Source organism: Streptomyces sp. A012304, from assembly GCF_026008495.1.
In the GTDB taxonomy this organism is placed as follows: domain Bacteria; phylum Actinomycetota; class Actinomycetes; order Streptomycetales; family Streptomycetaceae; genus Streptomyces.
Window position 1 is genome coordinate 1 of sequence record NZ_BQUN01000089.1, and the last position, 56,516, is coordinate 56,516.

A 56,516-nucleotide genomic window follows, 5' to 3' on the forward strand; every position below is an offset into this window, starting at 1 on the left:
GGCATTCGCGGTGAACCGGATCGACTGCCGGTGGTCCTTGCGGGACTTCAAGCGCGGTGCGCCCGGTTTCGGACCTTTGCGGGTGCCGGTGCGGGAGGCGAAGAAGTTGCGGTAGGCCCTCTCGGCGTCCCGCAGGGACTGCTGGAGGACCACCGCGGACACCTCGCCCAGCCAGGCACGCCCGGCTGTCTGCTTCGCCTCGGTGATCAGCTTCCGGGACAGCTGTCCGGCCGTCGGGAACGGCCGCCCGGCCGTCCGGGCGTCCTCGCGGGCGCGGACCGCGTCGTTGAACACGACGCGGGCGCACCCGAACGCCCTGGCCAGCGAGGCCTGCTGAGCGGCGTCCGGGTACAGGCGGAAGCCGTACCTGAGCTGCATGACCGTCACCCTACATACTTGGGTTATGGGTGAGATGCAGGAGATCAGAACTGGTCGTCACTGTGCTTTCGTGATGCACGTGCACTTGGTCTTCGTGACAAAGTTCCGGCACAAGGTGTTCATGGATGTCCACTTGAGGCGGATGGAGGACATCATGCGGTCGGTGTGTACCGACTTCGAGTGCGACCTGGTGGAGTTCAACGGCGAGGACAACCACGTCCACCTGCTGGTGAACTTCCCGCCCAAGGTCGCCGTGACCAAACTGGTCAACTCCCTCAAGGGTGTCTCCTCCCGCCGCCTCCGCCAGGAGTTCCCCGACCTGGTGCGCCGTTACTGGCGAACCAACAAGCTCTGGTCCGGGTCCTACTTCGCCGGAACCGTCGGCGGCGCCCCGTTCTCCGTGGTCAGCCAGTACATCGAACAGCAGAACCGGCCGGTGTGAGCAACACCCGGCTCCGCCGGGACCAGCCCTCGCAACGCCCCGCGCCGCAGACGACAAACCGCGGTGTCCGGCGCCGCCGGACCTGAGTCTGCGACGCTCCGCATCGCCACTGTCAGATTCGCCTCACCACCAGCCTGAAGGCCGATGCACTGCGAATGAATTCCGGTAGCGCGGGAGCGGGAAAGACTTGCCTGGTCGCCTCGTACGTCACAGCCGCCAGGGAGTCCCCATGCCGTTGCCCGCCCCGCTGACCGGTGTCGTCCCGCCGCTCTGCACGCCCCTGACACCGGAGCGGGAGGTGGACGTGCCCTCGCTGCTCAGGCTGGTCGACCACCTCGTGGCGGCCGGGGTGCGCGGCCTGTTCGTGCTCGGTACGACCTCGGAGGCGGCGTATCTGACGGACCGGCAGCGCCGGCTGGTGGTGGAGACGACCGTGACGCACGTCGGCGGTCAGCTGCCGGTGCTGGCCGGGGCGATCGACATGACGACGCCCCGGGTGCTGGACCAGGTCGCGTCCGTCACACGGGCGGGCGCGGACGCGGTCGTGGTGGTCTCCCCCTTCTACACCGCCACCCATCCGGCGGAGATCGCCCGCCACTACCGTCTGGTCGCCGCCGCGAGTCCGGTCCCCGTGCTGGCCTACGACCTGCCGTCCGCCGTCCGCGGCAAGCTCCCCGCCGATGTGGTCGTGGAGCTGGCGGCGGACGGGGTGCTGGCCGGGCTGAAGGACTCCAGCGGTGACCTGGCCGGCTTCCGCGAGGTCGTCGCCGGGACCAGGGCGCGCCCCGGCTTCAGCGTGCTGACCGGCTCCGAGCTGCTCGTCGACGCGGCGCTCGCGCTGGGCGCGCACGGGGCGGTGCCCGGCCTCGCCAATGTCGACCCGCACGGCTATGTCCGCCTGGACCGTCTGTGCCGTACGGGCGATCCGGCGGCGGCGCGGGCCGAACAGGAGCGGCTGTGCGCCCTGTACGGCATGGTGCGGGCCGGCGACCCGGCCCGGATGGGCGCGAGTTCGTCGGCGGTCGGCGCGTTCAAGGCGGCCCTGCACCTGCTGGGCGTGATCACCTGCCCGGCGACGGCGGAGCCCCAGGTGCCGCTGTCACCGCAGGAGGTGGAGGGGGTGGAGGGCCACCTGATCGAGGCCGGACTGCTGTGAGGCCGGGGGTCCTGATCCGGAATGGCATCCCCGGGGTGCCTTTCCGGATCAGGAGCCGGTCGCACGAGACACCTCTAGGGCACCGCCCCCGGGGTCACCAGCCTCGACTCGTACGCGACGATCACGAGCTGTGCCCGGTCGCGGGCGCCGAGTTTGCCCATGATGCGGCTGACGTGGGTCTTCGCGGTGAGCGGGCTGAGGCCGAGGGTCTCGGCGATCTCGGTGTTGGTCAGGCCGCGGGCGACGAGGGCGAGCACCTCGCGCTCCCGCTCGGACAGGCACTCCGGTCCGCCGGTCGGTGAGGGGGTCGCGGCCGGGCTGCGCAGGAAGCGGGCGATCAGCCGGGCGGTCGGCCCCGGCGACAGCAGCGCCTCCCCGGCGGCGACGGTGCGGATGGCGTCGAGCAGGTCGGCGGGCCGGGTGTCCTTCACCAGGAACCCGGAGGCGCCCGCGCGCAGCGCCTCGACGATGTGCTCGTCGGTGTCGTAGGTGGTGAGGACCAGCACCTTCACCCCGGCGAGGTCCTCGTCGGCGGCGATCAGCCGGGTGGCCTCGATGCCGTCGAGGTCCGGCATGCGGACGTCCATGACGACCAGGTCGGCACGGCGGGCGCGGGCCAGCTCCACCGCCTCCCGCCCGATGCCGGCCTCCCCGACGACCTCCATGTCCGGCGCGGACTCCACCAGCAGCGCGAACGCGGCGCGCACCAGTGTCTGGTCGTCGGCCAGCAGGACCCGGATCGCACTCATCGCCTCTCCCCCGTCGGCAGTACGGCACTCACCTGGAAACCGTTCCCCTCCCGCGGCCCCGCCTCCAGCGTGCCGCCCACGCTGCGGGCCCGCTCCCGCATCCCGACCAGCCCGAAGCCGGGCGGTCCGGTGCCGGCCCCGGCCCCGTCGTCGGTGACGGTCACCCGCAGGGCGCCGTCGTCGTCGTACACGCCCACCCGGACGCTCAGGTCGTCCCGGCCGCCGTGGCGGACGGCGTTGGTGAGGGCCTCCTGGACGATGCGGTAGGCGGCGGCGCCGACCGCGGGCGGGACCTCGGTGTGCCGCAGCGACAGTTCGACGCGCGCGCCCGCCGCGCGGGCGGTCTCGGCGAGGTCGGGCAGTCCGTGCAGCCCGGGCAGTGGGCCGCGGGCCTCGGGCGGACCGTGGTCGCGCAGCACCTCCAGCGTCGTACGGAGTTCGCCGCGGGCGGTGCGGCAGGTCTCCGCGATGTCGTCGAGGGCCTTGGCGACGGCCGCGCGGTCCAGGCGGTCGGGGTCGGCGTTCAGCACGTGCGCCGCGACGGAGGTCTGCACGCCGATCAGGGTGATGCTGTGGGCGAGCAGGTCGTGCAGGTCACGGGCGATGCGCAGCCGCTCCTCGGCGACCCGCCGGCGGGCCTCCTCCTCGCGGGTGCGTTCGGCGCGGTCGGCGCGTTCCAGGGCGGCGGTGACGTTCTCCCGGTGGACGCGCAGATAGCTGCCGAAGACGAGCACGGCGACGATCCACCCGGTGATGCGCAGGAACTCCACGATGCCGTCGAGGTTGGTGAGCGCGTTGAGGGTGAGCGTCGCACAGATCAGGACGAGGCCGGTGACCAGGGTGCGGCGGGCGGTGCCGGTCACGGCGACGGTGTACAGCACGAGCAGGGTCGGCGCGATGGGCGCGGTGTGGTTGTAGTCGAGGGCGTGGTAGGGCGAGAGCAGGGCGACCATCAGGCAGAGCGCGAGCATCGGACGCCGTCCGCGCCACACCAGCGGCACATGTCCGGCGAGCAGCAACGCCCAGCCGAGCGCGTCGGGTTCCCGCCCGTCGACGACGAGCAGGGCGATCGCCGAGTCCACGACGGCCAGTCCGGCCGCGAGCCAGGCGTCCGCCCGCGGGTGAGTGACCCAACGCCGCACCGTTCCCCCTCTCCCCCGTGACCATCCTGCACGAGCGGGCGCCCTTCCGGTGCGGAAGGGCGCCCTCCGGTCAGCTGCCGACCGGTTCACGTTCGCGCGCGCGGTCCTGCCCGGCCTCCGGCGCCCGCGACAGCCGCCCGGGCCACCACACCTTCCGGCCCAGCGCCACGCTCGCGCTGGTCACCAGGTAGGTGCGGACGAGGAAGGTGTCCAGGAGCACCCCGACGGCGATGACGAAGCCCAGCTCGACGAGTTGCACGAGCCCCATGTTCATCAGCACCGCGAAGGTCGCGGCGAGCACCAGCCCGGCGGAGGCGATGACCCCGCCGGTGGTGCGCAGCGCGGTGAGGGCGGCGGCGGCCGGTTCGGCACCGCGCAGCGACTCCTCGCGCATGCGGTGCATCAGGAAGATGCCGTAGTCCACGCCGAGCGCGACCAGGAACACGAAGGACAGCAGACCCAGCCCCGGATCGGTGCCCTCGAAGCCGAGGACCGGCCCGAACACCAGCCCGCCCAGGCCCAGCGCGGCGCCCCACACCGCGACCACGGCGGCCACCAGCAGCAGCGGCGCGACCAGCGACCGCAGCAGCAGGACGAGGATCAGCAGGACGGAGCCGAGCACGAGCGGGACGACGATCGCCCGGTCCCGGGCGTTGGTGTCCTCCAGGTCGATCTGCTGGGCGCTGGCCCCGCCGACGTAGGAGCCGTCGAGTGTCTCCCGCAGCCGCTCGATGGTCGCGGTCTCGGCCGCCGACTGCGGCGGCGCGGACGCGGTCACGCTGATCTCCGTCCACCCGTGGCCGGTACGGCCCTCGCGCGCGTCGGCGACGCCGTCGGTGTCCCGGATCGCCGCGAGGGTGGCGTCGGCGCGGCCGGCCGGGGTCAGCACGTCGATGGGCTGCGCGGAACCCTCCGGGTAGGCCTCGGCGAGGGTCTCCAGCGCCGCGACCGACTCGGGCCGGTCGACGAAGGAGTCCTGCTGCTTGACGGTGCCGGGCAGGTTCAGCGTGCCCAGCGCGAGCGCGCCGAGCAGTACCGCGCCGGCCGCGAGGACCGTCCTCGGGCGGCGGCCGGCGGAGGTGCCCATCGCGGCGAACAGCGACCGGCGCGTGACGGGTGTGCTGCCGTGGGCGGGCACCAGCGGCCAGAACACCCGGCGGCCCAGCAGCACCAGGAGCGCGGGCAGCAGGGTCAGCATCGCGACCAGCGCGCACAGCACACCGACGGTGCCGAGCGGTCCCATCCCCCGGTTGGAGTTGAGGTCGGCGGCGAGCAGGCACAGCAGTCCGGCGGCGACGGTCCCCGAGGAGGCGAGCACGGCGGGCCCGCAGCCGCGCAGCGCGGCCCGCATGGCGTCGTAGGGCCGCTCGATCCGCCGCAGTTCCTCGCGGTAGCGGGAGACGAGCAGCAGTGCGTAGTCGGTGCCCGCGCCGAAGACGAGGATCGTCATGATGCCCGAGCTCTGTCCGGACACGGTGGTGCCGAAGGCCTGGTTGAGGCCGTAGGCCACGCCCATGGACAGGTAGTCGGCGATGCCGGCGACGACGAGCGGCACCAGCCACAGCACGGGGCTGCGGTAGATGAGGATCAGCAGGACGGCGACCACGGCGACGGTGGTGTACAGCAGCGGCCCGCCGAGCGCGTCGTAGATCTTGCTGGCGTCGGTGGCGTACGCGCCCGTGCCGCCCACCTCGACGGTCAGCCCGCCCTCGCTGTGGGCGACGTCGCGCACGGCGTCGACGAACGCGTCGCGTTTCTTCTCGTCGGTGCCGGGCTCGTTGGTCGCGATCGGGTACATCAGGGTGGTGCCGTCCTCGGACGGGACGCCCTGCGGCGGTGCGGTCAGCGCGTGCTCCCCCGCGACTCGCGTGACCTGCTCCCGCGCGATCTCCCGGTCGGCGGCGGTCAGTCCGCCGTCGCGGTGGTAGACCAGCACCAGCTCGGTGCTCTCGCCGCCCGGCAGCTTCTCCTGGATCTTCGCCACCTGCGTGGAGTCGGCGTTCGCCGGCAGGTAGTCGGTGACCCGGTCACGCTGTACGTCGGCGAGCTTCGCGGCGAACGGCGAGGCCAGCGCCAGCACTCCCACCCACAGCGCGAGCACCACCCAGGGAACAGCGCGCTTGCCCTTCGTTTTCCCGGCCCCCATGGAACGGGCCTCCCTTCGGCACGGTCGTCCGGTTACGGGTTCCAGACTTCCGGCGCGGGACGGTCCGATCGTCGGACGTGCGGGCGAGTTCCGCGGTACTGCCCGGGGAGACGGGCCGGGCCCGTTACTCCCCGGGGAGTAACGGGCCGACGGTCATGGGTGGGGAAGGGCCCTTGTGGGTGGGCGTCCCGGACGTCCGTGCCGTCGGCCGGTGCGACCGGGAGGCCGGCGGCGCTACGACGGTGTCCGGGCCGCCGTCAGCAGGCGGTCGACCTCGTCCGCGGGGAGGGTGAGCGCCGCGCCCACGGTGGCGAGGACCTCCCGTTCGGCGGGTGTGTAGGGGCCGTCGGCCAGGGCGATGCGGGCGCCTTGGAGGAGGATCGACTCGCGGCCCACGGGGGCGAGGTGCGGGGCGAGCGGGTCGAGGGCCTCGTGCAGCTCTATGGCCAGGCCGGCGCCGCCGCAGGGTTCGCCGTAGACGCGGCCGGTGTCGGCGGCGAGGGCGTCGACGAGCACGGCGAGCTGCTCGCGGGTGCAGTCGGTGAGGCCGGCCGCGCGCACCGCCTCGGCGGCCGTGTCCAGGGACGCACGGGCGCAGCTGCCGCCCGCGGAGAGGACCGCGAGGGCGACGGTGTGGACGGCGTCGCGGAGCATCGCGGAGAAGCGGGTGGTGGTGGGGTGGTCCAGCACGTCGGTGCCGAAGTGGCGGCGGCAGGCCGCGCACTCGACGACCGGCGCGCCGGCGCCGCGCGGCAGCACGGGCAGGCCCAGCAGGCAGAAGCGGCGCCGGCCGGTCAGCCGCTGGTAGTTGCGGTCGCCGCCGCAGCCGGGGCAGAAGAACTCGCCGTCCCCGACGGGTGTCCACGCGGTACGGGTGCCCAGGATGCGGGCAAGCCCGTCGGCACGGCCGTCTCGTCCCCGTCCTGGCAGCACGTCGCACCTCCGTAACCCCGCGGCAGCATCGCCACGTCTGCGTGATGTTAGCCACACGGATGAGGCGGAGTCAGCACCCTGGACGAGACCTTTCCGTGACCTCCACGGTCGGATGGCCGATAACCGACGGGGCCCCGACCGCCGTATCCAGCGGTCGGGGCCCGAAACTCCCGGTCAGGATGGTCAGCGGGTCGCGCGGTTGACGGCGGAGACGACCGCCTTCAGCGACGCACGCGTCGTGTTCGCGTCGATGCCGATGCCCCACAGGACCTTGTCGCCGATCGCGCACTCGATGTAGGAGGCGGCCTGTGCGGAGGCGCCCTCGCTCATCGTGTGCTCCTGGTAGTCCAGGAGGCGTACGTCGATGCCGATGGACTCCAGGGCGTTGAAGAAGGCCGAGATCGGCCCGTTGCCGGAGCCGGACAGGACGGTGTCCTCGCCGTCGACGGTCGCCTCGACGGTGAGGGTGTCCACCCCGTCCGTGTCGGTCGTCGACTGGCCGGTGCGGACCTGGATGCGGCCCCAGGGGTTCTCCGGGTTGGGCAGGTACTCGTCCTGGAAGACGGCCCAGATGTCGGAGCCGGTGACCTCGCCGCCCTCGGCGTCCGTCTTCGCCTGGATGATCTTCGAGAACTCGATCTGCATCCGGCGCGGCAGGTCCAGCTTGTGGTCGTTCTTCAGGACGTACGCGATACCGCCCTTGCCGGACTGCGAGTTGACGCGGATGACGGCCTCGTAGGAGCGGCCGACGTCCTTCGGGTCGATCGGCAGGTACGGGACCGCCCACTCGATGTCGTCGACGGTGACGCCCTTCGCGGCCGCGTCGGCCTCCATGGCGTCGAAGCCCTTCTTGATGGCGTCCTGGTGGGAGCCGGAGAAGGACGTGTAGACCAGGTCGCCCACGTACGGGTGGCGGGGGTGGACCTCCATCTGGTTGCAGTACTCCCACGTCCGACGGATCTCGTCGATGTCGGAGAAGTCGATCTGCGGGTCGACGCCCTGGGAGAACAGGTTCATGCCGAGGGTGACCAGGTCGACGTTGCCGGTGCGCTCGCCCTGCCCGAACAGGCAGCCCTCGACGCGGTCGGCGCCGGCCATCAGCGCCAGCTCGGCGGCGGCGACGGCGGTGCCGCGGTCGTTGTGCGGGTGGACGGACAGGCAGACGTGCTCACGGCGGGAGAGGTTGCGGCCCATCCACTCGAAGCGGTCGGCGTGGGTGGAGGGGGTGGAGCGCTCGACGGTCGCCGGCAGGTTGAGGATGATCTCGCGGCCGGGGCCGGGCTGCCAGACGTCCATGACCGCCTCGCAGACCTCCAGCGCGAAGTCCAGCTCGGTGTCGGTGAAGATCTCGGGCGAGTACTGGTAGCCGAATTCCGTCTCCGGACCCAGCAGCTTCTCCGCGTACTCCATCACCAGCCGCGTACCGTCGACGGCGATCTGCTTGATGTCGTCCTTGGAGCCGCGGAACACCACCCGGCGGAAGACGGGGGCGGTGGCGTTGTACAGGTGGACCGTGGCGCGCTTGGCGCCTTTCAGGGACTCCACGGTCCGCTCGATCAGGTCCTCGCGGGCCTGGGTCAGGACGGAGATCGTCACGTCCTCGGGGATCGCGCCCTCTTCCTCGATGATCGAGCGCACGAAGTCGAAGTCGGTCTGACCGGAGGCGGGGAAGCCGACCTCGATCTCCTTGTAGCCCATCGTGACCAGCTGGTCGAACATCCGGCGCTTGCGCTCGGGCGACATCGGGTCGATCAGCGCCTGGTTGCCGTCGCGCAGGTCGGTGGAGAGCCAGCGGGGTGCGGCGGTGATGCGCTGGTTCGGCCAGGTGCGGTCGGGGAGGTCGACCTGCTCGTACCGGCCGTACTTGTGGATCGGCATGTGGCTGGGCGTCTGGCGGTTCGCCATGGTGCGGTGGCTCCTCAAGGTGTCCGGAAGGACGGCCGACAACGCAACGCCAAGCTCCGCGGGGAGGGGGTCGGCCTCGACTACAGGCCCTCGCCGCGGCAGCTAAGGAGAAGCAGCCCGAAACGCATAGTGCTCCGCACTCTAGCCGAGCCGTTTCGGGCGGGCGGGCCTGTCCCAGTATGCGGGACCCGAGGGACGAAACGGGCAAAACGTGTGGCATACCACTCGTGGGCGCAGCCCAGGGCCCTATGTCACCGTTTTTCACCAATCATGGTTGCCGCTGGTGACAAGGGGGTCACGCAGTGCGAGTGTTCCGTGCATGACGACTCACGGGGGCTTCGAGCCCGTCTTCTGCACCGTCGTACCGCCCCACGTCCTGGACCGTCTGGCGCGCCACGACGACCCGGCACTCTCCGGCCCCGCCCGCCGCACCCTGGTGCGCGACAGCGAGCTGCGCTCCCGGCGCCGGGTGACCACCGAGTTCCGCATGGCGGCCGCCCCGACGGCGAAGGCACCGTCGGACCGGCCGCTGCGCACGGTCTACGACGCCGAGCACGGCACCGAGCTGCCCGGCACCAAGGTCCGAGGCGAGGGCGAGGAACCCGGCCGGGACGCCACCGTCAACCGCGCCTACGCGGGCCTCGGCTCCACCTTCGAGCTCTTCCTCAAGGCCTACGGCCGCCACTCCATCGACGGCGACGGCCTGCCCCTGGACGCCACGGTCCACTACGACCGGGACTACAACAACGCCTTCTGGAACGGCGAGCAGATGGTGTTCGGCGACGGCGACGGCGAGATCTTCGTCGACTTCACCAACTCCGTCGACGTGATCGGCCACGAGCTGGCCCACGGCGTCACCCAGTACACGGCGAACCTCACCTACTACGGCCAGCCGGGCGCCCTCAACGAGTCGATGTCCGACGTCTTCGGCGCGCTCATCAAGCAGTACACGCTCGGCCAGACCGCCGCCGAGGCCGACTGGCTCATCGGCGCCGAGCTGCTCGCCCCGGGCGTCACCGGCCGGGCCCTGCGCTCCATGAAGGCCCCGGGCACCGCGTACGACGACGACGTCCTCGGCAAGGACCCGCAGCCCGCGACCATGGACGACTACGTCCGCACCGGCCGCGACAACGGCGGTGTCCACATCAACTCCGGCATCCCGAACCACGCCTTCTACCTGGCCGCCACCGCCATCGGCGGCTTCGCCTGGGAGAAGGCCGGCCAGATCTGGTACGACGTCCTGACCGGCGGCGAGCTGTCGGAGCGGGCCCTGTTCACCGACTTCGCGGGGCTGACGGTGAAGGCGGCACGCGAGCGCTTCGGTGACGGCGGCGAGGAGTTCCAGGCGGTGGAGAAGGCGTGGGAGCGGGTCGGGGTGCGGATCCTGTGACGGCGTACTAGACAGGGAGCATGCGGATTCAGGTGAGGCGTACGGGCGGTTTCGCGGGCATCGAGCGGCACGCCGAGGTGGACACGTCGGGACGGCCCGACGCACAGGAGTGGCACGACCTGGCCGAGCGCGCGCTCGCGTCCGGCCGGGGCGTGCCGCCCATCGGTGTCCCGGACGGCTTCAGCTACCAGATCACCGTGGACGGCAGGACCGTGTACGCGTCCGATCCCCGGCTCACGGACGACCAACGCAAGCTGATCTCCCGGGTGTTGAAGGAAGGCGCGTAACCAGCGGTTCCGGCCGGGACGTTGACTTCCTTTACCCGGGGTAAGCATGATCCCGCCCATGGCGACGAACCCGATACCCCCCTTCCCGGCCGGCTTCCTGTGGGGTGTCTCCACCTCCGCCCACCAGATCGAGGGGGCGGCCGACGAGCGGCTGCCGTCCGTGTGGGACACCTTCACGGCCGAGCCCGGGCGGGTGAAGGACGGTTCCACGGCGGCGGTGGCCTGCGACCACTACCACCGCTATCCCGAGGACGTGGCGCTGCTGTCCGGCCTCGGCGTGGACGCCTACCGGTTCTCCGTGTCCTGGCCGAGGACCCGCTTCGACGAGGGACGGGGCCTGGACTTCTACGACCGTCTGGTGGACGAGCTGTGCGCGGCCGGGGTACGGCCCGTGCCGACCCTCTTCCACTGGGACCTGCCCGACGGGCTGGACTGGCTGGAGCGGGACACCGCGCACCGCTTCGCCGAGTACGTTTCGGTGGTCGCGGAGCGGCTCGGCGACCGGGTGAAGAAGTGGATCACCATCAACGAGCCGGCGGAGCACACCCTGCTGGGCCATGCGCTCGGCACCCACGCCCCCGGCCGGCAGCTGCTGTTCGACGCGTTGCCGGCGGCCCACCACCAGCTCCTGGCGCACGGCCTGGCGGTACGGGCGCTACGGGCGGCCGGCGCGACGGACATCGGCGTCGCCAACTCGCACGGCCCGACCTGGCCCGCCTCGGAGGAACCGGCCGATGTGGAGGCGGCGGCCTTCTACGACCTGCTGCTGAACCGGCTGTTCGCCGACCCGCTGCTGCTGGGCGCGTACCCGGAGGGCCTGGGCGAGCTGATGCCCGGGGACGTGCGGTCCGACCTGAAGGTGATCGCGGAGCCGATCGACTTCTACGGCGTCAACTACTACGCCCCGACGAGGGTCGGCGCCCCGCAGGGCACCGAGATCGACTTCGGCGGGGTGCGGATGCCGGCCGAACTGCCTTTCTCCGTGCGGGAGATCGAGGGCGTCCCGGTGACGGACTTCGGCTGGCCGGTGGTCCCGGAGGCCCTGACCGAACTCCTCACCACCTTGAAGTCCCGCTACGCCGACCGTCTGCCGCCCGTCGTCATCACCGAGAACGGCTGCAGCTACCCCGGCGTCGACGACCAGGACCGCATCGCCTACCTCGACGGCCACATCCGGGCCCTGCACCGGGCCGTGGAGGCGGGCGTGGACGTACGCGGCTACTTCGTCTGGTCGCTCCTGGACAACTTCGAGTGGGCGGAGGGCTACGAGCGCCGCTTCGGCCTGGTCCACGTCGACTTCGAGACCCTGGAGCGCACGCCGAAAGCGTCGTACACCTGGCTGCGGGACGTCCTGAAGGCTCAGCGCTGACCGACGAGCGGGGACGGCGGCCTCAGAAGCCCAGCTTGCGGAGCTGCTTGGGGTCGCGCTGCCAGTCCTTGGCGACCTTGACGTGGAGGTCGAGGAAGACGGGCGTGCCGAGGAGGGCCTCGATCTGCTTGCGGGACTTGATGCCGACGTCCTTCAGCCGGCGGCCCTTCGGGCCGATGATGATGCCCTTCTGGCTGGGCCGCTCGATGTAGATGTTCGCGTGGATGTCGAGGAGCGGCTTGTCGGCGGGGCGGTCCTCGCGCGGCAGCATCTCCTCGACGACCACCGCGATGGAGTGCGGCAGCTCGTCCCGCACACCCTCCAGCGCCGCCTCACGGATCAGCTCGGCGACCATCACCTGCTCGGGCTCGTCCGTGAGGTCGCCCTCCGGGTACAGCGCGGGGCCCTCCGGCAGCAGCGGGATCAGCAGGTCGGCCAGCAGGTTCACCTGCCGGTCCCCGACCGCGGAGACCGGGATGATCTCCGCCCACTCGATCCCCAGCTCCTTGCCGAGCCGGTCGATCGCGATGAGCTGCTCGGCGAGCGCCTTGGAGTCGACCAGGTCGGTCTTGGTCACGACCGCGACCTTCGGCGTCCGCTTGATCCCGGCCAGCTCCTTGGCGATGAAGCGGTCACCGGGGCCGAGCTTCTCGTTCGCCGGCAGGCAGAAGCCGATGACGTCGACCTCCGCCCAGGTGGTGCGGACCACGTCGTTCAGCCGCTCGCCCAGCAGCGTGCGCGGCTTGTGCAGCCCCGGGGTGTCCACCAGGATCAGCTGCGCGTCCGGGCGGTGCACGATGCCCCGCACCGTGTGCCGGGTGGTCTGTGGACGATTGGAGGTGATCGCCACCTTCTTCCCGACCAGAGCGTTCGTAAGGGTGGACTTGCCCGCATTCGGGCGCCCCACGAAACAGGCGAAACCGGCCCGGTGCGCGGCCTCGGCCGACTGTTCGGATGACTGGGTGCGAACGCTCATGGCGCCCATTGTCCCTGATCCACGAGGCTGCGCCGTACAACCGGCCGGAGCCGCGCCACCCCGTGAGGTTCCGGAAACCCGCACGCAACGAAACGTCACGGAAACACACCCGTACGCGGCCGGTAACGCGGTGCGGTGACCCTCTGACGAGCCCCCGCACCGTTGGAGACGACCGTGATCCTTGCCGCTGCGCAGGTGGACACCGGCGACACCGCCTGGCTGCTCGCCGCCACCGCACTCGTCCTGCTGATGACCCCGGGCCTGGCCCTGTTCTACGGCGGCATGGTCCGCACGAAGAGCGTCCTCAACATGCTGATGATGAGCTTCGTGTCGATCGCGCTGGTCACGGTGGTGTGGCTGGCGGCCGGCTACTCCCTCGCCTTCGGCAAGGACGCCGGCGGCGGGCTGATCGGCGGCCTGGAGCACGTCGGGATGGCCGGTCTGGGCCCGGACAGCGTCCAGGGCACCGTCCCCACCCTGCTCTTCGCCACCTTCCAGCTCACCTTCGCGATCATCACGGCGGCCCTGGTCAGCGGCGCGATCGCGGACCGGGCGAAGTTCGCGGCGTGGCTGGTGTTCGTCCCCGTGTGGGCGCTCCTCGTATACGTTCCGGTCGCCCACTGGGTGTGGGGGCCGGGCGGCTGGATCCTGGAGCACCTCGGCGCCCTCGACTTCGCCGGCGGCCTGCCCGTGGAGATCACCTCCGGTGCCTCCGGACTGGCGCTGTGCCTGGTCCTGGGCCCGCGCCTGGGCTTCAAGAAGGACGCGATGCGTCCGCACAACCTCCCCATGGTGATGCTCGGCGCCGGTCTGCTCTGGTTCGGCTGGTTCGGTTTCAACGCGGGTTCGGCCCTCGGCGCGAACGGACTGGCGGCCGCCGCCTTCCTCAACACCCTCGCCGCCGGCTGCACCGGCCTGCTCGGCTGGCTCTTCGTGGAGCAGCGGCGCGACGGCCACCCCACGACCCTCGGCGCCGCCTCCGGCGCGGTCGCGGGCCTGGTCGCCATCACACCCTCCTGCGGCTCGGTCTCCCTGCTCGGCGCCCTGGTGGTCGGCCTCGCCGCCGGTGTCGTCTGCTCGTACGCCGTGGGCTGGAAGTTCAAGTGGAACTACGACGACTCCCTGGACGTCGTCGGCGTCCACCTCGTCGGCGGCGTCATCGGCACCCTGCTCATCGGCGTCTTCGCGGCCGAGTCGATGACCGGCTCCACCGAGGGCCTCCTCTACGGCGGCGGCCTCGCCCAGCTCGGCAGGCAGCTGGTCGCGGTCGTCGCGGTCGGGGCGTACGCCTTCCTCGTGACGTACGGCATCGCCAAGCTGCTGGACCGCACGATGGGCCTGCGCGCCACCGAGGAGCAGGAGCACACCGGTCTGGACCTTACGGTGCACGCCGAGACGGCATACGATCACGGCGTCCTGGGCCACGGCGCCCCGGTCAGTTCCTCCCCCGTCCCCTCCGCCCAGAAGGCAAAGACCCAGGCATGAAGCTCATCACCGCGATCGTCAAGCCGTACCGCCTCGACGAGGTGAAGACCGCCCTCCAGGCGCTCGGCGTGCACGGCCTGACCGTCACCGAGGCCAGCGGCTACGGCCGTCAGCGCGGCCACACCGAGGTGTACCGGGGCGCCGAGTACCAGGTCGATCTGGTGCCCAAGGTCCGTATCGAGGTCGTCGTCGAGGACGCGGAGGCGGACGAGGTGATCGACGCGATCGTCACGGCCGCCCGGACGGGCAAGATCGGCGACGGCAAGGTGTGGGCGCTGCCGGTCGAGACGGTCGTCCGGGTGCGGACGGGCGAGCGCGGCCCGGACGCGCTCTGAGCGGGGGAAACCCCGGCAGGTGTTCCTGAGGGAGGGCTCATGACCCGCGAACCGCTGCCCGCCGCTCCCCGGGCGCGGCGGCGGTGGCGCGGGGTGCCGGCCGGCCGGTGGATCCGCGTGCCCTGATCCACAGCGTCGTGCCCAGGGCCGTCGCGAGGCCCAGGACCACCGCCGCGAGCCACGGCAGCGCGAAGAAGGACACGCTCGCCGACTCCCGGGTGTCCTGCGCGCTCGCCGTCAACGTCACCTCGCCCCAGTCGAGTTGGGGCGCGCCCCGCCATGGCTCGCTCAGGCGGACCCGCTGGCCGGGCAGCAGCTCGGCGGGGATCCGGGTCAGGTCGCGGGTGAGGAGGGTGCGGCCGAACAGGCCCCGCGCCGTGAGCTCCACCTTCGGGTCGAGGGTGACGTTGCCGGTGTTGTGCAGGGTGTAGGAGATGGTGGCCGTGCTGTCGCCGAGGCCGGGCACGAGCGGCCGGTCGTGGCTGAGGCGGACGTCCTCGACGGTGAGCGCGGGCAGCGCCGGCCCGCTGACCTGGAGGTAGATCCGGGCGCCGACGGCCCGCTGGATGCCGAGCCCGACTCCGCCGCCGCCCTTGTCGACCCGCTCGTCGAGCGCCACGATCGCCCCGGGGTGGTCGCCGGGCTCGGCGCCCTCGGGCACCCGGAGGGTGAACGGCACGGTGACGGACGCGCGGCCGGGCACGGTCACCCGGTCCTTCGCGGGCTTCGCCCACGCGCCCACGCCCCGCATCCGCTCCCCCGCGCTCCGCACGGCGAACCCGCCGTCACGGGGGGTGTTGTAGGCGTCGGCGGCGTAGAGCCGGAAGGTGAGCGGCGCGTCGGTCTTGTTGGTGACGACGACCTTGTCGCTGACGCTCTGCCCGGGATCGGCGGTGACGTAGAAGTACGGCCGCGCGGCGACGGCCGTGGCGACGGGGTGCACCGACCAGCTGCCGTTGTCGGCGGCCCGGGCGGGCGCGGCCACCAGCGGCGACAGCAGCAGCGTCGGAAGGAGCGTCAGGAGGAGGACGTACGGCTTGCGCATGGGTGCGGACCCCCCACGGGCGACGGATGACGGGGTGGTCGGGCGGCCCCGTGCTGGGGACGCCCGGCCACCGGTGGACGGGTGGGTCAGGTGAGGGTGAGGGTCAGGACGCCGGAGTAGCTGCCCGCGGGCGTGAACGCCGGTACGTCGAGGGAGAGTCGGGCGTCGGCGGTGAACTCGCCGCCGGTGAGCGTGGCGTCGGGCGCGGAGGCCAGGGTCGCCCCGGCGGCGCCGACCACGCCCGCCGAACCGGCCCGGCAGGTGCTGGGGCTGCCCGCCTTGGTGGCACACGCCGGCGTCCAGCTCAGCTTCCCGGCCGCGATCTTGGCGCCGGGTCCGGTGAAGTCGGTGACCTTGCCGGTCAGGGACCAGCCCGCGGGCCCGCCGCGGAAGTCCTTGACGGTCACCGTCTGAAGAGCTCCGGTCGAGGCGCCGCCGGTGCCGAAGTCGACCGCCGAGAGCCGCACGGCGTCCCCGGCCTGGGCCATCGACAGGGTGCCCGCCTTCACGGTCGTGGTCAGCTTCTGACTGCCGTCCGGTACGGGCGTGTCGTCGACGACGACGTACGCGACGGGCCCGGCGCCCTTCTCCGCGCTCCACGCGCCGCCCTCGTACGCCACGATCCCGGTCGTCGTACGGTCGTTGACGACGAGGGAGCCGCTGATGGCGCCCTGGGCGTTGGCGGTGACGGTCGCCGTGTCGGCGGTCTGGACCGCCCCGGCGCGGCCGGCGAGGGTGACGGTCGCGCCCGGCGTGAAGTCGCTGCCGGTGACGGTGACCGTGTCACCCGGCCCGCCGGAGGCCGAACCCAGCGAGATGGCACGGGTGTTGGCCGGCGGGTTGTCGCCCGCGGTGATCGTCTCCGACACCGGTGCGGGCGGGTCGGTCACCGTGCAGGGGGTGTCCAGTTCCAGGATGTAGCTGGTGTGGATGTTGTAGTCGCCGGGCGAGAGGGTGATCGCGCCGGGCGCGGTGACCGTGAAGGTGCCGGTCATGGAGAACGACGGGAAGGGGCCCTTGCCGGGAACCGGATCGTTCTTCTTCGGCCCCGCGACGGTGACGCTGCCGCTCTGCGCCCCGCCGAGGGTGACCTTGCCGGTCGGCGTCATGATGTCGGCCGGCAGGGCCAGGTCGGTGGGGTTGCTCGCGGCGGGCTTGACCACCGTGTACGTCACGGTGACGGTGTCACCGACCTTCGGGGTGGCCTTGTCCACCGTGATCTTCCCGGTGGTGGTGCCGTCGATCGGCGGGATGCCCGCGATGGGCGGCGGGACGCAGTGCGTGGGGTAGTCCACGTCGACGGACGCGGCCGTGGCGGGCGCCGCCAGCGCCCCGCCGCCGGCGACCGCGAGCGCGGCGGCCCCGAGCAGCGCGCTCCAGCGCCGTCTTCGGGAACTTCGGGGTGTCGAACCCATTGGTGCCCCCTCCTCCAGGGTGCGGGCGCAGCGGCTCTTCTGCGCCGACAGGGGGCATTGACGGGCGGATCGCGTGAGAAGTCAATGGATGTGCCGGGTTACGCTGATGGACCGTCAGATGGCCTTTAACGCACAGCCACCTGACGGCCCATTACGCGCTTCTCAGTCGTACACGAACGGTCCCGGCGCCTGCGCCGCGTTCGCCGTGCAGGTGACGGTGATGCCGAAGACGACCATCTTCAGGGAGCCCTGGCGGAAGTCGAGCTTGTCACCGGAGGCCACGGTCCCGTTGAGCGGGCCGATCACGATCGGGGCGCCGGTGGCCATGGCGGGGTTCACCGTGCCGGTGAAGACCCTGGCCGCGCCGGTCGAGTTCGCCATCGTGAGCGTGGAGTTGATGGTGTTCGCACCGAGCGGGATCGGCGCGGTGATCGCGGTGGACGAGAGGGTGAGGGTGGCCGAGGTGCCGCTCTGGGTGGCCGTGAGGGTGGCGGCCCCGCCGCCGAACAGACCGCAGTTCGCGGTGACGGTCGCCGACGCCGGGGCGACGGCGGCGGCGGAGGGCGCGAGCGCCAGCCCGGTGACCGCGAGGGCCCCGGCCAGCAGTGCCGCACCTGTTCCGATTCGCTTGCGCATGGGGATTCCGGCTCCTTCCCGGATCTGCGAAGACGGACGGCCGGACGGGGCGGCGGGTGCGGGCACCGGCCCCGGTGGGGAATCTGACGGTCCGTCGGTTACGGTCCATTGAGGAGCCGGGGACGGGGCACGGCAAGGTTGAAATCCGGCCTAAATCGCGGCGGTCGCGTTCCCTCCCACCGGGACCGGTGAGCGGCCGCGGAAACGTGGGTCCAGGGGGGCGGGCCCCCTGGTGGGTCAGCACCGGTGAGCGGCCGCGGAAACCGGGGTCCAGGGGGCGGGGCCCCCGGTGCGTCAGCCCGCGGAGAGGGTCAGCCGGACGGCGCCGTCGGGTCCGGCCAGCAGGACCGGGACGCCCGCACCGCCCAGGTCCGCGACGGCCGCCCGGTCCTCGTCAGGGACACCCTCCGCCTCCGACACCACCGCCGCCGCCTCCAGCGACCTCGCCCCGGACGCCACCGCCATCGCCACCGCCGTCCGCAGCGCGCTCAGCTTCAGCGACGGCAGGTCGACGGTCCCGGCGACATAGGTACGTCCCGTCTCGTCCCGTACGGCCGCCCCCTCGGGCACACCGTTGCGGGCACGCGTGGCACGGGCCAGGGTGATGATCTTGCGGTCCTCGGGGTCGAGCGCGTTGCTGTCGGTCATGAGGTGAGCATACGGAGCACGGGCCGCGTCATCCGGCCACGGGGTACATCGCGCCCCGGCGCCCCTCCGGCGAGGCCAGCCACTCCAGCTTCCGCGCGGTGTTCGCCTCGTCCAGCGGAGTGTGCAGCACGATCATCAGATCGGGCCGCGCCGGCACCTTCATCGCCGTCGACTCCAGGACCAGCAGCCCGGCCAGCGGATGGTCCAGTTCCTTGCGGATCTGCCCGGCGTCCTCGATGTCCCGCTCCGCCCACAGGGCCGCGAACTCGCCGCTGGCCTCCTTCAGCTCCGCCAGCACCGCCTGGAACCCCTCGTCGTCCGGGCAGGCCGAGCACGCGGCCCGGAACTGGGCCACGACCGTACGGGCGTTGCGCTCCCAGCTCTTGGAACGGGAGCGGTACATCGGGTCGGTGAAGAAGTCGATGACGCAGTTCTGCGTGATGCCGGGCCGCATGCCGAGCACCATCGCGGCGGCGTCGTTGTACATCACGCAGTTGTAGTACATGTCCATGATGTGCGCCGGATACGGCATCCAGGTGTCGATCACCCGCCGCAGCCCGTCGCCCATGTCCCGCTTCTCGGGCGCGACCTCCGGCGCCGGCGGGTTCAGCCCGGACAGGACGTACAGGTGGCGCCGCTCGGCGTTGCTGAGCCGCAGCACCCGCGCGACGGAATCGAGGACCTGCGACGAGACGGAGATGTCCCGGCCCTGCTCCAGCCACTGGTACCAGGAGACGCCGACCCCGGCGAGGACCGCGACCTCCTCGCGCCGCAGACCGGGCGTGCGCCGCCGCGCCCCGCCGTCCGGCAGGCCCACGTCGGCCGGGCTCACCCGGGCCCGTCTGCTCATCAGGAACTCACGCAGTTCCCGCAGCCGGTGACTCTTCAGCGCGTCCGTCGTCGCGACCTCGGGCACGGACCGGTCCCCCTCGTCGTGTCTGGTGGTGCCACCACCAGCACAACTTGCCGCTCCCCACGGCTATTCCACCGCCCGCAGGCTCGTCCCCATGGCGATCGACACCACCTCCCCCGTACGAGAAGCGCCCGACACCCCCCGGATGTCGACGCGCGACGCACTCGTCCTGTTCGTGCTGTGCGCGGCCCAGTTCATGGTCGCGCTCGACTTCTCCGTCCTCAACGTGGCGCTGCCCGTCCTCGGCGCCGACCTCGGCATGAGCCCGTCGGCGTTGCAGTGGGCGATCACCGTGTTCGCGCTGCCGTCCGGCGGTTTCCTGCTGCTCTTCGGCCGCGTCGGCGACCTGTACGGCCGCCGTCTGCTGTTCCTCACCGGCCTCGCCCTGTTCGCGGCGGCCTCGGTGCTCGCGACGTTCGCCTGGAACCCGGCGTCCTTCCTCGCCGGGCGCGCGCTGCAAGGGCTCGGCGCGGCGGCCATCGTCCCGACGGGCATGTCGCTGCTGACCACGACCTTCCCCGAGGGGCCGACCCGGGACCGGGCGCTGGGCATCTCGGGCACGCTGATGTCGCTGGGCTTCACCGTCGGCATGGTCTCCGGCGGGGTCCTCACCGACACCCTCGGCTGGCGCTCCACGATGGGCCTGCTCACCGTGTTCGCCCTGATCGTGCTGCCGCTCGCGCCCGGTCTGCTGACCGAGTCCCGCACCCCCGAGCGCCCGCGCCTGGACGTGCCCGGCGCGGTCACCGTCACCGGCGGCCTGCTCGCCCTGATCTACGGCCTGTCGACGGCCGCCGACCACGGCTTCGCCCGAGCCGACGTCATCACCTCGCTGATCACCGGATCCCTGCTGCTGACGGTGTTCGCGGTCGTCGAGTCCCGCACGGCCGCGCCCCTGGTCTCCCTGCCGATGCTGCGCCGCCGCACGATCGCGTGGGGCAACCTGGGCGGTCTGGTCACCTTCTCGATGATGTCCACGGTCGTGTTCGTGCTGACCCTGTACCTCCAGGAGATCCTGGGCCTGTCGGCCTTCGAGACCGGCCTGGTCTTCGGCGTCCAGGGGGTGCTGTCGGTGATCGCGGGCTCCCTCACCCCGAAGGTCGTCGGCCGCTTCGGCGCCCGCCGCACCCTCGTCGGCTCCCTCGCCGGCCAGGGCGCGCTGGTCGCCGCGCTGCTCGGCCTGAACGCCGACACCTGGTCGGTGTGGCTCGCGACGGCCGCCGTCTCCCTGGCCAGCATGTGCCACCTGGGCGCGATCATCTCCTACGGCCTGATGGCCACCTCCGGCGTCCCCGACGAGGAGCAGGGCCTGGCCACCGGACTGGTCACCTCCACCCAGCAGGTGGCGCTCACCGTCGGCATCCCGCTGCTCGGTGTGCTGGCCACGACCTCCGACGACCTGCTGACCGGCGTCCGCACGGTCGTCGCGCTGGACGCGGCGATCGTCCTGGCGGCGGCGGTGCTGATCGGGCTCGGCCTGCGGCGCCGTACGACGGACCCGGCCTCAGGGGCGGTCGAGGCGGAGCCAGTCGGCGCGCGGTAGTCCGGCGACCACCAGGTCGTAGGAGTCCTCGATCAGCTCCCGGACCAGGCGGTCCGGGAGTTCGCCGTCGACGGTCACCGTGTTCCAGTGGCGCTTGTTCATGTGCCAGCCGGGGACGATCAGGCCCGGGTGCTCGGCACGCAGCCGGACCGCGTCCTCCGGGTCGCACTTGAGGTTCACGGTCAGGGGCCGCGCGTCCAGCGTCGACAGCGCGAACAGCCTGCCCTGGACCTTGAAGACGGAGATCTCCGGCCGGAACGGGAAGTCCTCCACCGCCGCTTCGAACGACAGGCAGAAGGCGCGCAGCTCCTGCGGGGTCACGCGGGCTCTTCCTCCTCCGGCTTCGGCACCGGCTCCACCAGCACCGTCACGATCTTGTTCCGGCGGCCGGCGGCGGCCTCGGCGGTCAGCCGGAGCCCGCGCCCGTCGGGCAGGTCGACGACGCTCGCCGCGCCGGCGATGGGCACGCGGCCCAGCGCCTTGGCGAGGAGCCCACCGACGGTCTCCACGTCCTCGTCGTCGTACTCCTCCAGGCCGTACAGCTCGCCGAGGTCGGTGATGTCGAGGCGGGCGGTGACCCGGTAACGGTCCTCGCCGAGCTCCTCCACCGGGGGCAGCTCGCGGTCGTACTCGTCGGTGATCTCACCGACGATCTCCTCCAGGATGTCCTCGATGGTGACGATGCCGGCGGTGCCGCCGTACTCGTCGATGACGACGGCGACGTGGTTGCGCTGCTGCTGCATCTCGCGCAGCAGGTCGCCGGCGTTCTTGGTGTCGGGGACGAAGGCGGCGGGCCGCATGGCCGTGGAGACCAGTTCGCTCTCCGCCTCCCGGCTGATGTGCGTCCTGCGGACCAGGTCCTTCAGGTACACGATCCCGACGATGTCGTCCTCGCTCTCGCCGGTGACCGGGATGCGGGAGAAGCCGGAGCGCAGGGCGAGGGTGAGGGCCTGGCGGATGGTCTTGTACCGCTCGATGACGACGAGGTCGGTGCGCGGGACCATCACCTCCCGCACGAGCGTGTCGCCGAGTTCGAAGACGGAGTGCACCATGCGGCGCTCCTCGTCCTCGATCAGCGACTCCTTCTCGGCGAGGTCGACCAGCGCGCGCAGCTCCGCCTCGGAGGCGAAGGGACCCCGGCGGAAGCCCTTGCCGGGGGTGAGGGCGTTGCCGATGAGGATGAGCAGCGACGGGATCGGGCCCATGATCCTGGCCAGCGGCAGCAGGACGTACGCGGCCGCCGTCGCCGTGTTCAGCGGGTGCTGGCGGCCGATGGTGCGCGGGGAGACGCCGACGGCGACGTACGAGACGAGGACCATGACGCCGATGGCGGCGAGCAGGGCGGGGGCGGTGCCGTCGATCTCCCGCAGGCAGGCGTGGGTGACCAGCGCGGCGGCGGCCATCTCGCAGCCGACGCGGACCAGCAGCGCCACGTTGAGGTAGCGGGTGGGGTCGGCGGCGACCTGGGCGAGCTTGGCGCTGCCGCGTCTTCCGCCGCGGACGGCCTCCTCGGCGCGGAAGCTGGAGACGCGCGCGAGGCCCGCCTCCGCGCAGGCGGCGAGCCACGCGACGACGACCAGGGCGATCGCGCCGGAGACCAGCGCGGGGCTCATGAGACGGTCGGCGCCGGAGACGGACCGGTGAGCCCCTTCTCCTCCCGCCACCCGTCGACGATGGCCGCCTGGAGACCGAACATCTCGGCCTTCTCGTCGGGCTCCTCGTGGTCGTAGCCGAGCAGGTGCAGCACACCGTGGACGGTGAGCAGCTGGAGCTCCTCGTCCATGGTGTGCCGCGTCGGCGCTTCCCTGCCCTGCTTCTCGGCGACCTCCGGGCACAGCACGATGTCGCCGAGCAGCCCCTGCGGCGGCTCGTCGTCGTCCTTGGACGGCGGCCGCAGCTCGTCCATGGGGAACGACATCACGTCGGTGGGACCGGGCAGGTCCATCCACTGGATGTGCAGCTGCTCCATGGCGTCGGCGTCCACGACGATCACCGAGAGCTCGGAGAGCGGGTGGATGCGCATCCGTGCCAGCGCGTAGCGGGCGATGTCGAGGATCGCCTGCTCGTCGACCTCGGTTCCGGACTCGTTGTTGACGTCGATCGACATGGTGCTGTGTCTGTCTACTTCCCCTTGTGCCCGGACTTCCCCCGGCCGCCCTTGTGCGCGCCGTTCTCCGTGCCGTGCTTGCTGTCGTACAGCTCGTACGCGTCGACGATACGGCCCACCAGCTTGTGCCGTACGACGTCGTGGGACGACAGCCGGGCGAAGTGGACGTCGTCGACGCCCTCCAGGATCTCCTGCACCTGCCTGAGGCCCGACTTGGTGCCGGTCGGCAGGTCGACCTGCGTCACGTCACCCGTGATCACGATCTTCGAGTCGAAGCCGAGGCGGGTGAGGAACATCTTCATCTGCTCGGGGCTCGTGTTCTGGGCCTCGTCCAGGATGATGAAGGCGTCGTTCAGGGTGCGGCCCCTCATGTACGCCAGCGGCGCCACCTCGATGGTCCCCGCCGCCATCAGTCGCGGGATCGAGTCCGGGTCGAGCATGTCGTGCAGCGCGTCGTACAGCGGGCGCAGGTAGGGGTCGATCTTCTCGTAGAGCGTGCCCGGGAGGAAGCCGAGCCGCTCGCCCGCCTCGACCGCCGGCCGGGTCAGGATGATGCGGTTGACCTGCTTGGACTGCAAGGCCTGCACCGCCTTGGCCATGGCGAGGTAGGTCTTGCCGGTACCGGCGGGGCCGATGCCGAAGACGATCGTGTGCTTGTCGATCGCGTCGACGTACCGCTTCTGGTTGAGGGTCTTGGGTCGGATGGTGCGGCCGCGCGAGGACAGGATGTTCTGCGTCAGTACCTCGGCCGGGGTCTCCTGGCCGTCGCTCGTCCCGTTCTCGCTCGCCCGCAGCATGGCGATCGAGCGTTCCACTGCGTCCTCCGTCATCGGCTGCCCGGTGCGGAGCACCAGCATCATCTCGTCGAACAGGCGCTGCACGAGGGCGACTTCCCGCGCCTCGCCGGTCGCGCTGATCTCATTGCCCCGGACGTGGATGTCGGCCGCCGGGAAAGCCGTCTCGATCACGCGCAGCAGCGAGTCGCCGGATCCCAGCACGGTCACCATGGGGTGCTGGGCGGGGACAGTGAACTGTGCTCTCGCCTTCCCCTGCGCGGGGGTCTGAGCGGTGGGTGTCTCAGTCATAGGCCGGCCCGAAGGCCTCTTGGTCCTCCCGGATGCGTCTCGCCTGCCACGAGGGCGGCCTGGCGAGTTCCAGGGTACGCCAGGGGGCCGACAACGCCGTAGGAGTTTTCGAACGGGCGGGTGGGCCGCTACGCCGAGCGGCGGAAGCCGATGGTCGGGACCGCGCGGCGGCGGGGCCAGGGGGTGGCGTCGTGGGCGGGGAGGAGGGAGGTGAGGGAGGTCAGGAAGGCGTAGCGGCGCAGGGCCTCGGGGTCCTGCGACTCGACCGACTGCACCTTGTGCCACCAGGCGGCGATCTCGGACCAGCCGGGAGCGGAGAGGGAGCCGCCGAACTCCTGGACGGAGAGCGCGGCGGTGAGTCCGGCGAAGGCGAGGCGGTCGGCGAGCGGCCAGTCGGCGAGGGTGCCGGTGACGAAGCCGGCCACGAAGACGTCCCCGGCGCCGGTGGGGTCGAGGGCCTCCACGGCGATCGCGGGGACCTCGGCGCTCTCGCCGGTGCGCCGGTCCACCGCGTACGCGCCCCGCGGGCCGAGGGTGACGACCGCGCACGGAACGTACTCGGTGAGGGCGTGCGCGGCGGCGCGCGGGCAGGTGGCGCCGGTGTAGCGCATGGCCTCCTCCGCGTTCGGCAGGAAGGCCTCGCAGTGCTTCAGGTCGGCGAGGCCCGCCAGGTCCCAGGCGCCGGTGTCGTCCCAGCCGACGTCGGCGAAGACGCGGGTGCCCCGGCTCGCGGCCTGGGCGATCCAGGGGGCGCTCCGGCCGGGCGTGAGGGAGGCCACGGCGGCGCGGGCGTGCGGCGGGGAGTCGGGGGCGAGCTCCTCGGTGGGCGGTTCGTGGCCGTGGGAGACCATCGTGCGCTCGTCCTCGTAGGCCATGGAGACGGTGACCGGGGAGTGCCAGCCGGGGACCGTGCGGGAGGCGGTGAGGTCGATGCCCTCGCCCTGTTCCAGGGCGTCCCAGCAGTACTCGCCGTAGTGGTCGTCGCCGAAGGCCGCCGCGAGGGACGTCCGCAGCCCGAGGCGGGCGAGAGCGGTGGCCATGTTGGCGACGCCGCCGGGGCTCGACCCCATCCCGCGCGCCCAGGACTCGGTCCCGCGCACCGGGGCGGAGTCGAGCCCGGTGAAGATGATGTCGAGGAAGACGGTGCCGGTGAGGTAGACGTCCCAGGGCGGGTCGCCCGGCGCGCGCAGGGCGGCCAGGGGGTCGACCTGGGCGTGGCGTGGGTGTCGGTGGTGTCCCTCTCCGGTGGACGCGGTGGACGCGGTCACGGTGCGCTCCCTGACGTGGTGCCGATCTGGCCAGTGTGCACCACGCCGCCGACAACACGCCGTGCGTCACCGCGGGAGCGGGGGCGCGTCAGCGCGGGAAGGGGCTCTCACCAGCGCGGAACCACCGGTGTCACCCACTCCGGATCGGCGACGCGCATGGCCGCCTCGTCGTCCCGCTCGCGCAGCGCGCCGTCGTCGTCCAGCCATCGCCGGTGCAGCGCGGCCAGCCGGTCCCGGTCGAGCCGCACGCCGAGCCCGGGGGCGTCGGAGACGACGACGAACCCGCCGTCGAAGGCCGGCCGCTCGGTGAGGACGTCCTCCGTCTGCCAGGGGTAGTGGGAGTCGCAGGCGTGGTGCAGACCGGGGACGGTGGCCGCGACGTGGGTCATCGCGGCGAGCGAGATCCCCAGGTGGGTGTTGGAGTGCATGGACACACCGACGCCGAACGTGTGGCAGATCGCGGCGAGGCGCTGGGTGTTGCGCAGCCCGCCCCAGTAGTGGTGGTCGGAGAGCACGACCTGCACGGCGCCGCGGGTGAACGCCTCCGGGATCTCGGCGAACGTCGTCACGCACATGTTGGTGGCGAGCGGCACGTCGGTGCCCGCGGCCACCTCGGCCATGGCGGGGGTGCCCAGCGCCGGGTCCTCCAGGTACTCCAGGACGTCCCCGAGTTCCTTCGCCACCTTCAGCGAGGTCTGCACGCTCCACGCCCCGTTGGGGTCCAGCCGCAGCGGATGCCCGGGGAAGGCCTGTGCCAGGGCCCGTACGGCGGCGATCTCCTCGTCCGGCGGGAAGACCCCGCCCTTGAGCTTGAAGGAGGTGAACCCGTACCGCTCCTTGAAGCGGCGGGCCTGCGCCACGATCCCGGCCGGGTCGACGGCGGCCCCCCAGTCGTCCTGCTCGCAGGCCACGCCCTCGGGGTGGGCGGCCCACTTGTAGAAGAGGTACGCGCTGTACTCGACGGCGTCGCGCACCTTGCCGCCGAGCAGCGCGTGCACGGGCAGCCCGAGCGCCTTGCCGAGGGCGTCGAGGCAGGCCACCTCGAAGGCGGAGACGACCGACAGCCGCAGCTTGTCGGCGGTCTGCACGCCCCGCAGTCCGCCGACGTCGACCTGTCCGGACACCCGCGACCGGTCGACGGCGAGCTCGTCGGCGATCGTGAACAGGCCGTTGAGGTCACTGACCCGGTGGCCCGTCAGCCGTTGGGCGAAGGGGCGGGCGAGTTCGAGGTACTTGGTGTCGCCGTAGGTCTCGCCGAGGCCGGTCGTGCCGTCGGCGGTCACCACCTCGACGATGAGCCGGGGGGTGTACGGCTGGTGCACGCCCTGGGTGTTCAGCAGTGGCGGGTCGGCGACCAGGATCGGGGTCAGCCGTACCTCGGTGATGGTCAGGTCGCGGGTCACAGGGCGGCTCCTACGAGGTCGAGTCCGGTGGTGAGGACGGCCTTGAGGTCGGCCAGGTCGGCGGCCGACGGGTCGGTGAGCGGGGCCCGCACCGGGCCGACCGGGCGGCCGCGCAGCCGGGCGGCGGCCTTCACCAGGGACACGGCGTAGCCGGGCACCCGGTCGCGCAGTTCGACGAGGGGGACGTAGAAGTCGCGCAGCAGCCGGTCGGTGGTCTTGTCGTCGCCGTCGCGCAGGGCGGCGAAGAAGGCGTTCGCGATCTCGGGGGCGAAGGCGTGCACGGCGGAGGAGTAGGCGGGGACGCCGACGGTGGCGTAGGCGCGGGCCTGGATCTCGGCGGTGGCGGCGCCGTTGAAGAAGAGGAAGCCCTGGGGGGCGGCGAGGGTGAGGCGCTGGAGGCGGTCGAGGTCGCTGTGGCCGTCCTTGAGGCCGATGACGTTGGGGATCGCGGCGACGCGGCGGAGGGAGGCCGCGGTGAAGGCCACCGGTCCGCGCTGGTAGGCGATGAGCGGCAGCGGGGTGCGGGCGGCGATGTGCTCCAGCTGGGCGACGAGGCCGTCCTGCGGGGCGGTGACGAGGTAGTGCGGCAGGACGAGGAGGGCGTCCGCGCCCGCTTCCTCGGCGACGCGGGCGAAGCGGACGGCCTGGGCCCAGCCGTAGCCGATGCCGGCGACGACGGGGACACGGCCGGCCGCCTCCTCGACGGCGGTCGAGACGACCTGCCGGTACTCGTCCTCGTCGAGGGAGAAGAACTCGCCGGTGCCGCAGGCGGGGAAGACGGCGCCGGGGTCGGTGGCGAGCTGGGCGGCGAGATGGGCGCGCAGGCCCTCGGGGTCGAGGGTGCCGTCCGCGCGGAAGCTGGTCAGCGGGAACGACAGCACGCCCCGCGCCATGCCCTCTCTCAGCCGTCCGGCCGTGTCCGTGTCCAGGTTCACCGGCATCTCCCTATGTAGATGACATCCACGTATGAAGATGGAGGCTAGATATGCGAACGCCACCCGTCAATGGGCCCGCCGGCGCGCACTACCATCGGCGCATGTCGGAGACAGCAGGCGCGGGCGGCGTCCGTGAGGTGAAGTCCGCGGCGCGCACGGTGGAGCTGCTGGAGCTGCTCGCGGCGCGCGGCGACCGGCCGGCCCGGCTCCAGGAGCTGGCGGACGAGCTGGGCGTGCCGCGCAGCTCGATGTACGCGCTGCTCCAGACCCTGATCGGCCGGGGCTGGGTCCGCACGGACGTCACCGGCTCCCTGTACGGCATCGGTATCCACGCCCTGCTGACCGGCACCAGCTATCTGGACTCCGACCCGCGGGTGCGGCTCGTCCGGCCCTACCTGGACGAGGCGTCCGAGGCGCTCGGCGAGACCATCCACCTGGGGCGGCTGGACGGGCGGGACGTGGCCTACCTGGCGACCCGCGAGTCGCACGAGTACCTGCGCACCATCAGCCGCGTCGGACGACGGCTGCCCGCGCACGTCGGCGCGCTCGGCAAGGCCCTGCTGGCGGAGCGCCCCGACGAGGACCTCCCCGAGGGCCCCTACGAGGCCCTCACCCCGCACTCGCACACCACCCGCGCGGCGCTGCTGGCGGACCTCGCCGGGGTACGGGCGCGGGGCTACTCGGTGGACCGCGAGGAGGGCGTCCTCGGCATCGTCGGCTTCGGCTTCGCGCTGCGCTACGAGCTGCCCGCGCAGGACGCGATCAGCTGTTCGGTGCCGGTGGCGCGGCTGACGCCTGGGCACGAGGAGCGGATCGTCGCGGTGATGCGGGAGATCCGGGCGAAGATCGAGGCGACGGCGCCGGGCGCGGCCGGGGCCGTCAACTGGCGCTGAAACGCGCTCTTCTACCCGTCTTCCCGCACCACAAACCCGAAGTGATCCACATCACCACCCCCGCGCTTCTTCGCGCACCGCGTGCTTGATACAAATTTCCCGCGCGTTCCCGTCCGTCGACGGCCGTCGCCCTCCCCCTCTTCGAGCCACTTCTTCGCATGCCCTGGGAACGCCCGTGTTCGCCCCCCGCACCACCCCCTGGCCCCTCGTCGCCCTTTTCACGGCCGGGTACCTCGCCCCCTATCTGCTGCCGACCGTCGTCGGCCGGCTCGACAGCGGGCTGCCGCTGACGGCCACCGAGGCGGGCGCCGTCGGCAGCGCGCTGCTGCTGAGTTCGGCGTCGGCCGGTTTCGCGCTGGCCTCGCGCGTGGAACGGATCGGGGCACGCCTGCTGGCCCGCACCGGCCTCGCGCTGGCGGTGCTCGGATACGGCGGCGCCGCCCTCGCCGCGAGCGTGCCCGCGGTCGTCGCGGGCGCGGTCCTCGGCGGGTTCGGATCCGGAACGGCCACCGCGGTCGCCGCCACCCGGATCGCCGCCCAGCCCGACCCGCACCGCGCTTCCACGCTCGGTCTGCTCGGGGTGTCCGCGCTGGCCGGCGCGGTGTATCTGACGGTCCCGCACCTCGGCGCCGGGCACGGGCAGCCGCTGGCCGCGATCGCGCTGACCGCGCTCGTCGTCTGGCCGCTGACGGCCCGTCTGCCCGGCCCCGCGCCGACCGCGCCGGCCCGGCGGGACCCGGCGGGCGGCACCCGGCCGCCCCACCTGCGCTCGGGGCTCGTGCTGGCCGCCGCCATGCCCTGCTGGTCGCTCGTGCAGAACTCCCTGTGGGGGGTCAGCGGGCGCATCGGCCTGACGCAGGCTCATCTCACCGAGGCCACCGTCGGCGTGATCTTCGCGGTGGCGCTGGGGGCCGGGCTGCTGGGCGTCCTCGGCGCGGGGGCGCTGGGGGCGCGGCTGGGCCGGGCGCTGCCGATCGGCGGCGGGACCGTGCTGATCGCCGGGTGCGTGGTGCTGAGCGCCTCCGCGACCGGGCCGGCCACCTTCGCCGCCGGTGAGATCGCCTGGAACGCCCTCTACCCGATCGTCCTGTCGTACCTGATCGGTCTGGCCGCGTCCCTGGACCCGCGCGGCCGTTGGGCGGTGCTGGTCGGTTCGACGTCCTCCCTGGGGACGGCGGCGGGACCGCTGACCGGCAGCCTCCTGTCCGCGCACGCCGGGTTCCCGGTGATGGGCTGGGTCCTGGGCGCCGCCCTGCTGGTCGTCGCCGTACCCATGACCGCCGTCGCCCTGCACACGTCCGGCCGACCCCTGCTGCCCGGCACGGTCCGCCGCCGGGGCGGCACCCCGACCGCCGTGGTGGCCGCCGCGACCGGTGCCCGGGCCGGCTCGGTCCCGCCGGTCGGCGCACCGGAGCAGCCGGTGGTGGAGATCGAGGTGGACGCCCCGCCCGTACCCGCCCGGCGCGCCTTCGACACGGCGGGCCCCCGGCCGACGGCCACCGCGCCGGGGTCCGCGGACTGAGGACCGGCCGGCTCCCGGCCGCGGTCCGCGCGCGGCGGTGGCGGCCTCCGGCGCGACGGGCGGCACGCCCGCCGCCACGGGCAGCGGCAGCCTCGCCGCCACCGGCGCAAGCTTGGCGTCCTGCCGTCGGCGGGGCTGCCGACGTAGACAGTGGTGCCGCCGGGGGCGACTGCGAGGCCGGCCCAGGACGCGGGCACGGCGGCCGGCCTGGACAGGCCCTTCACCCTGATCACCACCGAGGCGCTCGCCCAGTCCCAGCCGGACATCGTGCCGATGATGACGAAGGGCCTCGAGTCGGTCGGCGGCAGCGACGGGCTGCAGCCTGGTGGAGCGCGTCCGCCAGGCCTGCTGGTCAGGAGCGGAACTCGTAGGCCGCCACCTCGGCGAGATACCGCGCCCGCCGCTCCTCGTCGTCCTCCAGGAAGGAGGCGAGGAAGGAGTTGCGGGCGAGCTCCCGCAACCGCTCCTCACCGAGGCCCAGTTCACGGCGTACGGCGTCGAAGTTGTCGCCGGCGTACCCGCCGAAGTAGGCCGGGTCGTCGGAGTTGACCGTGCACACCAGCCCGGCGTCGAGCATCGCGGGCAGCGGGTGCGCGGCGAGGGCGTCGACGGCCCGCAGCCGGACGTTGGACAGCGGGCACAGCGTCAGCGGGATCCGCTCCCGCACCAGCCGCTGCACCAGCGCCGGGTCCTCCACGCACCGCAGCCCGTGGTCGACGCGCTCGACGCCGAGCACGTCCAGGGCCTCGGTGATGTACTCCGGCGGCCCCTCCTCCCCGGCGTGCGCCCCCCGCCGCAGCCCGAGCGCCGCGGCGGCGGCGTACACCTCGCGGAACTTCACCGGCGGGTGCCCGACCTCGGCCGAGTCCAGCCCGATGCCGGTGATCCGGTCCAGGTACGGCCGGGCCGCCTCCAGGGTCTCCATGGCCGACTCGGCGGACTCGTCGCGCAGGAAGCACAGGATGAGCCGGGTGGAGACGCCGTGGTTCGCCTCGCTCGCGCCCAGCGCCCGCCACAGCCCCTCGACGACCGTGCCCATCCCGACCCCCCGGGACAGATGGGCCTGCGGGTCGAAGAAGATCTCCGCGTGCCGCACGCCCTGCGCGGCGGCACGGGCCAGGTAGGCGTTGGCGAGGTCCTCGAAGTCCCGCTCGGTCCGCAGGACGGCCATCAGCTCGTAGTACAGGTCCAGGAAGGACTGGAGGTCCTCGAACCGGTACGCCTCGCGCACCTCGTCCGTGTCCGCGTACGGCAGTTCCACACCGTTGCGGGCGGCCAGCTCGAAGGCCAGCTCCGGCTCCAGGGTTCCTTCGATGTGCAGGTGCAGTTCAGCTTTGGGGAGGGGCATCAAAGCATCGTACGGCCGTTTTACCGCCGTTTCGGGACCGGCACTCGCAGCAGGTCGTGCGCCACGGTCAGCTCCCCCTCGAACCCGGCGGCCCGCGCCTGCCGCTCGAATTCGTCCCGATCGGAATACCTTTGACTGAAGTGGGTGAGCACGAGGTGCCGCACACCGGCGTCACGGGCCACCGTCGCCGCCTGACCTGCCGTCAGGTGTCCGTGCTCGATGGCGAGTTGGATGTCGTCGTCGAGGAAGGTGGACTCGATGACGAGCATGTCGCAGCCCTCGGCGAGCGCCTGCGCGCCCTCACACATCCGGGTGTCCATCACGAACGCGAACCGCTGCCCGCGCCGCACCTCGCTCACGTCCTCCAGGGACACCCCGCCGATCGCGCCCTCCCGCTGGATGCGGCCCACGTCCGGCCCCTTGATGCCGTGCGCGGCGAGCCGCTCGGGCAGCATGCGGCGGCCGTCCGGCTCGACCAGCCGGTAGCCGTAGGACTCGACCGGGTGGGACAGCTTGCGCGCCTCGAGCGTGTACGAGGCCGTCATGGCCAGCGGCCCGTCCCCGTCGACCGGCGCCTGGGTGATCCCGACGGTCTCGCGGTAGGCGGTGGCGTACCGCAGCCGGTCGAAGAAACGCTGCCCGGAGCGCGGGTAGTGGGCGACGACCGGGTGCGGGACCTTGTCGAGGTTGACGCGCTGGATGACCCCGGCGAGTCCCAGGGAGTGGTCGCCGTGGAAGTGCGTGACGCAGATCCGGTGCAGGTCGTGGGCGGCGACCCCGGCGCGCAGCATCTGGCGCTGGGTGCCCTCGCCGGGATCGAAGAGGAGACCCTCGCCGTCCCAGCGCAGCAGGTAGCCGTTGTGGTTGCGGTGCCGGGTGGGAACCTGGCTGGCGGTGCCGAGGACCACCAGTTCACGGACGGACACGGCGAATCACCCGGGGGGCCAGGTCAGGCCGCGCCCGCCGAGGACGTGCGCGTGGGCGTGCCAGACGGTCTGACCCGCGCCGCTGCCGGTGTTGAAGACGATCCGGTAGCTCTCCAGCTTCTCCTCCTCGGCGACCGCCCGCGTCTCGCGCAGCACGTCCGCGGCGAGCTGCGGCGCCTCGGTGGCGAGGGCGGCGGCGTCCACGTGGTGCGCCTTGGGGATCACCAGGACGTGGGTGGGCGCCTGGGGGTTGATGTCGCGGAAGGCGACGGTCGTCTCGGTCTCCCGCACGATGGTCGCGGGCACATGGCCCGCGACGATCTTGCAGAACAGACAGTCGTCCTGCGGCTCCCCTGCCATACGGATGCCTCCTCACGCCTTGTCGATCAGTACGGTGGGCATGCTATCGCCGCCACGTTCGCCGCCGCGGGCAGTAATGCCACCCGTGCCGCCCGGGGCGGCACGGGTGGGCGCGACGACACCCGGCTGCGCACCCCCGGTACCGGCCGGACGGCTACGGCAGAGCGGGCGGCACCTTCGCCGGCGTCTCCTCCAGAGCGGCCAGCGCCAGCCTCACCGCCTCGTCCAGCTGCACGTCCCGCCCGTCGGCGTGATCCTGCGGCCGGGCGACGACCTCCACATCGGGATCCACGCCGTGGTTCTCCACCCCCCACTCGTAGCCCTCCAGCCAGATCGCGTACTTGGGCTGCGTGATCAGCGTCCCGTCGACCAGCCGGTACCGGCTGTCGATGCCGACCGTCCCGCCCCACGTGCGGGTACCGACCACCGGCCCGATCCCCAGCGCCTTGATCGCCGCGTTGACGATGTCCCCGTCGGACCCGGAGAACTCGTTGGCGACGGCGACGACGGGCCCCCGGGGCGCGTCCATCGGGTAGCTGAACGGCCGGGTCCCCCGCGGCACGTCCCAGCCGACGATCCGCCGCGCGAGCTTCTCGACGACCAGCTGCGAGGTGTGCCCGCCCCGGTTCTCCCGGACGTCCACGACGAGCCCCTCGCGGGCCACCTCCACCCGCAGGTCGCGGTGGATCTGCGCCCAGCCCGGCGCCTGCATGTCCGGCACGTGCAAATAGCCGAGCCGTCCGCCGGACACCTGGTGGACATAGGCCCGCCGGTCGGCGACCCAGGCGTGGTAGCGCAGCGCCTCCTCGTCGGCGACGGGCACGACGACGGCGTGCCGCGGCTCGCCCCCGCCGGACGGCGAGACGGTCAGCTCCACGGCCTTGCCCGCCGTGCCGACCAGCAGCGGGCCGGGTCCGACGACCGGGTCCACGGGGTGGCCGGCGACGGCGACGATCGCGTCCCCGGCGCGCACCGCGACACCGGGGGCGGCGAGCGGGGAACGGGCGTCGGGGTCGGAGGTCTCCGGCGGCAGGACGCGGTCGATGCGCCAGGTGCCGTCCTCGTGACGGGAGATGTCGGCGCCGAGCAGGCCCTGGCGGGGGCCGTTGCCGTAGCCGCCACCGGGGATGACGTAGGCGTGCGAGGTGCCGAGCTCGCCGTGCACCTCCCACAGCAGGTCGACCAGGTCGTCGTGGGTCGCGACCCGCTCCAGGACCGGGCGGTAGCGGTCGAGGACGCCGTCCCAGTCGACGCCGCCGAGGTCGGCGCGCCAGAAGTTGTCCCGCATGATGCGGCCGGTCTCGTCGTACATCTGCCGCCATTCGGCGGCCGGGTCGACGATCTGCCGGACCCGGCCGAGGTCGACGGTGATGTTGGTGTCGCTGTCCTCGTCGCCGGAGGCGCGCCGGTCGCTGGGCACGACCTTGAGCTTGCCGTCGGTCCACAGCAGCAGCCGTTTGCCGTCGCCGCTGACGTCGAATCCGTCGACGTCGACGGCGAGGTGTTCCAGGCGGTGCTGGGCGAGGTCGTAGCGCTCCAGCTCGGTGTGCGGGTCGGGGTCCTCGGGGGTGGCGCGGGAGGCGCCGAGGACTCCGCGCACCGGGTGGCGCAGCCACAGCACGCCGTCCTTCGCGGCGCACAGCCCGGAGTAGCGGCCGGCCTCGACGGGGAAGGGCACTATCCGGTCGGCGAGGCCCTCCAGGTCGATCCGGGTGGCCGGGGCGCCCTCGCTGTCGGGGGTCTCGTCCTTCTCGGGCGCGTCGGAGGGCCGGCCGTGCCGCTGCGGCCCGAAGGGCGAGGGGGTGGTGGCGGCCAGGGTGATCAGGTGCGGGCGGGCGCCCTCGACGAAGGAGAGGTCGAAGGCGTGCTGGTCGTAGACCGGGTCGAAGGCGCGCGTGGACAGGAACGCCAGGTGCTTGCCGTCGAGGGTGAACGCGGGCGCGTAGTCGTGGAAGCGCAGCGGGGTGGCCTCGGTGACGGACAGGTCGGTGACGTTGGCGAGCCTGAGCTGGCTGAGCGGGCGGGGGCCGGGATGGGACCAGGCCAGCCAGCCGGAGTCGGGCGAGAAGACGAGGTCGCCGACGTCGCCGTCCTCGCTGCGGTCGACCTCGCGGACCTCGCCGGTCTCCCGTTCGACGAGCAGCAGCCGCCCGTCGTGCGCGGCGACGGCGGCCCGGCTGCCGTCGGGGGCCATGGCCAGCTCCAGGACGCGGCCGAGGCGTCCGGCGGCGAGGCGGCGCGGGGTGGTGCCGGGGGCGAGGCCGGTGGCGGGGGCGAACTCCAGGGCGTCCTCGCCCTCGGCGTCCGTCACCCACACCACCCACTCCTCGCCGTCCGTGCGGAAGGTGCGCGGCAGCCGGGCGCGGACGCCGGGTTCGGCGGCGAGCGCGCGGGCGGGGCCGGAGCGGTGGGTGACCCAGTGGACGGCGCCGCGCACCTCGACGGCGCTGCCGCGCGCGGTGTGGTCGGGGGTGGCGGAGCCCAGCCAGCGGGCGGCGGCCACGGGGCGGGGGCGGCGGTCGACGCGCTGCCCGCCGAGCCGGATGTCGAGCCGGCGCGGCTCGGTGCCGTCCAGGTCGTCCAGCAGCCACAGTTCACCGGCCGAGGCGTAGACGACCCGGGTGCCGTCCCCGGCCGCGTGCCGGGCGTAGAAGCCGTCGAGCGGGGTGTGGCGGCGCAGGTCGGAGCCGTCGGCGAGGGAGGAGTAGAGCGCGCCGGTGCCCTCGTGGTCGGAGAGGAAGGCGATCCGGTCCCCGGCCCACACCGGGTACTCGAGGTTGCCGTCGAGTTCCTCGTGCAGCCGGACGAACTCCCCGGTGCCGTCCCGGTCGATCCACAGCTTGCCCGCCGTGCCGCCCCGGTAGCGCTTCCAGTGGGCGGCCTCGCGGCCCATCGTCGCGGACAGCAGCACGGTGTGCGGGCCGTACGCCACGTTCCCGACGGGCCCGTAGGGCAGGGTGGTGGCCGGTCCGCCGTCGACCGGGACGGCGCGGGCCCAACTGCGGCGCAGGGTGGCCTGGTCGTGGGTGCTCAGGGCGAGGACCCGGCCGTCCGGTGTCCAGCCGCGCACCCGGGTCTGCCAACTGCCCCAGTGGGTCAGCCGGGTGGCGGGGCCGCCGTCGACGGGCGCGATGTGCACCTCGGGGGCGCCGTCGCGGGTGGAGGTCCAGGCGACGGTGGTGCCGTCGGGCGAGACGCGGGGCAGGGTGACCGGCATGTTGTCGGCGCTGACCCGCCAGGCGCGGCCGCCGTCGAGAGGCGCGAGCCAGACGTCGTCCTCGGCGGTGAAGGTCACCAACTCGCCGTGCAGATGGGGGAATCGGAGGTATGCGGCAGACGTCGCGGACTGTGTCACCCGATCACTCTAGGCAAGGGCCGCGCCCCTGGGCAGGGGTTTGACCGGTTCCGCGGTCCCGGTGGTGCGGTGCTCACTTGCCGTCGGCGGACCCGCAGTCCGAGTCGTGGCTCGCGCACCGGACGGTCTCGGTCACCGTCACCGTCACGGTGACCGTGGGCCGCCCCGGCTCGGCCGGCCGCCCCGATCCGGGCGGCTGGACGGGCGAGGGCGTCGCGGACGCGCAGTCGCCGAGGCCGCTGACCCGGAACAGCTGCTTCTTCCCCACGTCCGCCCTGAGGTCGCCGCGCACACAGGAGCCGTCGACCGCGCGCGTGACCTGGCCGGCGACGGTGATGTCCCGTCCGTCACCGGTCTCGCCCTCGCAGTCGACGGAGGCCACGGTCTGCTCCTCGGCCGAGGAACCGTCGTCGCCGTAGTCGGCCGTGCAGGTCAGCCACTGCACGTCCACGTCTCGGCGTTCGATCTCCGCCGTCGCCGTCTCGTCGGTGGTGTACGCGACGGCGGCGGCACTCACCCCGCCCGGCTCGCACGCCACGACCCCGCCGACGGCCAGGGCGACGAGCCCCGCCGCGAGCGCCCCGACCCGAATGCGTCTCAACGCCGCCATGCACGGCAGCGTGCCACCGCCCGGGCGGCCGCGGTAGGGCACATACCGCCATCCGCCGCCGCCCTCTACCGTGAACCCATGCGCAACCGCCGCCGCCCGAGGAAGCTCACCGTCGACGCGACCACCACCTACTGGTGGACGGTCCGTCACCACCACACGGACGGAACGGACTGCCGGGAGGTCCTCACCCTGCGACGGGACGACGTGCGCACCCGGATCGTGTTCCGGGACGGCCCGGGACGGGCCCTCGCGGGCGGCACCCTCCACACCGGCGGCGTCGTCAGCGGCGACCACTATCTGAACCTGCACGAGCCCGGCACGGTCCGCGCCCTCGTCGACGAGGCCCTGCGGCGCGGTCCGCTCCCGCCCGGCGGCGAGCTGGACGGCTGGGAACTGCTCCCCGCCGCCGCCGTCAGCAGGCGGCGAAGTCGGTGACCGGCGGCCGCGGCCGGCCGCGTCCCACGGCGCCCTCGGGCAGCCCGGGGCGTCAGGACCAGCGGCCGGTCCTGCCCAGGATCAGGGCGGCGGCCGCCGTCCCGGCGGTGGAGGTGCGCAGGACACTGCGCCCGAGGCGGTAGGCCTTCGCGCCCGCCTCCTCGAAGAGCGCCAGTTCCTCGGGGGACACGCCGCCCTCGGGCCCGACGACGAGCACGATGTCGCCCTCGGCGGGCAGCGGGGCGGTGGCCAGGGGCTCACTGCCGTAGTCGCGGTCCTCGTGGAGCACGGCGGCGAAGTCGGCCCGCGCGAGAAGCTCCGCGACCTGCCGTGTGGTGGCCGCGTCGGCGACCTCCGGGAAGCGGACCCGGCGGGACTGCTTGCCGGCCTCGCGGGCGGTGGCCCGCCACTTGGCGAGCGCCTTCAGCCCGCGCTCGCCCTTCCACTGCGTGACGCAGCGGGAGGCGGCCCACGGCACGATCGCGTCGACGCCGGTCTCGGTCATCGTCTCCACGGCCAGCTCACCCCGGTCGCCCTTGGGCAGCGCCTGCACGACGGTGATCCGGGGCGACTCGGCGGGCTCCTCCACGACGTCCTTCAGGGCGACGACCAGCCGGTCCTTGCCCTCGGCGGCGACCACCTCGCCCTGCGCCCAGCGGCCGGCCCCGTCGGTGAGGACGACCGCCTCACCGGGCCGCAGCCGCTTCACGGAGACCGCGTGCCGCCCTTCGGGACCGTCCAGCACGAACTCCGAGCGGCCGGCCGGGAGTTCCCCGACGACGAACACCGGAGCCGTCATCGGCCCTCACCCCGTTCCCCCGGCGCGGTGCGCGCCGCGTCGAGTTCGGCCAGCAGGACCTCCACCAGCTGCCCGGCGGGCAGGTCCCGGGCCATCCGGTGCCCCTGCCCCGCCCACAGCGCCATGCCCTGCGCGTCGCCCGCCTTCGCGGCCGCCTTGCGCAGCGGCGAGGTGAGGTGGTGGACCTCCGGGTAGGCGGCCGGCGCGTACGGGCCGTGCTCCCGCAGGAAACGGTTGACCAGGCCGCGGGCCGGGCGGCCGGAGAAGGCCCGGGTCAGCTCGGTGCGCACGAAGAGCGGGTCGGTCAGCGCCTGCTTGTGCACGGCCGCCGCACCGGACTCCGGCGTCGCCAGGAAGGCCGTGCCCAGCTGGGCCGCGTCGGCGCCCGCCGCGAGGACCGCGGCGATCTGGCTGCCGCGCATGATGCCGCCGGCGGCCACCAGCGGCAGGCTCACCGCCTCGCGGACCTGCGCGACCAGCGACAGCAGGCCGATGCCCGAGCCGTCGTTCTCCTGGATGTCACGGTGGGTGCCCTGGTGGCCGCCGGCCTCCACGCCCTGCACGATCACCGCGTCCGCGCCGGCCCGCTCCACGGCGACGGCCTCGTCGACGGTGGTCGCGGTGACCAGCGTGAACGTTCCGGCGCGGCGCAGCGACTCCAGGGCCTGGGCGGTGGGCACGCCGAAGTGGAACGACACCACCGGCACCGGGTTGTCCAGCAGCACCGCGAGCTTGGCGTCGTAGCCGTCGTCCCGGCCGCTGTCCGGGTCGCCCAACTCCGTCTCGTACCAGGCGGCCTCACCGGCCAGCTGGTGGGCGTACACCTCGACGGCGCCGGTCTCGGCCGACTCCGGCTGCGGCATGAAGAGGTTCACGCCGAAGGGGCGGGTGGTGAGCCCCCGCAGCTGCTTGATCTCCTGGTACATGCCGTCGGCGGTCTTGTAGCCGGCGGCAAGGAACCCGAGCCCGCCGGCCTCGGACACGGCGGCGGCGAGCTCCGGCACGGAGACGCCGCCCGCCATGGGGGCCTGCACGATCGGATGGGGGAAGAGATCGGTCAGCGCGGAGGACATGACGGCATGTTGTCACGTCCTCCGAACAAGTCCGAATCGGGCTGTCCCCTTGGCATGTGCCGGATGACGCCGACCCGTCACCGCCCGTTGAACGCGTCCTTCAACCGCGAGAACAACCCCTGCTGCCCCGGCTGGAACTGGCCCTGTGGCCGCTCCTCGCCCCGCAGCTTCGCCAGTTCCCGCAGCAGCCGCTCCTGCTCGGGGTCGAGCTTCGTCGGCGTCTGGACCTCGACGTGCACGATGAGGTCGCCGCGTCCGCCGCCCCGCAGGTGCGTGACACCGCGCCCGTGCAGCGGGATCGACTGGCCGGACTGGGTGCCGGGCCGGATGTCGACCTCCTCCAGGCCGTCCAGCGTCTCCAGCGGCACCTTTGTGCCGAGGGCCGCCGCGGTCATCGGGATGGTGACCGTGCAGTGCAGGTCGTCGCCGCGCCGCTGGAACATCGGGTGCGGCAGCTCGTGGATCTCGACGTACAGGTCACCGGCGGGACCACCACCGGGGCCGACCTCGCCCTCGCCGGCGAGCTGGATGCGGGTGCCGTTGTCGACACCGGCCGGGATCTTGACCGTCAGCGTCCGCCGGGAGCGGATACGGCCGTCGCCCGCGCACTCCGGGCACGGGGTCGGCACGATCGTGCCGAAGCCCTGGCACTGGGGGCAGGGCCGGGAGGTCATGACCTGACCGAGGAAGGACCGGGTCACCTGCGACACCTCGCCGCGGCCGCGGCACATGTCACACGTCTGCGCGCTGGTCCCCGGCGCGGCGCCCTCGCCGTTGCAGGTGGAGCAGACGACCGCGGTGTCGACCTGGATGTCCTTGGTCGTGCCGAACGCCGCCTCCTCGAGGTCGACCTCCAGCCGGATCATCGCGTCCTGGCCCCGACGGGTGCGCGAGCGCGGCCCGCGCTGGGACGCCGTGCCGAAGAAGGCGTCCATGATGTCGGAGAAGTTGCCGAAGCCGCCGGCCCCGAAACCGCCCGCGCCGGCGCCGCCGGACTGCGAGAGCGGGTCGCCGCCGAGGTCGTAGACCTGCTTCTTCTGCGGGTCCGACAGCACCTCGTAAGCGGCGTTGATCTCCTTGAACCGCTCCTGGGTCTTCGGATCGGGGTTGACGTCCGGGTGCAGCTCGCGGGCGAGCCGCCGGAAGGCCTTCTTGATCTCTTCCTGCGACGCGTCGCGGCGCACGCCGAGAACGGCGTAGTAGTCCGTGGCCACTTACGACTCCGCCAGGATCTGTCCGACGTACCGTGCCACTGCGCGTACCGCTCCCATCGTTCCCGGGTAATCCATGCGGGTCGGTCCGACCACGCCGAGTTTGGCGACTGCCTCGCCGCCCGAACCGTAGCCGACCGACACCACCGAGGTGGAGTTGAGTCCCTCGTAGGCGTTCTCGTGGCCGATGCGCACGGTCATGCCCGAATCCCCCGCCTCGCCCAGGAGCTTGAGGAGCACGACCTGCTCCTCCAGTGCCTCCAGGACGGGCCGGATGGTGAGAGGGAAGTCATGTCCGAAGCGGGTGAGATTGGCGGTGCCGCCGATCATCAGCCGCTCCTCGTTCTCCTCGACGAGGGTCTCCAGCAGGGTGGAGAGCACCGTCGAGACCGTGCCGCGGTCCTCGACCTCGAAGGCGTCCGGCAGATCCTCCACCAGACGCGGCACGTCGGTGAACCGGCGGCCCGCGATCCGGCTGTTCAGCCGGGCGCGCAGGTCCGCCAGCGAGGCCTCGCCGAACGGCGCGGGGCAGTCCACCATCCGCTGCTCGACCCGGCCGGTGTCCGTGATCAGCACGAGCATCAGCCGGGCGGGCGCGAGCGACAGCAGTTCCACGTGCCGCACGGTGGACCGGGTCAGGGACGGGTACTGCACGACGGCGACCTGCCGTGTGAGCTGCGCGAGCAGCCGTACCGTCCGGGCCACGACGTCGTCGAGGTCGACGGCGCCGTCGAGGAAGTTCTGGATGGCCCGCCGCTCGGGGGCCGTCATCGGCTTGACGCCGGCCAGCTTGTCGACGAACAGCCGGTAGCCCTTGTCGGTGGGGATGCGCCCGGCGCTGGTGTGCGGCTGGGCGATGTATCCCTCGTCCTCCAGGGCGGCCATGTCGTTGCGGACCGTCGCCGGGGAGACGCCGAGGTTGTGCCGTTCGGTGAGCGCCTTGGAGCCCACCGGCTCCTCGGTGCCGACGTAGTCCTGGACGATGGCGCGCAGTACCTGGAGCCGTCGTTCACTCAGCATGGGCGCACACACCTCCAGAAGTCGTCCCCTTGGCGCCTCGCCTGGCACTCGTCACTTCCGAGTGCCAGCGTTCCCCGGGCCAGTGTACGGCGGTGGGGTACACCCGGGGCAAGGTCGGCCCCGGGGGCGGGGTCACAAGAGCTAGCGTCGCGGTATGACGGTGACTTGGGAAGAGCTGGGGTGGGAGCGGGTCGCTGCGGGCGTCGGACGGTGCCGGCTGCCGGTCTGGGACTGCACCGCCGGGCTGGTCGTCGGGGCGGAAGCGGCCCTTGTGGTGGACGCCGGGTCGAGTCTCGCGGAGGGGGCGACGCTGCGGGCGTGGGCCGAGCGGCTGGCCGGTCACCGTGTGACTCATCTCGCGCTGACCCACCCCCATTTCGATCATGTCTTCGGTGCGGCGGCGTTCGCGGACGCGGAGGTGTTCGCGGCGGTGGGCGCGGAGTCGGTGCTGACGCGGGGCGGCCTCGGGGCCGAGGAGCTGCGCGCGGACGCGGTGCGCAACGGTCTGGACGGGACCACGGCGGCGGAGGCGGCGGACACCCTCGTCCGGCCCCGCCACCCGGTCTCCGGCGAGTGGACGCTCGACCTGGGCGGCGGCCGGCAGGTGCTGCTGGCGAACGTGGGCCCCGGCCACACGGCCCACGACCTGGCGGTCCTGGTCCCCGGTTCCCCGGAGGTCGTCTTCTGCGGTGACCTGGTGGAGGAGTCGGGGCAGCCGCAGGCCGGGCCCGACGCCGTCCCGTCCCACTGGCCGGCCGCCCTGGACCGGCTCCTCGACCTCGGCGGGCCGGACGCGCTGTACGTGCCGGGCCACGGGGCGGTGGTGGACGCGGCCTTCGTCCGCGCGCAGCGCGACGCGCTGGCGGCGCGTTTCGGCGTGTCGCCCTGATCGGGTCCCGGCTTCTCCTATCGTCATCCGAATGCGCCCACCCGTCTCCCGCCCCCGCCCTTCCGACGAGGGCCCTGCGGGCCCGCGCCCTCGTACGTACTCCGCCGATCTGACCCCTCCCTGGAAGAAGCAGCGGCCCGTCCCCGAGGTCCCGGCGGAGCCCGGCCTGGTGGTGGAGGAGCCCGGCACCGGCTTCTGCGGCGCGGTGATCCGCTGCGAGGCGGGCACGGTGACCCTGGAGGACCGCTTCGGCAAGCACCGGGTGTTCCCGCTGGAGCCCCGCGGCTTCCTGCTGGAGGGCCGCGCGGTGACGCTCGTACGGCCCTCGTCGGGCGGCCCGGTACGACCCACGCGTACGGCGTCCGGTTCGGTCGCCGTCCCCGGCGCACGCGCGCGTGTGGCCCGCGCCGGGCGCATCTATGTCGAGGGCCGGCACGACGCCGAGCTGGTGGAGAAGGTGTGGGGCGACGACCTGCGCATCGAGGGCGTGGTCGTGGAGTACCTGGAGGGCGTGGACGACCTGCCGTCCGTCGTCGCCGACTTCGCCCCCGGCCCCGACGCCCGGCTGGGCGTCCTGGTGGACCACCTGGTGCCGGGTTCCAAGGAGTGGCGCATCGCGCAGGAGGTGACCAGCGAACACGCCCTGGTCGTGGGCCACCCGTACATCGACATCTGGGAGGCGGTGAAGCCGTCGTCCCTGGGCATCGAGGCGTGGCCGCGCGTCCCGCACGGGCAGGACTGGAAGACGGGGGTGTGCCGGGCGCTGGGGTGGCCGTCGGAGAACACGGGCGCGGTGTGGCAGGCGATCCTGAAGCGGGTCGGGTCGTACAAGGACCTGGAGCCGGCGCTGTTGGGCAGGGTCGAGGAGCTGATCGACTTCGTCACGGGTGACGGTGGGGCCTGACGCTGCCGAGGGTGCCGCAGCAGGAACCATGCGGACCGGCCTCCGGTATCGGCACCCGCCGGAGTGATCAGTCCACCAGATCCCTGACCACCGCGTCCGCCAGCAACCGCCCCCGCAGCGTCAGCACCGCGCGCCCCTCGGCGTACGGTCCTTGCTGCAGGAGTCCGTCCGTCAGGGCGCGGCGGGACGCCTCAAGGCCCTCTTCGCGGAGGAGATCCAGCGGTGCGCCTTCCCTCAACCGCAGCTCCAGCAGAATCCGCTCGACCCGCCGGTCCTCCTCCGACAGAAGCTCCCGCCCCGCCCCCGGCGACCGCCCCTGCGCGAGCGCCGCCGCGTACGCGCCCGGATGCTTCACGTTCCACCAGCGCACCCCGCCGACGTGGCTGTGGGCGCCGGGCCCCGCGCCCCACCAGTCGGCGCCCCGCCAGTACAGCTCGTTGTGCAGGCAGCGTCCGGCCTCGGAGGTGGCCCAGTTGGAGACCTCGTACCAGTCGTAGCCCGCTGCTGACAGCGTCTCCTCCGCGATCAGGTACCGGTCCGCGTGCACGTCGTCGTCCGTCATCGGGACCTCGCCCCGGCGGATACGGCGGGCCAGCTGGGTGCCCTCCTCCACGATCAGGGCGTAGGCGCTGACGTGATCCGGCCCGGCGCCCAGCGCCGCCTCCAGCGACGCCCGCCAGTCGTCGTCCGACTCGCCCGGTGTGCCGTAGATCAGGTCCAGGTTCACGTGCTCGAAGCCCGCCGCGCGGGCCTCCGCCACGCAGGCCTCGGGGCGGCCGGGGGTGTGGGTGCGGTCCAGGATCTTCAGCACGTGCTGTCTGGCGCTCTGCATGCCGAAGGAGATCCGGTTGAAGCCGCCCCGGCGGAGGGTGTCGAGGTAGGCCGGGTCGACCGACTCGGGGTTCGCCTCCGTCGTGACCTCCGCGTCCGCCGCCAGCCCGAACTCGTCGCGGATCGCGCCCAGCATCCGCACCAGGTCACCGGCGGCCAGCAGGGTCGGTGTACCGCCTCCGACGAACACCGTGCGGACCTCGCGCGGGTCGTCGCCGAGGACCTTGCGGGCGAGGCGGATCTCGTCGATCAGGGTGTCGGCGTAGTTGTCGCGGGAGGCGAGGACACCGCCGGTGCCGCGCAGTTCGGTGGCGGTGTAGGTGTTGAAGTCGCAGTAGCCGCAGCGGGTCGCGCAGTAGGGGACGTGCAGGTAGAACCCGAGCGGGCGGTCGGCGGCCCCGGTGAGGGCGTGCGCCGGGAGCGCGCCGTCGTCGGGGACCGGCTCGCCGTCGGGAAGTGCGGAAGGCATGCCTTCCATTGTCCAGCACCCGCGGATGTACTACTCCGCCTGGAGCACCAGCAGCGCCAGGTCGTCCTCCGGCGGCTCGCCGCCGAACTCGTGCACCAGCCGCCGGATGCGCTCGGCGATCAGGTCCGCGTCGAGGCCCGCGCAGCCCGCGAGCGCGATCGCGAGACCGTCGCCGTCGTCGAACTGGCGGGAGCCCGAGCGGCGCTCCGTGACGCCGTCGGTGACGCACAGCAGGCTGTCGCCCGGGCACAGTTCCAGGGTCTCGCTGACGTAGGTGGCGTCCTCGACGACCCCCAGCAGGGTCTGCGGATGGGCGGCCGTGCCGACCGTGCCGTCGGGGCGGAGCAGCAGCGGCAGGGGGTGGCCGGCGGAGGCGAGGGTGCAGCGGACACCGCCGTCGTAGGGCACCAGCTCGCCGTAGAGGAGGGACAGGAAGCGGGTCTGGGGGCCGTCGCCGGGGTCGGCGGGCCCGACGAAGGCGCGGGCGGCGGCGTCGGCGGCCTCGGTGGCGTCGTCGAGGAGGAGCTGGTTGAGGCGGTCGAGGACGTCGGCGACGCCGTAGCCCTCGCGGGCCAGCAGCCGCAGCCAGGGCCGGGCCAGACCGATGACGACAGCCGCCTCGGGGCCCTTGCCCTGGACGTCGCCCACCGCGAAGCACCAGCGGCCGTCGCCCGCCGGGAACAGGTCGTAGAAGTCGCCGCTCGGCCCGCCCTGCTCGCGCGGCTCGTGCACGAGGGCGCTGCGCAGGCCGGGGATCTCGGCGACCGCGCCGGGCAGCAGCCCCCGCTGGAGGACGGCGCTGATGGTGGCCTGGCGGGCGTACTGGCGGGCCGCGCCGATGGCGAGGGCCACCCGGCGGCCGAGGTCCTCGACGAGCCCGGTGACCTCGTCGGGGAAGCGCAGCAGCCCGGCCCGCCCGATCACCAGGGTGCCGAGCGGGCGGCCGCCCGCGATCAGCCGGTAGGCGAGGGCGGCGCCGTGCGGGCCCAGCGCGGCGGCGGGCCACGGGTAGGCGGCCGGGCCGGAGCACAGCGCGTCGGCGGGGCGGGGCGGCTCCTTCTCCAGGGCCCGGCGCAGTTCCTCGACGCGGTGCTCGCTGCCGTGCCAGACGCGGGCCGGCCCCGGCCCGGTCCGTAACCCGCCCGCCCCGTCGCCCCGCCCGCTCAGCTCGTCCTCCAGCCACACCGCGCACCAGTCGGCCAGGCGCGGCACGATCAACTGGCCGGTGAGCGCCGCGACCAGCTCCTCGTCGAGCTGCCCGGCGAGCAGGTCGGAGGCCTCGGCGAGGAAGGACAGCGCGCCGCGGCCGAGCCAGTCCCCCTCGCGGACGGCGGGCTGCGGATCGGGGGCGAGGACCTCCGGGAGGCCGCCGGTGGCGCAGGGCGGCCCGGGCTCGTCGTCGCCGGTGCCGTGGGGCGGCAGCCGCGCCCACACGGTCTTCGCGCCCCTGCGGTACGTCACTCCCCAGGCGTCGGCGAGCGTCGCGACCAGCCGCAGGCCCCGGCCGTACTCCGGCGTCTCGTACGACGGCTCGGGCGTGCCGTCCCGGGGAGCGCGGGAGGGGTGGTGGTCGGACACCTCCACGACGACCGCGCAGCCGTCGGGCTCCTCCTCCAGCCGGCACAGCAGCTCGATGTCGGTGCCCGCGTGCACGACGGCGTTGGTGACCAGCTCGCTGACCACGAGGGTCGCGTCCTCGGCGAGCCGGCCGGCGAGCTCGTCGCCGCCGGGCGGGCCGAGCTCCGCCCACCGCGTCAGCGCGGCGCGGACGAGGTCACGGGCGGCACCGGGGGCGAGGGGGCCGCCGGCCAGGGTCGCCCGCACGTGCGGCTGCCCGTCCGCGTGCGCGGGCGCGCCACCGGCCCGGGACACGATCTCCCGTTGCGTCGGAATGGCCCCCATGCACAGCTCCCCGGGCAGCTCGGGCGGTTACGCCTCGGACAATGCCGCCAGGGTGACAGACCGGCCACGCCCCGCAGCGGGGGGTGACGGAAGTGGGGCGTCATGGGTGAGGGGGGAGTGCCGGATGTGCTCGGATCGAGAGCGGAGCCCCTCCACTTCTGACCGGGGTTGACCAAACCTGCCGGGGGCGCGGGTTGTGGCACCGGGGTCGCGGCACTGGCGCGGGGGCGCGAACCGGCCAACTGACCGCGCACGCGCCCCCTTGTACGGACCTACGCCTCCCGCGTCCCCGCGTACAGACCTACGCCTCCCGCGTCCCCGCGTACATCTCGTCGATCAGGTGCTGGTACTCCCGCTCCACGACCGGCCGCTTCAGCTTCAGACTCGGCGTGATCTCCCCGTGCTCCACGTCGAGATCCCGGGGCAGCAGCCGGAACTTCTTGATCGTCTGCCACCGCTGGAGTCCGGCGTTGAGCTCCTCGACGTACCCCTCGATGAGGGACACGGTCGCGGGCGCGGCGACGACGTCCGCGTACGGCTTGCCGCCCAGCCCGTTCTCCTCCGCCCAGGCCAGGATGGACGCCTCGTCCAGGGCGATGAGGGCCGTGCAGAAGTTCCGGTCGGCGCCGTGCACGAGGATGTTGGAGACGTAGGGGCACACCGACTTGAACTGGCCCTCGATCTCGGTCGGCGCGATGTACTTGCCGCCGGAGGTCTTGAAGAGGTCCTTCTTGCGGTCGGTGATGCGCAGATAGCCGTCGGGCGACAGCTCGCCGATGTCGCCGGTGTGGAACCAGCCGTCCGGCTCCAGGACCTCGGCGGTCTTCTCCGGCAGTCCGTGGTAGCCCTCCATGATGCCGGGGCCGCGCAGCAGGATCTCGCCGTCCTCGGCGATACGGACCTCGGTGCCGGGCAGCGGCTTGCCGACCGTGCCGGTGCGGTAGGCCTCGCCGGGGTTGACGAAGGAGGCCGCGGAGGACTCCGTGAGGCCGTAGCCCTCCAGGATGTGGATGCCGGCGCCGGAGAAGAAGAAACCGATCTCGGGGGCGAGCGCCACGGAACCGGAGACACAGGCGCGCAGCCGGCCGCCGAACGCCTCACGGATCTTGGCGTACACCAGCGCGTCGGCGACCTTGTGCTTGGCGGACAGTCCGAAGGGGACGCTCGCGGTGCCGGTGCGGCGGAAGTTGTCCTGGCTGGCCTTGGCGTACTCGCGGGCGACCTCGGCGGCCCAGCGGAAGATCTTGTACTTGGCGGGGCCGCCCGCACGCGCCTTGTTGGCGATGCCGTTGTAGACCTTCTCGAAGATGCGCGGCACGGCCGCCATGTACGTCGGCTGGACGACCGGCAGATTCTCGATGATCTTGTCGACGCGGCCGTCGACGGCGGTGACGTGCCCGACCTCGATCTGCCCGGAGGTCAGCACCTTGCCGAAGACGTGCGCGAGCGGCAGCCACAGGTACTGCACGTCCTCGGCGCCGATCAGGCCGGTCGCGGCGATCGCCTTCGCCATGTACGCCCAGTTGTCGTGCGGCAGGCGCACGCCCTTGGGGCGGCCGGTGGTGCCCGAGGTGTAGATGAGGGTGGCGAGCTGGTCCCGGGTGATCGCGCCGACCCGCTCCTTGACCAGGTCGGGGTCCTTCTCCAGGCGGGCGGCTCCGCGCTTCTCCAGCTCGTCGAGGGTGAGGACCCAGTCGGAGGTCTCCACACCGGCCGGGTCGATCACCACCACATGGGTGAGGTCGGGCAGCTCGGCGCGCTTCTCGACCGCCTTGGCGAGCTGGGCCGCGTCCTCGGCGATCAGCACCCGGCTGTCGGAGTCGGAGAGGATGAACGCCGACTCCTCGGCGTTGGTCTGCGGATAGACCGTCGTCGTGGCCGCCCCGGCGCACATGATGCCGAGGTCGGCGAGGATCCACTCGATCCGGGTGGACGACGCGAGCGCCACCCGCTGCTCGGGCCGCACGCCCAGCTCGATCAGACCGGCGGCGACGGCGTAGACCCGTTCGGCGGCCTGCGCCCAGCTCAGCGACTTCCAGTCGTCCGGCCCCTGCCCGGACGCCGCCGGCACCGGATAGCGGTATGCCTCCCCGTCCGGCGTGGCCGCCACGCGCTCCAGGAAGAGCCCCGCGACGGACGGCGGACGGTTCTCGATCTGTGTCTGTGTGTCGCTCACGACATCCTCCGGGGCCCGCGACGGCGCGGCTGGCTCAATACGACTGTTGTTTAACTCGCGAGTAACTATCGAGCAGAGATCAGACTAGAGCGCGACTGGCCAGCGCGTAAGGGGCGGCGGGCCCTCACTTCCTCCGGATGGCAGGCACAGGGCCCGCCGCGCGACAGCGCGACGGGCCCTGAAGATCGGCGTCCGGATGGCTATTTCTTGCCCTTGGCGGCACCGCCGCCGTCATCGCTGCTCAGCACGGCGATGAAGGCCTCCTGCGGAACCTCCACCGAACCCACCATCTTCATCCGCTTCTTGCCTTCCTTCTGCTTCTCCAGCAGCTTGCGCTTACGGGAGATGTCGCCGCCGTAGCACTTGGCGAGGACGTCCTTGCGGATGGCGCGGATGGTCTCGCGGGCGATGACCCGCGAGCCGATGGCGGCCTGGACCGGCACCTCGAAGTTCTGCCTCGGGATCAGCTCCTTCAGCTTGGCGACGAGCCGTACGCCGTACGCGTACGCCTGGTCCTTGTGGGTGATCGCCGAGAAGGCGTCGACCTTGTCGCCGTGCAGCAGGATGTCGACCTTGACGAGGCTGGAGGACTGCTCGCCGGTGGGCTCGTAGTCCAGCGACGCGTAGCCGCGCGTCTTCGACTTCAGCTGGTCGAAGAAGTCGAAGACGATCTCCGCGAGCGGGAGGGTGTAGCGGATCTCGACGCGGTCCTCGGAGAGGTAGTCCATGCCGAGGAGGGCGCCGCGCCGGGTCTGGCACAGCTCCATGATCGCGCCGATGAACTCGGTGGGCGCGAGGATCGTCGCCCGCACAACCGGCTCGTACACCTCGGCGATCTTGCCCTCGGGGAATTCACTCGGGTTGGTGACGACGGCCTCGGTGCCGTCCTCCATGATCACCCGGTAGACCACGTTGGGCGCGGTGGCGATCAGGTCGAGGCCGAACTCGCGCTCCAGCCGCTCCCGGATCACGTCCAGGTGCAGCAGGCCGAGGAAGCCGACGCGGAAACCGAAGCCGAGGGCGGCGGAGGTCTCCGGCTCGTAGACCAGCGCGGCGTCGTTGAGCTGGAGCTTGTCCAGGGCCTCGCGCAGCTCGGGGTAGTCGGAGCCGTCCAGCGGATACAGACCCGAGAAGACCATCGGCTTCGGGTCCTTGTAGCCGCCGAGGGCCTCGGTGGCGCCCTTGTGCTGGCTGGTGACGGTGTCACCGACCTTGGACTGGCGGACGTCCTTCACACCGGTGATCAGATAGCCCACCTCACCGACGCCGAGGCCGTCGGCCGGCAGCATCTCGGGCGAGTTGGTGCCGATCTCCAGCAGCTCGTGCGTGGCGCCCGTCGACATCATCCGGATCCGCTCACGCCTGTTGAGCTGGCCGTCGATGACCCTGACGTACGTCACCACGCCCCGGTACGAGTCGTACACGGAGTCGAAGATCATCGCGCGGGCGGGCGCGTCCTTGACGCCGACGGGGGCCGGGATCTCGCGGACGACCTTGTCCAGCAACGCGTCGACGCCGACGCCGGTCTTCGCGGAGACCCGCAGCACGTCGTCCGGCTCGCACCCCACGAGGTTCGCCAGCTCCTCGGCGAACTTCTCCGGCTGCGCGGCCGGCAGGTCGATCTTGTTGAGCACGGGGATGATGGTGAGGTCGTTCTCCATCGCCAGGTAGAGGTTGGCGAGGGTCTGCGCCTCGATGCCCTGGGCGGCGTCGACGAGGAGGATGGTCCCCTCGCAGGCGGCGAGCGACCGCGAGACCTCATAGGTGAAGTCGACGTGCCCCGGGGTGTCGATCATGTTGAGGATGTGCGTGTTGCCCGGGTCCTGGGTGGGCGCCCAGGGCAGACGCACGGCCTGGGACTTGATCGTGATGCCGCGCTCACGCTCGATGTCCATGCGGTCGAGGTACTGAGCACGCATCTGCCGCTGCTCGACCACACCGGTCAGCTGGAGCATCCGGTCGGCGAGCGTGGACTTGCCGTGGTCGATGTGCGCGATGATGCAGAAATTGCGGATCAGAGCCGGGTCGGTACGGCTCGGCTCGGGCACATTGTTAGGGGTCGCGGGCACGCAGGGTCCTGTCTCTTGAGGCGCCTTATGCCTCGGGTCGGATCAATACGTAGGTTCCATGGTCCCACGGGCGCCGACCGGGGACCGGTTTGGGCTGTTCTCCGGCCCACTGGTAGCCTGGGTGGCTGTGTCTCATGCCCTCTCAGCGCGAGGCACATCTCAAGAAATCACCCGGTACGGGAACCGTGCGGCACCGTGCGGCCCTGTGCCTGAACCTGAAAAGGCTCATTCGTGGCGAACATCAAGTCCCAGATCAAGCGGATCAAGACCAACGAGAAGGCCCGGCTGCGCAACAAGGCCGTCAAGTCCTCCCTGAAGACCGCGATCCGCAAGGCCCGCGAGGCCGCCGCCGCGGGTGACGTCGAGAAGGCCACCGAGCTCCAGCGCGCTGCCGCGCGTCAGCTCGACAAGGCCGTCTCCAAGGGCGTCATCCACAAGAACCAGGCCGCCAACAAGAAGTCGGCGCTGGCTTCCAAGGTCTCGTCCCTCAAGGGCTGAACTCCACCCCTGGACTGATCGCCGGGAGGACCAGAGCGGGCCCTCTCTCATCCGCTCCCGACCGGCACCCAGGAGTCACGCGCGGCCTGCGTTCGCCACGCGGGCGTGACTCCACCGAGCGTGAACCGAAGGCCCCGGCACCCCGCCCTTCCCCAGGACGGGAGCCGGGGCCTTCGGCGTGCCGACGCGGAATCCGGGCTGGTGCGCGCCGGATGCCGGCGCGCGATACGGGCTGGTGCATGCCGGATGCCGGTGCGACATCAGGCGTGGTGCATGCCGGATGCCGGTGCGACATCACGCGTGGTGCACGTCGGCCGTCACGACCAGAAGTCGTTGCCCTTGTCGATGTCCTCGACGCACTCGTCGAGATCGGTGATCTTGTCCCCGACGATCCGGAAGACGATGCCGCCCATCTCGTCGATGTGCTTGTCACCCCGGTCCGCGGTGAACCGGTGCACGGAGACGGCGTGCCCGCGGCCGTCCACGAACACGTTCCGCAACTCGACGCGGAACGATCCGCCCGTCTCCGAGTAGAGCCGGCCGTAGTAGCCGTCGAGGATGTTGTCTATCCCCTTGTAGTCCCCCGACAGCGGGTGGGAACCGGGCACGTGGTGTGTACAGTCCCCGGTCATCATGCCGCGCAGCGTCTCCATGTCCCCGCGCTGGAAGGCCTCGTAGCCCTCGCGGACGAGCATGGCATGCGGGTGCTCGGTCATGGCGCTCGCCACCTTTCCTGATCAGGCGATACGACTGATACGTCGTGATACGTCTGATTCTCCTCCCTGTGGACGAGGGAGCCAGTGGATCACCCCACGGTGACGGGCCGGACCGGTCACCGTCCTCTGGAACGGGCCGCCCGCGCGATCGCCACCACGGCCTTCTCCAGCGCGTACTCGGGGTCGTCCCCGCCGCCCTTCACACCCGCGTCCGCCTCGGCCACCGCCCGCAGCGCCACGGCGACCCCGTCCGGCGTCCAACCGCGCATCTGCTGGCGTACACGGTCGATCTTCCACGGCGGCATGCCCAGCTCCCGCGCGAGATCGGCCGGCCGGCCCCCGCGCGCGGCGGACAGCTTCCCGATCGCCCGCACGCCCTGGGCGAGCGCGCTGGTGATCATCACGGGCGCGACCCCCGTGGCCAGCGACCAGCGCAGCGCCTCCAGGGCCTCCGCGGCCCGCCCCTCGACGGCCCGGTCGGCGACGGTGAAGCTCGACGCCTCGGCCCGCCCGGTGTAGTACCGCCCGACGACGGCCTCATCGACGGTCCCCTCCACGTCCGCCACCAGCTGGGACACCGCCGACGCCAGTTCCCGCAGATCGCTCCCGATCGCGTCGACCAGCGCCTGGCAGGCCTCGGGCGTGGCCGACCGCCCGGTCGCCCGGAACTCGCCCCGCACGAACGCCAGCCGGTCCGCCGGCTTGGTCATCTTCGGACAGGCCACCTCCCGCGCCCCCGCCTTGCGCGCGGCGTCCAGCAGCCCCTTGCCCTTGGCCCCGCCCGCGTGCAGCAGCACGAGGGTGATCTCCTCGGCGGGCGCGGTGAGGTAGGCCTTCACGTCCTTGACCGTGTCGGCGGACAGGTCCTGCGCGTCGCGCACGACCACGACCTTGCGCTCCGCGAAGAGCGAGGGGCTGGTCAGCTCGGCGAGCGTGCCGGGCTGCAACTGGTCCGGGGTGAGGTCACGCACGTCCGTGTCGGCGTCGGCGGCCCTGGCGGCGGCCACCACCTCCTGCACGGCACGGTCGAGCAGCAGGTCCTCCTGGCCCACGGCGAGCGTCAGCGGGGCGAGAGGGTCGTCATTCGCGGTCTTCCTGGCCATCGGGGTAAGCATGGCACGGGGCACTGACAGTGGCCCCGCCTCCACCCCCGCTCCCCCTCCCTACGGCTCCTCCCGCCAGCCCTCCCACTCCCCGGCGAAGGCGTCCAGCTCCCCCGCGTCGAGCCGGCCCTCCTCGTCCCGCAGCACCACCAGCCACTGGGCGTCCTCCGCGTCGTCCTCCCCGGCCAGCGCGTCCCGGACGACCTGCGGCTGCTCACGCACCCCGAACCGCTCCCCGAGCGCCTCCACCACTTCGTCCGCGGAGTCCCGATCGGGCAGCACCAGCACATGTCTCACATCACTCACCCGGCCATTTTCCGGCACGCGCCGACACGTCGGAACAGCGCGGGTCCCGAGGACAACAGCACGGGTCCCGAGGACGCCGCCCCACGGGTGAGCACTACGGCACGACGGGGCAGCCCTCCGGAACGAGGGAGCAGCCCACCGGCACGGGGCAGCAGCCCACCGGCACGAGGAGCGGCAGCGCTGAGACGCGATGAGGCAGCGCTGCCGCAGGGCGGTCAGCCCTTCGGCACGATCTGCACGTCCAGGTCGATCCGGATGCTCGGACCCACCACGGCGATCCCCCGCGCCAGCATCGTCTGCCAGCTCACGGTGAAGTCGTCCCGGTGCAGCTCCGTGCGCGCCCGGCAGGCCGCCCGCGTCTCGCCGCCCATGCCGTTGCCCAGCCCGAGGTACTCGGTGTCGAGGGTGACCGTCCGCGTCACGCCGTGCAGCGACAGCGCCCCGGTGACGGCCCACCGGTTGCCGCCCTTGTGCACGAACCGCTCGCTGTAGAACTCGAGCGTCGGAAACCGCGCCACGTCCAGGAAGTCCGCGGACCGTAGATGGTCGTCCCGCATCCTGACGTTGGTGTCGATGGACGACGCGTCGATCACCACGTGCATCGCCGTCTGCTCCACCCGCTCCCCGATCCGCACCACCCCGGCGAACGAGTTGAACCGACCGTGGATCCGGGCGAGCCCGATGTGTCGCGCGGTGAAGGCGATCGACGAGTGCGTCGGCTCGATCTCCCAGTCCCCCGGCGCGGGCAGCTCGGGCGGCTGCGCCACCTGGAGGGTGACGTCACCGAGCGAGGCCAGCGTGTTCTCCCCGACCGTCGCCGTCGCCCGGTACGGCGTGTAGCCCTCGGCGGACACGGCCAGCCGGTACTCCCCCGCGGGGACCGTCGTCACGAACGACCCGAACGGATCCGTCCCGCCGCTCACCACCGTGCGCCCCATCGTGTCGCTCACCGCGTACTCCGCGTGCGGCACGGGCTCGTTGACCGGATCGAGCACCCGGCAGCTCAGCACCCCAGCGTTCGCCGGAGTCCGGAGCGCCGCGAGGGGGCTCGTCCGTTGCACCCGGTTCGTACGGCTTCCCAGCCAGCGGCCCAACATCCACGACACCCCTGTGCGACTCGACCTACCTGCTGCCGAAGACGCATTCGATCACCGATGCGGCTTTCGAGGCAAGACGAGCGCACATCACGGGAAACCAACGGATCTGGCGGATCTGGACCATGTGGCCGCTGTGGACGCTCTAGCCGGAATTCCCCCTTCCGTTCCTCGCCCGCTCCTGACCACCGCCGACTACCGCCGCACCACCTCCGGCACCCGGTCCAGCACGATCCCGAACCGCTCCCGGTACGCCGCGAGCACCTCCTCGTCGTCCGTCAGCTCCCACTCCTCGACCGCCCCGTCCGGCGCGGTCACCTTGAGCCGCCGCTCGCTGAGCGTGACCCTCCCTCCGTCCTCCGTGATCCGCGAACAGACCAGCGACCGGGTGAAGTGCGCGGTGGGAGAGGTGCACTGCCACCACGCCCCGACCACGAAGTCCTCGAGCACCCGTGGCCGCAGGTCCAGCCGGTACTCGGGCTTGCCGTTGCGGACGACGTCCAGGTCCACGCCCCCGCCCGCCCCGCCTCGCGCGCCCGCCGGGTCCGGCCCCGCCTCGGCGATCCGGAACACCCCACCCGGCTCGGTCTGCTCCCCTCGCTCCCCGAACCTCAGCGGGAAGTGGCTGTGCACCCCGAACCCGACGTCCGCCAGCCACTCGCTCCCGTCCGCCGCCCGCACCCGCAGCGCGAGATGGTCGTACGGGATCCCGAGCCGCCCCTCCTCCGTGTACACCCGCGCCGCGAGCAGCGTGACCTCGAACCCGAGGGCGCCGAGCAGCGCCCCGAACGCCCCGTTCAGCTCGTAACAGAACCCTCCCCTGTGCGCGCCCACCAGCTTGTCCAGCAGCCGCTTCTCCTCCAGCACGACCTCCTCGCCGAGATGGATCGACAGGTTCTCGAACGGCACGCTCCGCAGATGGCGCAGATGCAGGTCGTGCAGCGCGTCGACGGTCGGCCGCGCGGGACGTTCGGCCCCCAGGCGGCGGAGGTAGGCGTCAACCTGTTCGGCGTTCATGCCCTCAGTCTCCCGCCACGCGCAATCCCCTGCCCGCACCCGTCACGGCCAGCGCCCCGTCCCGGTCCGTGCGCAGCACCACCGCGCCGGTGGCCCGCAGCGCCGCGACCGTGCCGGGCGCGGGGTGGCCGTAGGGGTTGTCCGCGCCGCAGGAGATCAGCGCCACCCGTGGCGCCACCGCGCGGAGCAGGTCCGGATCCTGGTAGGCGGAGCCATGGTGCGCCACCTTCAGGACGTCCACGCCATCGAGCAGCGCGGCCGCCGGTGACCGTGCCAGCGCCCGCTGCGCCGGCGGTTCCAGGTCCCCCAGCAGCAGCATCCGCAACCCGGCCGACCGCACGAGCAGCGTCACACTCGCGTCGTTCGGCCCCTCGGGTTCCGGCATCCCCCGCGCCGCCGGCGTGGGTCCGCCCGCGAGGGTCCGAGAGCTCGGGGGAGGCCACAGCACCTCCCAGTCGAGGTCACCGAGCCGCCGCCGCTCCCCCAGCACGGCCCGTCTCAGCGGAACCTCCCGGGCCCGCGCCTCCTTCCGTACGAACTCCACCTGGTCGGCGGGTTCCTCGAACCCCGTCGTCTCGATCGCGCCCACCGCCCGCCCCCGCAGCACTCCCGGCAGCCCCGCCACATGATCGGCGTGGAAGTGGGTCAGCACGACGAGCGGGATCCTGGTGATGCCGAGGGTGCGCAGGCATCGGTCGGCGAGGGCCGGATCGGGTCCCGCGTCCACCACCACACCGGCGCCGTCGCCCGCCGCGAGCACCGTCGCGTCCCCCTGTCCCACGTCGCACATGGCGAGCCGCCAGCCCGGCGGCGGCCAGCCGGTGATCACCCGGGTCAGCGGCGGCGGCTGCACCACCACGAGCAGCAGCAGCGCCCCGCAGACCCCGCACAGCCACGGACGGCGCACCAGCCGCCGACCGAGCAGCACCAGCCCGCCGATGACGAGGGCGAGCAGCAGTGCCCCGCCCCAACCGCCCGGCCAGTCCACTCCCGCTCCGGGCAGCGCCGCGCCGGTCCACGCGACACCCGCGATCCACTCGGCGGGCCAACTCGCGCACCAGGCCAGCGCCTTGGCCACCGGCATCGCCACGGGCGCCGTGGCCAGCGCCGCGAAGCCCAGCACCGTGGCCGGCGCCACCGCGAACTCCACGAGGAGGTTGCACGGCACCGCCACCAGGCTCACCCGCGCCGACAGCACCGCCACGACCGGCGCGCACAGGGCCTGCGCGGCCCCGGCCGCCGCCAGCGCCTCCGCCAGCCGCGGCGGAACCCGGCGCCGGCGCAGCGCGGCGCTCCACC

General features: G+C 72.6%; 52 protein-coding genes (1 of these 52 running past the window's edge). 14 read left to right on the plus strand and 38 right to left on the minus strand.

Going from position 1 to position 56,516, the window contains the following annotated elements; translation table 11 throughout:
• Window positions 1-378, minus strand: a 378-nt coding sequence (locus ALMP_RS18610) for a helix-turn-helix domain-containing protein (protein WP_264929624.1), incomplete at its 3' end; no start/stop codon positions are given.
• Window positions 379-403: 25 nt separating this feature from the next.
• Here ALMP_RS18610 and tnpA point away from each other — a divergent pair.
• Together tnpA and ALMP_RS18620 are read left to right on the plus strand one after the other, a co-directional pair.
• Window positions 404-820: an IS200/IS605 family transposase gene (tnpA, locus tag ALMP_RS18615; protein ID WP_264929626.1), complete on the plus strand. Its 417-nt coding sequence runs from the start codon at window positions 404-406 to the stop codon at window positions 818-820.
• 229 nt (window positions 821-1,049) lie between these two features.
• On the plus strand, window positions 1,050-1,976 hold the full coding sequence (locus tag ALMP_RS18620) for a dihydrodipicolinate synthase family protein (RefSeq protein ID WP_264929627.1): 927 nt from the start codon (window positions 1,050-1,052) through the stop codon (window positions 1,974-1,976).
• Window positions 1,977-2,050: 74 nt separating this feature from the next.
• Here ALMP_RS18620 and ALMP_RS18625 read toward each other — a convergent pair whose 3' ends face one another.
• From ALMP_RS18625 to leuA, 5 genes are all read right to left on the minus strand, one after another.
• The gene (locus tag ALMP_RS18625; RefSeq protein ID WP_264929629.1) at window positions 2,051-2,725 is read right to left on the minus strand and encodes a response regulator transcription factor; all 675 of its coding nucleotides are present in this window, start codon (window positions 2,723-2,725) and stop codon (window positions 2,051-2,053) included.
• On the minus strand, window positions 2,722-3,867 hold the full coding sequence (locus ALMP_RS18630; RefSeq protein ID WP_264929631.1) for a sensor histidine kinase: 1,146 nt from the start codon (window positions 3,865-3,867) through the stop codon (window positions 2,722-2,724). The genes ALMP_RS18625 and ALMP_RS18630 overlap by 4 nt, the downstream gene beginning before the upstream one ends.
• A 70-nt stretch (window positions 3,868-3,937) precedes the next feature.
• Window positions 3,938-6,013: an MMPL family transporter gene (locus tag ALMP_RS18635; RefSeq protein WP_264929633.1), complete on the minus strand. Its 2,076-nt coding sequence runs from the start codon at window positions 6,011-6,013 to the stop codon at window positions 3,938-3,940.
• 234 nt (window positions 6,014-6,247) lie between these two features.
• Window positions 6,248-6,946, minus strand: coding sequence for a TerB family tellurite resistance protein (locus tag ALMP_RS18640; protein ID WP_264929634.1), 699 nt, complete (start codon window positions 6,944-6,946; stop codon window positions 6,248-6,250).
• A 183-nt stretch (window positions 6,947-7,129) separates the two neighbouring features.
• On the minus strand, window positions 7,130-8,851 hold the full coding sequence (gene leuA, locus ALMP_RS18645) for a 2-isopropylmalate synthase (protein ID WP_264929635.1): 1,722 nt from the start codon (window positions 8,849-8,851) through the stop codon (window positions 7,130-7,132).
• A 319-nt stretch (window positions 8,852-9,170) separates the two neighbouring features.
• On the opposite strand from leuA, the gene ALMP_RS18650 reads away from it, so the two are divergent.
• The 3 genes from ALMP_RS18650 to ALMP_RS18660 are packed head-to-tail and all read left to right on the plus strand — an operon-like array spanning window position 9,171 to window position 11,897.
• A complete protein-coding gene (locus tag ALMP_RS18650; protein ID WP_264929636.1) occupies window positions 9,171-10,241 on the plus strand; it encodes a M4 family metallopeptidase in 1,071 nt (356 codons plus the stop codon).
• Window positions 10,242-10,261: 20 nt separating this feature from the next.
• Window positions 10,262-10,528: a protealysin inhibitor emfourin gene (locus tag ALMP_RS18655; protein ID WP_264929637.1), complete on the plus strand. Its 267-nt coding sequence runs from the start codon at window positions 10,262-10,264 to the stop codon at window positions 10,526-10,528.
• A 46-nt stretch (window positions 10,529-10,574) separates the two neighbouring features.
• On the plus strand, window positions 10,575-11,897 hold the full coding sequence (locus ALMP_RS18660; protein ID WP_375803501.1) for a GH1 family beta-glucosidase: 1,323 nt from the start codon (window positions 10,575-10,577) through the stop codon (window positions 11,895-11,897).
• A gap of 22 nt (window positions 11,898-11,919) precedes the next feature.
• Here the strand turns inward: ALMP_RS18660 and era are convergent, their stop codons facing one another.
• Entirely contained in the window at window positions 11,920-12,873 is a 954-nt protein-coding gene (era, locus tag ALMP_RS18665; protein WP_264929640.1) for a GTPase Era, read from the minus strand.
• 174 nt (window positions 12,874-13,047) lie between these two features.
• Here era and ALMP_RS18670 point away from each other — a divergent pair, with 174 nt between their 5' ends.
• Together ALMP_RS18670 and ALMP_RS18675 are read left to right on the plus strand one after the other, a co-directional pair.
• The gene (locus tag ALMP_RS18670; RefSeq protein WP_309299498.1) at window positions 13,048-14,358 is read left to right on the plus strand and encodes an ammonium transporter; all 1,311 of its coding nucleotides are present in this window, start codon (window positions 13,048-13,050) and stop codon (window positions 14,356-14,358) included.
• Window positions 14,355-14,693, plus strand: coding sequence for a P-II family nitrogen regulator (locus ALMP_RS18675; RefSeq protein ID WP_264929642.1), 339 nt, complete (start codon window positions 14,355-14,357; stop codon window positions 14,691-14,693). Before ALMP_RS18670 ends, ALMP_RS18675 begins: the two co-directional genes overlap by 4 nt.
• A gap of 37 nt (window positions 14,694-14,730) precedes the next feature.
• Here ALMP_RS18675 and ALMP_RS18680 read toward each other — a convergent pair whose 3' ends face one another.
• The 5 genes from ALMP_RS18680 to ALMP_RS18700 all read right to left on the minus strand — a co-directional run bounded on the left by ALMP_RS18680 (window position 14,731) and on the right by ALMP_RS18700 (window position 19,353).
• Window positions 14,731-15,738: a DUF916 domain-containing protein gene (locus ALMP_RS18680; RefSeq protein ID WP_264929644.1), complete on the minus strand. Its 1,008-nt coding sequence runs from the start codon at window positions 15,736-15,738 to the stop codon at window positions 14,731-14,733.
• An 86-nt stretch (window positions 15,739-15,824) separates the two neighbouring features.
• Complete coding sequence (locus ALMP_RS18685; protein ID WP_264929646.1) at window positions 15,825-17,153, minus strand: beta-xylosidase; 1,329 nt, start codon at window positions 17,151-17,153, stop codon at window positions 15,825-15,827.
• A gap of 162 nt (window positions 17,154-17,315) precedes the next feature.
• Window positions 17,316-17,789 (minus strand): hypothetical protein, encoded by a 474-nt coding sequence (locus ALMP_RS18690; protein ID WP_264929648.1) that lies wholly within the window; start codon window positions 17,787-17,789, stop codon window positions 17,316-17,318.
• A gap of 294 nt (window positions 17,790-18,083) precedes the next feature.
• Complete coding sequence (locus tag ALMP_RS18695; protein WP_264929650.1) at window positions 18,084-18,437, minus strand: cytidine deaminase; 354 nt, start codon at window positions 18,435-18,437, stop codon at window positions 18,084-18,086.
• A 28-nt stretch (window positions 18,438-18,465) separates the two neighbouring features.
• A complete protein-coding gene (locus ALMP_RS18700; RefSeq protein ID WP_264929652.1) occupies window positions 18,466-19,353 on the minus strand; it encodes a helix-turn-helix transcriptional regulator in 888 nt (295 codons plus the stop codon).
• A gap of 91 nt (window positions 19,354-19,444) precedes the next feature.
• On the opposite strand from ALMP_RS18700, the gene ALMP_RS18705 reads away from it, so the two are divergent.
• Window positions 19,445-20,893 (plus strand): MFS transporter, encoded by a 1,449-nt coding sequence (locus ALMP_RS18705; protein ID WP_264929654.1) that lies wholly within the window; start codon window positions 19,445-19,447, stop codon window positions 20,891-20,893.
• On the opposite strand, the gene ALMP_RS18710 is transcribed toward ALMP_RS18705, so the two are convergent.
• The 7 genes from ALMP_RS18710 to ALMP_RS18740 form a co-directional block, all read right to left on the minus strand.
• Window positions 20,855-21,214, minus strand: a complete 360-nt coding sequence (locus tag ALMP_RS18710; protein WP_264929656.1) for an MmcQ/YjbR family DNA-binding protein — start codon at window positions 21,212-21,214, stop codon at window positions 20,855-20,857. The genes ALMP_RS18705 and ALMP_RS18710 overlap by 39 nt on opposite strands.
• Window positions 21,211-22,506: a hemolysin family protein gene (locus ALMP_RS18715; RefSeq protein WP_264929657.1), complete on the minus strand. Its 1,296-nt coding sequence runs from the start codon at window positions 22,504-22,506 to the stop codon at window positions 21,211-21,213. The genes ALMP_RS18710 and ALMP_RS18715 overlap by 4 nt, the downstream gene beginning before the upstream one ends.
• Entirely contained in the window at window positions 22,503-23,000 is a 498-nt protein-coding gene (gene ybeY, locus ALMP_RS18720) for an rRNA maturation RNase YbeY (RefSeq protein WP_264929658.1), read from the minus strand. Before ybeY ends, ALMP_RS18715 begins: the two co-directional genes overlap by 4 nt.
• A gap of 14 nt (window positions 23,001-23,014) precedes the next feature.
• Complete coding sequence (locus ALMP_RS18725) at window positions 23,015-24,085, minus strand: PhoH family protein (protein WP_264929661.1); 1,071 nt, start codon at window positions 24,083-24,085, stop codon at window positions 23,015-23,017.
• 128 nt (window positions 24,086-24,213) lie between these two features.
• Window positions 24,214-25,353 (minus strand): carbohydrate kinase family protein, encoded by a 1,140-nt coding sequence (locus ALMP_RS18730; protein ID WP_264929663.1) that lies wholly within the window; start codon window positions 25,351-25,353, stop codon window positions 24,214-24,216.
• A gap of 107 nt (window positions 25,354-25,460) precedes the next feature.
• The gene (locus ALMP_RS18735) at window positions 25,461-26,756 is read right to left on the minus strand and encodes a glucarate dehydratase family protein (RefSeq protein ID WP_264929665.1); all 1,296 of its coding nucleotides are present in this window, start codon (window positions 26,754-26,756) and stop codon (window positions 25,461-25,463) included.
• A complete protein-coding gene (locus ALMP_RS18740; protein ID WP_264929667.1) occupies window positions 26,753-27,691 on the minus strand; it encodes a 5-dehydro-4-deoxyglucarate dehydratase in 939 nt (312 codons plus the stop codon). The genes ALMP_RS18735 and ALMP_RS18740 overlap by 4 nt, the downstream gene beginning before the upstream one ends.
• Before the next feature lie 101 nt (window positions 27,692-27,792).
• Between ALMP_RS18740 and ALMP_RS18745 the strand changes: the two genes are divergently transcribed.
• Together ALMP_RS18745 and ALMP_RS18750 are read left to right on the plus strand one after the other, a co-directional pair.
• A complete protein-coding gene (locus ALMP_RS18745) occupies window positions 27,793-28,584 on the plus strand; it encodes an IclR family transcriptional regulator (protein ID WP_264929670.1) in 792 nt (263 codons plus the stop codon).
• Window positions 28,585-28,759: 175 nt separating this feature from the next.
• Window positions 28,760-30,106, plus strand: coding sequence for a sugar MFS transporter (locus ALMP_RS18750; RefSeq protein ID WP_264929671.1), 1,347 nt, complete (start codon window positions 28,760-28,762; stop codon window positions 30,104-30,106).
• 352 nt (window positions 30,107-30,458) lie between these two features.
• Here the strand turns inward: ALMP_RS18750 and ALMP_RS18760 are convergent, their stop codons facing one another.
• The 5 genes from ALMP_RS18760 to ALMP_RS18780 all read right to left on the minus strand — a co-directional run bounded on the left by ALMP_RS18760 (window position 30,459) and on the right by ALMP_RS18780 (window position 36,705).
• Window positions 30,459-31,454 (minus strand): adenosine deaminase, encoded by a 996-nt coding sequence (locus ALMP_RS18760; RefSeq protein WP_264929673.1) that lies wholly within the window; start codon window positions 31,452-31,454, stop codon window positions 30,459-30,461.
• A gap of 20 nt (window positions 31,455-31,474) precedes the next feature.
• Window positions 31,475-32,380: a ribonuclease Z gene (locus ALMP_RS18765; protein WP_264929674.1), complete on the minus strand. Its 906-nt coding sequence runs from the start codon at window positions 32,378-32,380 to the stop codon at window positions 31,475-31,477.
• 6 nt (window positions 32,381-32,386) lie between these two features.
• Window positions 32,387-32,740, minus strand: coding sequence for a histidine triad nucleotide-binding protein (locus ALMP_RS18770; protein WP_264929675.1), 354 nt, complete (start codon window positions 32,738-32,740; stop codon window positions 32,387-32,389).
• Between the two features lie 154 nt (window positions 32,741-32,894).
• Entirely contained in the window at window positions 32,895-36,095 is a 3,201-nt protein-coding gene (locus ALMP_RS18775) for a S41 family peptidase (RefSeq protein WP_264929677.1), read from the minus strand.
• 73 nt (window positions 36,096-36,168) lie between these two features.
• Window positions 36,169-36,705 carry a hypothetical protein gene (locus ALMP_RS18780; RefSeq protein ID WP_264929679.1) on the minus strand — a complete coding sequence of 179 codons (537 nt, stop codon included), beginning with the start codon at window positions 36,703-36,705 and terminating at the stop codon, window positions 36,169-36,171.
• 78 nt (window positions 36,706-36,783) lie between these two features.
• On the opposite strand from ALMP_RS18780, the gene ALMP_RS18785 reads away from it, so the two are divergent.
• Window positions 36,784-37,140, plus strand: coding sequence for a hypothetical protein (locus tag ALMP_RS18785; protein ID WP_264929680.1), 357 nt, complete (start codon window positions 36,784-36,786; stop codon window positions 37,138-37,140).
• Between the two features lie 52 nt (window positions 37,141-37,192).
• Here ALMP_RS18785 and ALMP_RS18790 read toward each other — a convergent pair whose 3' ends face one another.
• From ALMP_RS18790 to hrcA, 4 genes are all read right to left on the minus strand, one after another.
• Complete coding sequence (locus ALMP_RS18790) at window positions 37,193-37,939, minus strand: 16S rRNA (uracil(1498)-N(3))-methyltransferase (RefSeq protein WP_264929682.1); 747 nt, start codon at window positions 37,937-37,939, stop codon at window positions 37,193-37,195.
• Window positions 37,936-39,012, minus strand: coding sequence for a nitronate monooxygenase (locus ALMP_RS18795; protein WP_264929684.1), 1,077 nt, complete (start codon window positions 39,010-39,012; stop codon window positions 37,936-37,938). The genes ALMP_RS18790 and ALMP_RS18795 overlap by 4 nt, the downstream gene beginning before the upstream one ends.
• Window positions 39,013-39,089: 77 nt before the next feature.
• The gene (gene dnaJ / locus ALMP_RS18800; protein ID WP_264929686.1) at window positions 39,090-40,226 is read right to left on the minus strand and encodes a molecular chaperone DnaJ; all 1,137 of its coding nucleotides are present in this window, start codon (window positions 40,224-40,226) and stop codon (window positions 39,090-39,092) included.
• Window positions 40,227-41,243 carry a heat-inducible transcriptional repressor HrcA gene (gene hrcA, locus ALMP_RS18805; RefSeq protein WP_264929689.1) on the minus strand — a complete coding sequence of 339 codons (1,017 nt, stop codon included), beginning with the start codon at window positions 41,241-41,243 and terminating at the stop codon, window positions 40,227-40,229.
• Between the two features lie 154 nt (window positions 41,244-41,397).
• Between hrcA and ALMP_RS18810 the strand changes: the two genes are divergently transcribed.
• Together ALMP_RS18810 and ALMP_RS18815 are read left to right on the plus strand one after the other, a co-directional pair.
• Window positions 41,398-42,132 (plus strand): MBL fold metallo-hydrolase, encoded by a 735-nt coding sequence (locus ALMP_RS18810; RefSeq protein ID WP_264929691.1) that lies wholly within the window; start codon window positions 41,398-41,400, stop codon window positions 42,130-42,132.
• 31 nt (window positions 42,133-42,163) lie between these two features.
• The gene (locus ALMP_RS18815) at window positions 42,164-43,036 is read left to right on the plus strand and encodes a DUF3097 domain-containing protein (RefSeq protein WP_264929694.1); all 873 of its coding nucleotides are present in this window, start codon (window positions 42,164-42,166) and stop codon (window positions 43,034-43,036) included.
• Between the two features lie 67 nt (window positions 43,037-43,103).
• Here the strand turns inward: ALMP_RS18815 and hemW are convergent, their stop codons facing one another.
• From hemW to lepA, 4 genes are all read right to left on the minus strand, one after another.
• Entirely contained in the window at window positions 43,104-44,336 is a 1,233-nt protein-coding gene (hemW, locus tag ALMP_RS18820) for a radical SAM family heme chaperone HemW (RefSeq protein WP_264929696.1), read from the minus strand.
• A 30-nt stretch (window positions 44,337-44,366) separates the two neighbouring features.
• Window positions 44,367-46,238 (minus strand): ATP-binding SpoIIE family protein phosphatase, encoded by a 1,872-nt coding sequence (locus tag ALMP_RS18825; protein WP_264929697.1) that lies wholly within the window; start codon window positions 46,236-46,238, stop codon window positions 44,367-44,369.
• Window positions 46,239-46,539: 301 nt separating this feature from the next.
• Entirely contained in the window at window positions 46,540-48,414 is a 1,875-nt protein-coding gene (locus ALMP_RS18830) for a long-chain fatty acid--CoA ligase (RefSeq protein ID WP_264929698.1), read from the minus strand.
• 200 nt (window positions 48,415-48,614) lie between these two features.
• The gene (gene lepA / locus ALMP_RS18835; protein ID WP_264929699.1) at window positions 48,615-50,483 is read right to left on the minus strand and encodes a translation elongation factor 4; all 1,869 of its coding nucleotides are present in this window, start codon (window positions 50,481-50,483) and stop codon (window positions 48,615-48,617) included.
• A 231-nt stretch (window positions 50,484-50,714) separates the two neighbouring features.
• Here lepA and rpsT point away from each other — a divergent pair, with 231 nt between their 5' ends.
• The gene (gene rpsT, locus ALMP_RS18840; protein WP_264929700.1) at window positions 50,715-50,981 is read left to right on the plus strand and encodes a 30S ribosomal protein S20; all 267 of its coding nucleotides are present in this window, start codon (window positions 50,715-50,717) and stop codon (window positions 50,979-50,981) included.
• Window positions 50,982-51,298: 317 nt separating this feature from the next.
• On the opposite strand, the gene ALMP_RS18845 is transcribed toward rpsT, so the two are convergent.
• From ALMP_RS18845 to ALMP_RS18870, 6 genes are all read right to left on the minus strand, one after another.
• Complete coding sequence (locus tag ALMP_RS18845; RefSeq protein ID WP_264929703.1) at window positions 51,299-51,697, minus strand: nuclear transport factor 2 family protein; 399 nt, start codon at window positions 51,695-51,697, stop codon at window positions 51,299-51,301.
• Between the two features lie 116 nt (window positions 51,698-51,813).
• On the minus strand, window positions 51,814-52,800 hold the full coding sequence (holA, locus tag ALMP_RS18850) for a DNA polymerase III subunit delta (protein ID WP_264929705.1): 987 nt from the start codon (window positions 52,798-52,800) through the stop codon (window positions 51,814-51,816).
• 60 nt (window positions 52,801-52,860) lie between these two features.
• Window positions 52,861-53,106 (minus strand): hypothetical protein, encoded by a 246-nt coding sequence (locus ALMP_RS18855; protein ID WP_264929707.1) that lies wholly within the window; start codon window positions 53,104-53,106, stop codon window positions 52,861-52,863.
• Window positions 53,107-53,321: 215 nt separating this feature from the next.
• The gene (locus ALMP_RS18860) at window positions 53,322-54,203 is read right to left on the minus strand and encodes a YceI family protein (RefSeq protein WP_264929709.1); all 882 of its coding nucleotides are present in this window, start codon (window positions 54,201-54,203) and stop codon (window positions 53,322-53,324) included.
• A 192-nt stretch (window positions 54,204-54,395) separates the two neighbouring features.
• A complete protein-coding gene (locus ALMP_RS18865; RefSeq protein ID WP_264929711.1) occupies window positions 54,396-55,217 on the minus strand; it encodes an arylamine N-acetyltransferase in 822 nt (273 codons plus the stop codon).
• Window positions 55,218-55,221: 4 nt separating this feature from the next.
• Window positions 55,222-56,516, minus strand: partial view of a ComEC/Rec2 family competence protein gene (locus ALMP_RS18870; protein ID WP_264929712.1) — the final stretch only. It continues 1,489 nt past the right edge of the window; the window shows 1,295 of its 2,784 coding nt (coding positions 1,490-2,784); its start codon lies off the right edge, out of view; its stop codon occupies window positions 55,222-55,224.

Excerpts from the sequence above, each read along its gene's own strand:
- leuA (WP_264929635.1), bottom strand. The coding sequence starts at position 8,851 with ATGGCGAACCGCCAGACGCCCAGCCACATGCCGATCCACAAGTACGGC.
- hrcA (WP_264929689.1), bottom strand. The coding sequence starts at position 41,243 with ATGCTGAGTGAACGACGGCTCCAGGTACTGCGCGCCATCGTCCAGGAC.
- ALMP_RS18690 (WP_264929648.1), bottom strand. The coding sequence starts at position 17,789 with ATGCGCAAGCGAATCGGAACAGGTGCGGCACTGCTGGCCGGGGCCCTC.
- ALMP_RS18650 (WP_264929636.1), top strand. The coding sequence starts at position 9,171 with ATGACGACTCACGGGGGCTTCGAGCCCGTCTTCTGCACCGTCGTACCG.
- ALMP_RS18675 (WP_264929642.1), top strand. The coding sequence starts at position 14,355 with ATGAAGCTCATCACCGCGATCGTCAAGCCGTACCGCCTCGACGAGGTG.
- ALMP_RS18815 (WP_264929694.1), top strand. The coding sequence starts at position 42,164 with ATGCGCCCACCCGTCTCCCGCCCCCGCCCTTCCGACGAGGGCCCTGCG.
- ALMP_RS18625 (WP_264929629.1), bottom strand. The coding sequence starts at position 2,725 with ATGAGTGCGATCCGGGTCCTGCTGGCCGACGACCAGACACTGGTGCGC.
- ALMP_RS18695 (WP_264929650.1), bottom strand. The coding sequence starts at position 18,437 with ATGACCGACAGCAACGCGCTCGACCCCGAGGACCGCAAGATCATCACC.
- holA (WP_264929705.1), bottom strand. The coding sequence starts at position 52,800 with ATGGCCAGGAAGACCGCGAATGACGACCCTCTCGCCCCGCTGACGCTC.
- ybeY (WP_264929658.1), bottom strand. The coding sequence starts at position 23,000 with ATGTCGATCGACGTCAACAACGAGTCCGGAACCGAGGTCGACGAGCAG.
- ALMP_RS18785 (WP_264929680.1), top strand. The coding sequence starts at position 36,784 with ATGCGCAACCGCCGCCGCCCGAGGAAGCTCACCGTCGACGCGACCACC.
- ALMP_RS18770 (WP_264929675.1), bottom strand. The coding sequence starts at position 32,740 with ATGGCAGGGGAGCCGCAGGACGACTGTCTGTTCTGCAAGATCGTCGCG.
- ALMP_RS18760 (WP_264929673.1), bottom strand. The coding sequence starts at position 31,454 with ATGCCCCTCCCCAAAGCTGAACTGCACCTGCACATCGAAGGAACCCTG.
- ALMP_RS18655 (WP_264929637.1), top strand. The coding sequence starts at position 10,262 with ATGCGGATTCAGGTGAGGCGTACGGGCGGTTTCGCGGGCATCGAGCGG.
- ALMP_RS18845 (WP_264929703.1), bottom strand. The coding sequence starts at position 51,697 with ATGACCGAGCACCCGCATGCCATGCTCGTCCGCGAGGGCTACGAGGCC.
- ALMP_RS18620 (WP_264929627.1), top strand. The coding sequence starts at position 1,050 with ATGCCGTTGCCCGCCCCGCTGACCGGTGTCGTCCCGCCGCTCTGCACG.
- ALMP_RS18790 (WP_264929682.1), bottom strand. The coding sequence starts at position 37,939 with ATGACGGCTCCGGTGTTCGTCGTCGGGGAACTCCCGGCCGGCCGCTCG.
- ALMP_RS18685 (WP_264929646.1), bottom strand. The coding sequence starts at position 17,153 with ATGGGTTCGACACCCCGAAGTTCCCGAAGACGGCGCTGGAGCGCGCTG.
- ALMP_RS18860 (WP_264929709.1), bottom strand. The coding sequence starts at position 54,203 with ATGTTGGGCCGCTGGCTGGGAAGCCGTACGAACCGGGTGCAACGGACG.
- ALMP_RS18795 (WP_264929684.1), bottom strand. The coding sequence starts at position 39,012 with ATGTCCTCCGCGCTGACCGATCTCTTCCCCCATCCGATCGTGCAGGCC.
- ALMP_RS18680 (WP_264929644.1), bottom strand. The coding sequence starts at position 15,738 with ATGCGCAAGCCGTACGTCCTCCTCCTGACGCTCCTTCCGACGCTGCTG.
- ALMP_RS18865 (WP_264929711.1), bottom strand. The coding sequence starts at position 55,217 with ATGAACGCCGAACAGGTTGACGCCTACCTCCGCCGCCTGGGGGCCGAA.
- ALMP_RS18705 (WP_264929654.1), top strand. The coding sequence starts at position 19,445 with ATGGCGATCGACACCACCTCCCCCGTACGAGAAGCGCCCGACACCCCC.
- ALMP_RS18825 (WP_264929697.1), bottom strand. The coding sequence starts at position 46,238 with ATGGGGGCCATTCCGACGCAACGGGAGATCGTGTCCCGGGCCGGTGGC.
- ALMP_RS18715 (WP_264929657.1), bottom strand. The coding sequence starts at position 22,506 with ATGAGCCCCGCGCTGGTCTCCGGCGCGATCGCCCTGGTCGTCGTCGCG.
- ALMP_RS18635 (WP_264929633.1), bottom strand. The coding sequence starts at position 6,013 with ATGGGGGCCGGGAAAACGAAGGGCAAGCGCGCTGTTCCCTGGGTGGTG.
- ALMP_RS18810 (WP_264929691.1), top strand. The coding sequence starts at position 41,398 with ATGACGGTGACTTGGGAAGAGCTGGGGTGGGAGCGGGTCGCTGCGGGC.
- era (WP_264929640.1), bottom strand. The coding sequence starts at position 12,873 with ATGAGCGTTCGCACCCAGTCATCCGAACAGTCGGCCGAGGCCGCGCAC.
- ALMP_RS18745 (WP_264929670.1), top strand. The coding sequence starts at position 27,793 with ATGTCGGAGACAGCAGGCGCGGGCGGCGTCCGTGAGGTGAAGTCCGCG.
- ALMP_RS18725 (WP_264929661.1), bottom strand. The coding sequence starts at position 24,085 with ATGACTGAGACACCCACCGCTCAGACCCCCGCGCAGGGGAAGGCGAGA.
- ALMP_RS18660 (WP_375803501.1), top strand. The coding sequence starts at position 10,575 with ATGATCCCGCCCATGGCGACGAACCCGATACCCCCCTTCCCGGCCGGC.
- tnpA (WP_264929626.1), top strand. The coding sequence starts at position 404 with ATGGGTGAGATGCAGGAGATCAGAACTGGTCGTCACTGTGCTTTCGTG.
- ALMP_RS18780 (WP_264929679.1), bottom strand. The coding sequence starts at position 36,705 with ATGGCGGCGTTGAGACGCATTCGGGTCGGGGCGCTCGCGGCGGGGCTC.
- hemW (WP_264929696.1), bottom strand. The coding sequence starts at position 44,336 with ATGCCTTCCGCACTTCCCGACGGCGAGCCGGTCCCCGACGACGGCGCG.